Raw genomic sequence first — 57,671 nt, 5'->3', positions numbered from 1 at the left:
CTCCCGCGCTCACTTGGCGGCTTGACGGGGGATCCACGCTTTCATTTGCGTTTCACGTTGCTCGGGTCGTTGGCGATACCGCATTGAGATTGAGGGCAATTACGAATGGAAGGAGTTGTTTCATGATCGGTTAATGATGACCGGATTTTTGCGGGCGCGGGTGTAGAGGGTGCGCCAATCTTTGGAGCCGTCGTCGGGCAGGAGGCGGGTGGTGGCGCCGGGCTCGAAGTAGGGGAGGTTGCCGGGGCGCATAAATTTTCGGAGCATATAATTCACGGAGCCATTGCTGCCGACGTACATTATGCGGCCGCCGGGCCAGCGGGTTTCAAGGAGGCGTTCGGGTTCGGGGCGTGCGGGAGGCTTGGGGACGGTTAATTTTTTGATGACGTTCCAATCGAGATCCACGCCGAGGCCTGGGCCGTTGGGGATTTTGGAGAAGCCGTCTTTCACCGTGAGCGGTTGTTGCAGGGGCGAGTCGGCGTAGAGTTGGAAACACGTCACCGCCGGCCAAGTGGCGTGGCTGAGCACGGCGCCGAAATGCAGCGCCCACGCGCCGGTGATCGTGCTGCCGACAAGCTGTAACCAAAAAGGCAAATCGGCCATCGCGGCCACGTGACCGGCGTTCATCACTTTGGTGGCTCCGCCGCCTACCACGAAGCCGTCGCACACGCGTTCGCGGATGGCAGTGGCGGGCGCGGGGTTGCCGTAATGCATCGCCACGGCGGCTTTGGTTTCGCGGCGGATTTCTTGGTTGCCGGGGATGTCGCCCTGCGGAATGGGGGTCTCGACCATTTTGGTGATGGGATATTGTTCAACGTCTTTGAGGATTGGAATGCCGCGCTTCGCGTCAAGCAAGGTGTCGTTGTAATCAAACGTAATCGAAAACCCATCGGGTGCGGCGGCGTTGCCTTGTTTGGCTTGTTCCCAAATATCAAACCACGGCCGGCCCTTCGTCTTGAACGCTTTGTAGCCTGCGGCGGCGGCCGTCTTCGCTTCGCTGGCTACATCCTCGGGCGGGAGGTCGATGTTCCACCACGCCACGGGGGTTTGCGTGTGAACCTGTTTACCGAGCAGCGCGTGTACCGGCACATCAAGCGAGCGTCCCACGGCATCGAAGCACGCCATTTGCAAACCCGCGCCAAGCTCATCGCGCCACATCATGTCGGCGGCATTTTTGCCGCGCGCGAATTTCACATCCGCATCCGAAGTGACGCCCCACGTATAGTAAAGCATCGTCTCGCCAAACCCGATGACGCCATTGGCCAGCTCCACCTCGCAAATTTCGGCGTACACCCAATGCGGCAGTTCGCGCGCCATACTGCGCGCAGGCACGGCGCGGTATGGCAAATGAACGGTAGTGCGACGGATGTGCTTGATGCGCAGCCCAGGCTCATCACGGCCCGGACGGGCGGCGGGTGAGCGCAGTTGCGTGCAGCCCAGGAACGGCAGGGCGGTTGCCGAGGCAAGAAGCCAGTTGCGACGGGAAAGCATGCGGAAGTGTAGCTACGGAACGGGTGAGGGTCTAATTTTTAATCGCAGATTGCGCAGGTTTTTTCTCTGGTTTTTCCTGCGCCCATCTGCGGAACCGGTGGCTGCTGTTGGCGGTGTTGGGGGGAGTTGGAGAAGGAATGCCACCATACCCGTTTTTTTTGGCGGACATCCGGGGCGGTCGCTTGTACAAGCGGGGCTTTGGCGGACGGGAAACGACAGTTTAATTTGGAGCCAGCGGTGTTGTTGCTGGTGTTGGGGCTGTTGGTGAGTCTGCCAAGCGTCTTGTGTGTCGACGAAATAGAGGTGTCGACCGAGGTGGGCGATCTACTGGCGGGGGATCAGCGGAACTTGGAAAGTTACGAGGGCGCGCAGGGGGTTCTTGGCGATGCAGAGCCACTCGCGGTGAGTCTCGACTGCGGCGAGGTGTACTCGGCGGAGGGGGTGGCGTTGATCCGGCGGGTGACGGCGGCACTGGGGACGTTGCCGGGGGTGACGGTGACGAATCGAGTTTTTCGCGAGGGTCTCTTTCACGAGGTCGTGCGCACCAATGTGAACAGCCTCGTCACGGTGGAACGGCCGGTGCGGGACGGGTTGGGCCTGAAGTGGTTGCCTTTGGTGCCGGAGCGGTTGGATGAACATGGATTGCGCGAGCTGCGGCGTTGGTCGCAGGAACATCCTTTTGCGCGCAATATTTTGGTGGCGGCAGATGGCCGGCACACGATGCTGATCATCAACCTCACGGATCCGGCGTTCACCACTGAGGAGCAGCTTTTATTTCATCATCAAGTGGAAGCGGTGTTGCAGCCTTTCCGCGATGAGGGGCACTCGGCGCGGGCGATTGCGTTGCCGCTGATTGAGCACGAAATTTATACCACGTTGGTGCAGGACGCTTGGCGTTTTATGCCACTGGCGTTGGCGTTGTTGGTGGGGGTGTTGGCGGTGACATTTTGGCGGCTGCCGCGCTTGATGGTTTTCGTGCTGGGGAGCCAGGCGATGGGGCTCATGCTGATTCCGTTCTTGATGGAAGTGACGGGTTTGTATCTCAACATTTTTACGGTGTTGCTACTGCCTTTGTTGACGGGGGTGCATCTGACGCTATTGATTCACATGGCGACGGCATTTCAACGGGCGTGGGGGCGCGAGTTCAATGCCGTGGACGCGATTCACGCAATGTTGGGTGAAGTGTTTCGCGCGAGCGCGTATGCGGCGTTGACCACAATGGTAGGGCTGGCGGCGTTGATGGCGAGCGATGTCCAGCAGATCCGCGAGTTCGGCCAACTCGGCGCAGCGGGGATTGCAATGTTGTTTTTGGTGACGTTCGGGCCGGCCTTGGGCTTGTTGTTGGTGTTGTTCCGGAATGTAAAATCAACAGCGCCGGAGGTCGCGGAGGCAACGGTGGAAACAGGGCAGGGCGCCTCGTGGGTGGAGTTTTTGTTGAGGCATCGGCGTAGAGTTGCAGTGGCGGCTTTGGTGGCGGTGGGGGTAATGGTGCTGGGGATTTCCAAAGTGCGCACAGATATTCGGGCTTCGGAGTTTTTGGGCAAAAAGAGTCCCACGCGTTTGATGATTGAAGAATTGGACGCGGCGTACGGCGGCATCAACGTGGTGCAAATGGCGGTGGATTCGGGGATGACCAATGGCATCAATCATCCCATTTTTTTGAATTACCTCGATACGGTGCATCAACACGCCACCGCCCAGGAGGAGGTGACAGCGGTTTATTCGTACGCGCAATTGTTGGCGACGATCAACGAAGTGTGGGAAGGCGGCGCGGAAGGCACGCGGGTGTTGCCAAAGGAGTTTTGGAAAATCCCCATGTTCGTGGCGGTGCTAAATAAAGAACGTGGTGGCGAAACGCACACGCCGTTTATGGAAATGCTGAGCGACGGACGCGGGCAAACGGCACAGCTTTTGTTGCGCACGCGCGATATGAGCAGCGCGGCGTATTTGGATTTGCTGCATCGAATGGAAACGCACGCGCGGAAGAATGCGCCGCCCGGCGTCACGGTGTCCATTGAGAGCGGGGTGCGCGCGATCCTCGAGGCGGATCGCCGCATCGTGCGCAGTCAACGGCGGAGTGTGCTGTGGAGTATTGGGTTGATCGCGATTTTGTTGGCGGTGTTGTGGCGGTCGCTGGGCTTGGCGGTGTTGGCGTTGGCGGTGAATGTTTTGCCGGTGGGGATGCTTATCGCGTTGCAGGGGTTTGCGGGGGTGCCGCTTAATTCGATTACCATTATGGTGGCGGCCATCGCGTTGGGGATTGCGGTGGACGACACGATTCATTTTATCACGCATTGGCTCGGCGAACGGGCGGCGGGCGCGGATGCAAAGGAAGCAGCGCGGCGGACGTTGGCGGTGAAGGGGCGGCCTATCGTGGCGACCACGGCGATTTTGGTGGGAATGGCGGGGGTGTTTTGGGTGTCGGAATTTCCGCCGGTGGTGCATTTTGGGTTGTTGTTGGCGGCGGGTTTGGCAGGGGCGTTGGGGGCGGCGCTGGGGTTGTTACCGGCGTGGCTTGGAGGCGGGGCGCGCAATTTGGGCAAGTAAAGCTGGACTGACTGGGGTTTGCCGCTAGATTGCCCGCATCCGCGATGAGCGACCCAACGCTGCGGACCCGCTTTTTCGAGCGGTTTTTTGGCCAAATATAATGAACAAACTGACACCACCGCGCGGGTACGCCCAAGCGGACACTGAGGCACGCCAGCAATGGTTGCAGGAGCAGACGGGGCACACGGTGCCGGAGTTCGCGCTGGATGAGCCAGAAAATCTCAAGGGGCTCATCGAAAATCACGTGGGCTTTGTGGGGCTGCCGTTGAGCATTTCCGGGCCGCTGAAAATCGATGGCACTTATGCGCACGGTGATTTTTATGTGCCGCTGTGCACGGTGGAAGGCACGCTGAGCCTTTCGATGACGCGCGGACTTTATCTCACCCATCGCGCGGGCGGCATCAAGACGCGCCACGTGAAGCAGGAACTTTCGCGCGCGCCGGTGTTTCGGTTTGATGAAATCGAAGAGGCGCTGGCTTTTCTCAACATCATCGACGCCCGCTACGATGATATCAAAAATGCCGCCGAAAACACCACGCGCTACGGCAAACTATTGCGGATTGATAAACAAATCATCCACAACCGCGTCATCCTCGATTTCATTTATCATACCGCCGAGGCGGCCGGACAAAATATGGTGACGTTGAGCACCGATGCCGCGTGCCGTTACATTGTCGAACATCTTTCCGGCGAAACGCCGTTTCGATATTTGTTGGAAAGCAATTATAACGCGGACAAAAATCCCGCGCACCGCAGCCTTACCAAAGGGCGAGGCCATCACGTCATCGCCAGTTTTCAGATTCCCAATCGCATCCTGAAAAAGCTGCTGCGCGTCACGGCTGATCAACTCATCGAGGCGCTTACCGACAAACATCTCGGCTCGCAAATGGCCGGGATGTTGGGGATGAATCTCCACACCGCCAACGCGCTGGCCGCGCTCTACCTCGCGCTGGGGCAGGACGTGGCGTGCGTGGCGGAGAACGCCATCGGTATTGCGACGTACGAAAAACGCGGCGACGATTTGTACGCCACGCTGAGTATGCCGAGCGTGACGGTGGGCACGGTGGGTGGCGCCACGCGCTTGCACGCGCAACGGGCGAATTTGGAATTATTGGGCTGCGCCGGTGGTGAACATTCTTCGTGCAAACTGGCGGAGATCATTTGTGCTTCGGCGTTGGCGTTGGAGATTTCACTGGCGGGGGCCATTGTGAGCAACGAGTTTGCCGAGGCCCACGCGAAATTCGGAAGGTAAGACGTGTCGAGCTTTCAGGAATTGCTGAAAGAGACGGAACTCGAGCCGGAGTACGGCTATTTGCGCAAATCCCCGCACGGCACGGCGGCGATGTGGCACAAGTGTTTCGAGCTGTTTTGTCGCGTGCTTTTTAATGTGTGGTGTCCGCTGAAAGTGGTGGGGCGCGAAAATCTCCCGTCCGCGCCCTTTATGTTTTGCAGCAACCACTGCAGCCATATGGACAGCGCCGCGTTGATGTACGCCGGTGGCGAGGATTTCGAGCAATACGGAATGGTGGCGGCGAAAGATTATTTTTTCGACAACCAAAAACGCAACAGCTTTCTCTCGCGTCTGATGAATCTTATCCCTGCCGATCGTGGCGCGAACCGCGAGAGCATCGTGAAGCTGATGGTCGCCTGCCGAGAATTCACCGGTCACGGACACCGCAGCCTCATCATTTATCCCGAAGGCACGCGCTCGCAAACCGGCGAGATGGCGCCGATGAAAAAAGGGCCGGCGATGATCGCCACCGAATTAAGCCTGCCGATTGTGCCGGTTTATATTAACGGCACGCACCGCGCGTACCCGAAAGGCGGCAAGTTTTTCAAACCCACGCGCCTGCGGGTTTACATAGGGGAAGCGATTGACCCCAACCGTTTTCGCGAAGAACATGGCGGTGGTCGCATGATTTACAGCGCGATCACTCGCGAGATGGAAAACCGCATTCACAAACTGAAGGAACTCCATGGCTGACCCGAAAATTCGCCACATGAAATGGTGGGGATGGGGCTATGAGGATGTGCGCTTCAGCGATGCTGACAAGCCGAAGCTGTGGCCCTACCTCAGCGGCGAGTTGGGGCTGGAACAAGTCGAGCCCACCCCACCGGTGAAGTTTGATGACGTGCATTTGCCCGCCGCCAAAGAGAACGCTCCCTTTGTTGCCGCGCTGCGTGACGCGCTGGCGGGCGATCAAGTTTCTGTCGACAAAAAAGACCGCCTCATCCACGCCGCTGGAAAAGCCTTTCGCGATTTGTTTCGCCTGCGGCGCGGGCAAGTGGATTTCGCGCCCGACCTTGTTATCTATCCGGCAAGCGAAGACGACGTGGTGGCCATCGTCAAAGCCGCGCACGAACACAACGCCGTGCTCATTCCGTTTGGCGGCGGCACAAACATCGCCGGTTGCATTGAGCCGAAGGACCGCGATGGGCGATTCATTGTGAGTCTCGATATGTGCCGGATGCATCGCGTGTTGGCGGTGGATAAAAAATCGCTACTCGCCCGCATCGAGGCCGGCGTTTACGGGCCGCATATGGAGGAACAGCTTGAGGCGGAAGGCGTTACGCTTGGGCATTTTCCGGATTCGTTTGTGCACTCCACGCTCGGCGGTTGGGTGGCCACGCGTTCGGCGGGAATGCAAAGCGACAAGTACGGCAAGATCGAGGATATGGTCATCGCGGTGCGAATGGTCACGCCCAGCGGCACGATCGTCACGCGCACGGTTCCCAATACTTCCAACGGCATTGACGTGCGGAGTTTGTGCGTGGGTAGCGAAGGCATCCTCGGCGTCATCACCGAGGTGACGATGCAAGTGCATCGCTTGCCGGAATATAAATTGTTTGAAGGTTGGTTGTTCCCGGATTTCGAGAGCGGCATTCACGCCATTCACGAATGCATGCGGCACGGCGCGATGCCGGTCATCACGCGCCTCAACGATCCGGGCAAGACGGCCCTGAGTGCGGCTTTCAAAAAAGTGGAGTCGCCGGTGAAACAAAAAATTGGCGCGATGATGAAATGGTATTTACGAAACATCAAAGGCATTGACTTCACGAAATGCTGTATGATGACCACCGCGTACGAAGGTGATTACGATACGTTCCATTTGCAGCGCCGGGAATCCAATCGGGTTTTCCGAAAGCACGGCGGCGTGAACCTCGGCGAAGGTCCGGGCAATTCCTTCAAGGAAGCGAAGTATGATTTCCCGCATGTGCGCGATTATTTGATGGACCGCGGCGTGATGGGCGACGTCAGCGAAACCTCCACCACCTGGGACAATCTTCACAATCTTTATACCAAAACCCTTGCCAACATTCGCAAAGCCATTCGCGATACCGGCGTGGATCCGTGGGTAGGCTGCCACATCAGCCACAACTATCACACCGGCGCGAGCCTCTACTTCACCTTCGGTTGCCGCCAAATCGAAGGCCGCGAGATGGATCAATATCTTTATATCAAAAAAGCCGCCGAAGATTCCTTCCTCCAAAACGGCGGCACCGTCAGCCATCATCACGCCATCGGCACGGAGCATCTCCCGTGGATTGAGGCCGATCTTTCGCCCACCGGCGTCAAAGCCGTGCGCGCGCTCAAGGACGGCCTCGACCCCAAAGCCGTGATGAACCCCGGCAAAATTCTTCCCGGCCCCGAGCCGCTGCGCGAATGGGGCTTGACCGATGAGGCCATTGCGTCGTTCAACAAGGCGGACTAATGTTTGCCGAAAAAGTCGTCATCATCACCGGTGCCTCATCCGGCTTGGGCCGCCAACTTGCGCGCGATCTTGCCGCGCGACAATGTCGCGTGGTGCTATTCGCCCGCAACGCCGAAGCCTTGGCCGAGGCCGTGGCCGAATGCGAAGCGGCGGGTGGGGAAGCGATGGCTGTCACCGGCGATGTCACGCAACCTGAAGATTGCGAGTGCCTCATCGCCAAAACCACGGAGCGCTTTGGCGGTATCGATTTTCTCATCTCCAACGCCGGCCTCAGTATGTGGGCCAAATTCGATGAAGTGACTGACCTCAATTTGTTTCGCCGATTGATGGAGGTCAATTATTTGGGCCTTGTGAACACCCTGCACTTCGCGCTGCCCGCGCTCAAGAAGACCGGCGGCCTCATAGTTTCCATCGGCAGCATCCAAGGCAAAATAGCCGTGCCCGCGCATTCCGGATACGTTGCCAGCAAACACGCGCTCGAAGGTTTTTGTGATACGCTGCGCTACGAGTTGGAGGAAACCGGCGTTGATATTTTGACCGTCCATCCGCATTGGATTCAAGGCACCCAAATGCGCGCCAACGCGTGCACCGCCGATGGTGCGGCGATGGGTGAAAGCAAGCGCTCGCACAATCACGAATCCATCACGCTTGACGAATGCGCGCGCGAAATCATCGATGCGATGCGCGAGCGCCAGAGCGAACTCATCATCCCGCCCCGCCTGCGCCTCGCGCCCATTCTCAAAGCGCTATGGCCCGCGCTGTTGCGCCGCAAAGTGCTGCGCATTTTTCGCGGGCAGGGAAACTGACTGATGGCCCGAACGCCCACGCGCATCAATTTCTCTTACCGACTGGCGCGGTTTTTGTTCGGGCTGCTCACTCGCTTTTGGATTCGCCGCCGCGTGCTGCACGTCGATCGTGTGCCCGCCGAGCATAGCGTGATTCTGGCCTCCAACCACGTGAGTTATCTCGACCCCATTTATTTGGTGTGCTCGCTGCAACGGCTGGTCATCGCTTTGGCGCGCGACAGCGCCTACAAAGTGCCCGTGCTCGGTTGGTTGTTGCATAGCTGGAATGTCATCCCCGTCGACCAATCCGGCAGTGGTCGTGGCTTGAAAACTTTTTTCACCCGCCTGCGCGCCGGCGATGCGGTGATGATGTATCCCGAAGGCACCCGCTCGGCCACCGGCCAAATCCAGGCTCCGCAGCCGGGCGTGGGCCTCATCATTCTCAAGAGCGATGCGCCCGTGGTTCCCGTCCGATTGTTTGGTGCTTTTGAAGCCTACAACCGCCACCATTGGCTGCCGCGCCCGTATCGCGTGGAAATTAAGTTTGGCGAACCACTCGACTTCCGCGACCTTCGGGCCAAGGCAAACGAAACCAAAGACAAAGAACAGCTCAAAAAATTATATCACCAAGCCGCCACCGATTTATTGCACGCTATTGCGACGATGGAGCCCGGGCCGGACCACAAATAAAATTTTAAAAATATGAACATCACCCTTCATTCTGGAAACTGGGAAGAACTCAACGTCGACGCGCTGGCCGTGCCGTTGGCCAATGGCGCAGCGGTGGACGCCGCGCTCAATGCGCGCCTTGGCGGCTTGCCCGGCGAACTCATTGAGACCGGCGAATTCACCGGCAAAACCGGCGCGTGCACGCTCATCCATCGCGTGCCGGATACCGCCGTAAAACGCGTCTTCCTGATTGGCCTTGGCGAAGCGCCGATGGCGCGCCATTGGTTTGCTGCCGCCGGCCAAGCCGTGCGCGCCGCCGCCAGGGCCAAGTGCCGCTCGGTCGCGTTGCTGCTGCCGCCCGAGGCTTGCGTGCGTTTGGCCGCCGAGGGCGCGGGCTTTGGCGAGCATCGGCCCAGTGGTTATAAAGAACAAAAACCTTGGCCGGTCGAGGAAGTCATTTTGCTGACCACCGGTGACCAATCGACCGCTGATGCCGGACGCGTCACTGCCGAGTGTGTCAATCTTGCGCGCGAGTTGGTGGAAATTCCCGGCAACGATTTGGGCCCCGAAGAATTCGCAACGCGCGCCGCACGCGAAGGCGAAGCGGCCGGATTGGAAGTGGAAGTGCTCGACGAAAATGCCCTGCGCGAAATGGGCGCGGGCGCGCTCCTCGCTGTCGGCCAAGGCTCCGTGCGCCCACCACGAATGGTTCGGCTCAGCTGGAATCCCGAGGATCCAATTAACGATGATCATCTTTTTCTGGTTGGCAAAGGCATCACCTTCGACACCGGCGGGCTGTCGCTTAAACCTGCCAATTCGATGGAGAAAATGAAGTACGACATGGGCGGCGCCGCCACGATGATCGGCGCCATCACCGCCATCGGCCGTTTGCAGCCGCGCGTGCGCGTCACCTGTCTGCTCGCCATGGCGGAAAATATGCCCAGCGGCACCGCCACGCGCCCGGGCGACATCATCACCGCGATGAATGGCAAAACCATTGAAGTCATCAACACGGATGCCGAAGGCCGCCTCGTACTTGCCGATGCGCTCACCTACGCCAATCGCCTCGGCGCAACGCACATCATCAACGCCGCCACGCTGACCGGGGCAGTCAGCGTCGCACTCGGCAGCGTACGCGTGGCGTTGCTCGGCAATCACAAAGCGCTCGGCGACGGCATCGCAATGCGCGGACGCGAATGTGGTGAACGCTTTTGGCCGTTGCCGATGGATGCCGATTATTTTGAGCCGATGCGTGGCGATATGAGCGACCTGCGCAATGCCGGTTCGGATCGCAAAGCTGGCACGATCACTGCCGCAAAATTTTTGGAGCAATTCGTCGAAGGCACCCCGTGGGCGCACCTCGACATCGCCGGTACCGCGTGGTTCGACAAAGCCCAGCCCAACGCCGGCAAAGGCGCCAGTGGCATTGCTGTGCGCACGCTCGTACGTTTGGCGGAAGGGTGGGGGAGTTAATGATATTTCGCTTCACTCGCAACGGTGAGGCGAATCAATGTAGCCCGGGCCGGTGGCCCGGGTCCCGGCCCGCCGAGCCGGGACTACAATCCACAGCAATTGCGAAGCATCTTAAATTGTGCTATATTAATCATATGAGGCGTTTCGCAATCCCGATTTTGGGTATGCTACTTTTAATTGCTGTTTTTATTTCCGGCTGTTCAAAACAGGCTAAGCCCGCTGCCAATCCGCGCTTAGAAAAATCCGGCCAATCCCTCACCGCAGAACCCGTTGTGCCGGTGGCCAAGGATTCCTCCGAAACCGTGGCAGCCGAGGGTGAAGAGATTGAAGCCGGTAATGAGCCCGCGCCGGAGTCCGATCCTGCGCCGGTATTGTCTCGCGCTGAAATGGAGGAACTGGTTCGGCGCGCCAAAGCGGGTGACGCCAATGCGCAGGTGGACTTGGGCAATCTTTTCTTCGAGGGTCGTGGCGCGGATGTCAACAAAGCCGCCGCCGAATATTGGTGGAAATTGGCCGCACGCAATCGTCATCCGGTGGCGATGGCAAACCTCAACATGCTGCGCGCCAAGCCGGAAGAGGGCGTGAGCTTTTTTGGCACAGCCAGTCGGGGCAACAAGTTTGTGTTCATCATTGATAAATCATACAGCATGTCGGGCAATCGACTGGCCGGCGCGAAAAAAGAATTATGCGCCACACTGAAAGGCCTGAAACCCACCGACCAATTTATGATTTATTTTTTCAGTGACGGGGCCCAGGCGATGCCCGCGCGGGCGATGCTGGCCGGCACGCCGAAAAATATCAACTGGGCGATCGACTGGGTTCGCGGGCGAAGTGTGGACGGCGGAACCAATCCCACACAGGCATTACAATGGTGTTTTAATCTCAAGCCAGACACGGTGTGGTTGCTCACGGACGGCCAGTTTTCTGATGGCCCACCGCTGGATGCGATCGCTGCGGGCAATCGCCAACTCAAGGCGCGCATCAACACGCTTGCCTTTCACGACAAAGCCGGCGCGGATATCCTTCAACGCATCGCGCGCGAGAATGACGGCACCTATCGCTTCGTAAAACCATAGCTGCACTTGCCCGCCACCGCGCGCGTGGTTATCATCGCAAATGCACTGTGCTTACGATCTCGCCGCGACTTATGCGGAAAACTTTCAGCGCGGCCCGCGGCTTTCATCGCCAACCCATGTTTCTGTTACCCCCGAAAACGAACGGGTCGAATTTCTCGGCTTTCCAGTGAACAGCCGCCTCGGGATCGCCGCCGGTTTATTGCTCAATGCGAAATGGATCGAAGGCTACGCCGAGCGCGGGTGGGATTTGTTGACATACAAAACTGTGCGCTCGTCCGCGCGTGCGTGTTATCCGCCGCCCAATTGGGCTTTTGTGGATGCCGATGCTGGCGAGGGGCCGGTTTATGCAACCGATGATTTACCGAATGATCCGGCGGATATTAGCTCGGCGGTGTGTTTTGGGATGCCGTCGATGTCACCGGAATTTTGGCGGGAAGATATCGCACGCGCGAAGGGGGTTTTACGTGAAGGGCAACGCTTAATTGTCTCGGTGGTGGCAAGTCCAGAGGCCGGCTGGAGTGCCAAGCAAGTGGCTGATGACTATGCCCAATGCGCCGCATGGGCTGCTGAGGCCGGGGCGGATGTGATTGAGGCCAACTACTCCTGTCCGAATGTCTGCTCTGCCGAAGGGCAGGTGTATTGTGATGAAAACCTGAGTGAAATGGTTACACAAACCGTTCGGAGTGCGATTGGTGTCACGCCGTTGTTGCTTAAGATTGGGGTGTTTCCTGATTTAGAAAAACAACGCGCATTTTTGCATGCGGTGGCCGATAACGCTTCGGGTATCACATTGGTGAACGGGATTGCGCGCGAAGTGAGGCACGCTGACGGGCAGCCGGTGTTCGGTGATGATTATCTAAAGGCGGGAGTGATGGGCCGCATCATTCACGAGCCATGCGTGACGGCGGTGCGCGAAGCGCGGGTGGTGATCAACTCGGAACAGCTCCCGCTCGCATTAGCTGCCGTGGGCGGGGTTTCCAGCGCGGCAGATTTCGAAGACTTTATTACGGCGGGTGCAGACGTTGTTTTGTGTGGCAGTTCACCAATGTATTTGCCGGACTTGGCGATTGAATTAAAGCGCTGTTCCTAACCGAAACCAGGTTTTCTCTGGCCTCTTTATTTTCAGTGGACATTGAAGGCTGGTCGTTAGACATTGCCGCATGCGCCCATTAATTTCCATGATTCCGAGTTTGATTTTTGTACTGGGACTTGCCGGTTGCTGCACCGCCATACCGCCGGGTATGACCGGTGGAATTCCGGTGATCGATACCCACATTCATTTGTATGACACCACGCGTGCGGGTGGGGTGCCCTGGCCAAAGCCATCAGATCAGGTGCTTTACCGGCCGGTGTTGCCAAAGCATTATGATAAAGTCACCAAGGCCAATGGCGTTACGGCCACGGTGATTGTGGAAGCGAGTGATCGGGTGGAGGATAACCAGTGGATTCTTGATCTGGTGGCCCATAATCCCAAGCACTACGTAGGAGTGGTGGGGAACCTTCCGGTGGGCACACCGGAATTTGCCAAGCATCTGGAGCGGTTTGCCAAGGATAAGCGGTATGTGGGGATCCGGCTGCGTAGTTTTCCTGAGGGAGTGAGTGGGTTTAATGATGCGGTTTGGCGGGATTTAAAACTGCTTTCAGACAAAGGACTCACGCTCGATGTATTGATGTCTGATTTCGATTTGGATGACATTGTTCTGATTGCAAAACGTCTGCCGAAACTGAAGATTCTGATTAATCATCTGACGGGGCTGATTATTAATGGTGTGCCGGCTGAAGCAGCGTGGACAAAGAAGGTGCAGGCGGCTGCACAATACCCGAATGTGTGCTGCAAAGTTTCAGGCATCTTCCAGCGCAGTAACCGCAGTCCGGCCCCGAAGAAGGTGAGCTACTATGCGCCTATTTTTGAAGTGGTGTATGAAGCTTTTGGGGAGGACCGGATCATTTATGGCAGCAACTGGCCGGTGACTGATCGGGGCGGGAAATATGGTGAGCAACTGGCGATCATTAATGAATATTTTGCTGCCAAAGGCAAGGGGGTGACTGAAAAGCTCTTCTGGAAGAATGCAGCGAAATTTTACGGGGTAACAATCCGCTAAGGGAGTAGTTACTTCTTTTTCTGAATCAGCTTCGGATTCTTTTTGATCATCTCCTTAACCAGTGCCTCGGCTTTGGTGATGTCTTCGCCGGTCATTTTCTTGGCGAGAGTTTCTTCGCGTTTCTTGGCATACTCATAGCCATTAGCCTCAGCAATATTCCACCACGCATAAGCGGTCACATTATCCTTCTCTACTCCTTGGCCTAATGAATGGTGCCACCCAATGTTGTATTGCCCCAAGGCATTTCCCTGATCGGCAGCTTTCTGGAACCACTTCACCGCTTCCTTGAAATTCTTCTCCACTCCTATGCCTAAGCTATACAACTGCCCAAGGCTGGCTTGCGCCCTTGCATCTCCTTTCTCCGCCGCTGCCTTCTTCTTCTCAAAACGCTCCTTCTTCTTCTCAAAACGCTCCTTCTTCTTCTCATCCGCCACCAAAGGCACACACAGGCAAATCGCCAGCAAAGTTGTCAGCACGGTCTTCATACCCAAATCCTAACCACCCTCACCAAATCCACGCAAGGCAGAAGTCTTAAAAACCCTCCCGAATTGGCCTTGCCAGAGGGGTGAAGTAGGCTCATCCTCCGGTTGTTCCACTTTTTATTATGAATATGAATCGACGTTCTTTTCTGCAAACCACACTCACAACTGCAGCCGCTGCGGGTGCAACTTGGTTTGATGTGCCCCAAATCCTCGCCAAGTCCGTGAAGCTCTCCAAGGCGCGTGCGGCTTCCCTCAAGAAATACGGGGGTTTTCCAATGGGTATCCAGAGCTATTCGCTGCGAGCCTTCGGTATTGATGGCAAGGAAGGGGCCCTCCAAAAGATTGATGATTTGGGGCTGCATTGGGTGGAGTTTTTCGGACGGCATTATCCGATCACGCCGGATAAGAAAAAAATTGGCGAAATGAATGCGAAGCTGGTAAAGCACGATTTGCACGTGAGTGCGCACGGGGTGAACGGGTTTGGCGGCAATCACGAAGCGAATGAAAAGATTTTCCGGTTTGCCAAACTGGCGGGCATTCGGAACATCAGCGCGGATCCGAAGCCGGATTCTTTTGATAGCCTCGACAAGTTGGTGGCGAAATATGATGTGCGGATTGCGATTCACAATCACGGGCCATCCGCGCGTTTTGATAAAATTGATGATGCCTTGAAAGCGGTGAAGGGGCACGACAAGCGGATTGGGTTCTGCGCGGATCTCGGCCACTACATCCGCAGCTCGGAAGATCCGGTGGAGGTGATTCATAAACTGGGTGACCGGTTGTATGGCATTCACTTGAAGGATTTCGCCGAACAAAAAAAATCGACGCACGGCGTGATTTTAGGCAAAGGCCATCTCGATGTGGTAGCGGTGTTTAAGGCGTTGAAGAAAGTGAAATTTCCCGCCGATGGCGCCTTGAGTCTTGAGTACGAGGAAAACGCCGCCAATCCGATTGCGGATATTAAACAATGCCTCGCCATCGCTGCGGCCGGTGCGCAGAAGGCGCTGAAGAGCTAATTGCAACAAATCAAAATCAAACAGGCGATGGCTTGAGTCATTGCCTGTTTTTTTGTAGTATTGCGGCAGACTGAATGTTGCAGTTTGCCGATAACCCGTACCGCTACTTTCCGCCCAAGCCCAACCGCCTCATTGCTTGGCTGGGCGAACAGTGGAATGGACGCTGTCATTTGCCAGGGACGAGGCATCTTATTTCCAACGTGGAGGTGGAAAATGCCGGGCCGTTGTTGGAGATTCATCGGCGTCACGGTGCGCGAGTATTGTTGATGCCCAATCATTCGACGCACAGCGATCCGCAAATCATGGTGGAGACGTGCCGGCAGATCAAATTGTGGTCGTTTTTTATGGCGGCGTACGATGTGTTTGAGCGTGACGCAAAAGTGGCGTGGGTAATGCAGCGCATGGGGGCTTTTTCGGTAGATCGCGATGGAAGCGACCGGCAGAGCTTAAAGGAGGCAGTGCGTTCGGTGATCGATGGACGTTACGCGCTCACGATTTTTCCCGAGGGCAATGTGTATTTTATGAACGACCGCGTGACACCCTTTCTCGATGGGCCGGCGTACATCGCGATGAAGGCGCAGCAGGAATTGAAGGAAGGTGGCTGCATTTTTGCTGTGCCGGTCTCGATCAAGGTTTCGCACGTGACGGATGTTCGGCCGCGCTTGCGCGAAATGCTCGCCGCGATGGCGGCAGTGTTGGATGTGGAGATTGATTCGGATGGGGACATTGTGGTGGAGGTGCATCGGGTGGGGATCGCAATGGTGGAGCGGAATTTAAAAATGCGCGGATTTCTGCCGCTCAATCCGGACTACAACGATTTGCCCGGATTACTGCGGGCTTCGACGGAACTCATTCTGGAAAAGCTCGAACACAAAATCGGCATCACGCCCAAGGCCGGGGCGGATTTGATGGATCGCATTCGCGGTGCGCGGCGGGAGATTCACAAAGTGCGGACGAGTGCGGCACGCGAGATTGATCATTCCGTAGCGGCCACATGGGCGGATGAGGCGATTTTGGCGTTTCGGATCCTGAGTTACGCGGGCAATTACCTTAGCGAAAATCCAACGCTCGATCGGGTGGGCGAAACGATTGAAAAAATGCGCGAGGATTTGTATTCGCGTGATTTCCCACCGTACGGCGAACGCATCGCGCGCGTACGGTTGGGCGAACCGATTGATGTTTCCGAACAACTCGCCGCTGCCGCCAAGCCGCGCGAGGCGATGGCGGGGCTTACGGTGGATTTTGAAAAGGGCGTGCAGGCGGGGCTGGACGAACTCAATGCCACCAATCCTCATCCCGGTGGTGAGTTGTTTTGAGCATTGACTCGATCAATGAATACTCGTGAGGAATCAATTTTCCATTTCGCCCTAAATCGCGTTAACGTGCCACCGCGATGAGTGACGCAACGCCCAAAAACCCGCTGGCCAACAAAGGTTTTTTGTCTTTGGTGGTCACGCAATTCCTTGGCGCGGGCAATGATTATCTGCTCAAACAAGTGCTCACTTTCGGCCTTGCGGCGGCGGGGATTTGGAACAGCACGCTGGGCGATGGCGGGCAGAGCTACGTGGCGGCGGTGTTGGCGCTGCCGTTTTTATTGTTCTCCGCTGTGGCCGGGCAGTTGTGCGATCGCTACAGTAAACAACTCGTCGCGGTGCGCGTGAAGCAGGCGGAATTCCTCATCGTGCTGGCGGCGTTCGCGGGCTTCTATTTTAACAATGTTTATCTGTGCCTCTTCGCGATGTTTTTGCTGGGAACGCAAAGCGCGTTTTTTGGTCCGGCCAAGTACGGAGTGATTCCGGAGCTGGTGGACGCTTCAAAAATCAGCATGGCCAACGGCATCATCAATATGCTGACCAACGTGGCGGTGATCGCGGCCACGTTAGTGGCGGGGGCAATCTACGAAGCCTATCGCGGGCCGGATGGCGTTGCGGCACCGGTAGGATTAGTTTGGCTTCCCGGCGTGGCGCTCTTGTGCGTGGCCATTGTGGGGCTGATTGCGGCGCTTCAAATGCCCAAACTCAAGGCCAGCGCGGAAACCCTGAAAGTGAAGTGGGAATTTTTTGCACCGCACCTGCGCACCATCCGCCGGATGCGCAAGGGCGATTCGCCGGTCTTTATGGTGTGTCTGCTCAAGGGCGGCTTCGGGATGCTGGCGTTTATGTTTCTGTTAATCTTGGCGGACTACACGGTGGTGCTGGGTTTGCCGGAAACGAAAGTGGGCGTCTACTTGCTGGGAACCATCGGTGTGGCCATTGGGGTAGGCAGCATTTCGGCGGGATTGATTTCGCGTAATGGCATTCAACCGCGGCTGATTCCGGCGGGCGCGATTGGGTTGGTGGTGGCGAGTCTGTTGCTGGCATGGGCGCCATCGAGTTATATGGTGATTCATCGCGCCGACACTGCAACGGCGGAGAAAGGGTTGGCCGGTTTGCCGGAGGGGATCACGGTGAGTCATCATTTGGATCGCGCGGAGGATCGGCTTGCGGAGTTGCGGTCGGATTTGGAATTCGAGCGCGAAGGCAGCATTTCGTTGAGCGAACGAATGGAGCGAGTGGAAAATGGCGAAGTGGGGGCGATGGTAATTTCTTCGGCGTATCTCGATACGTTTGAAAATAAAAAAAAGCGGGCGCGTAAAATTGATGATCAAACAAAAACTATCGGCTACTATGAGTTGCAGCGAGACGGCAAACCCACCGGCCTCGTGGCCACGGCGGTGGAGGCACGCAAGGCAGATATTTGGCGGGTGGTGGGATATCTCTTCATCGTGGGCGTGTGTGCGGGGTTGTACGTGATTCCGCTGCAGGCGTTGATTCAAAAACTTTCGCCGAACGATTCGCGCGGGCAATACATCGGCGCCTCCAACGCCGTTGATGCGGTGTTCGAAATATCCGGCACGGGTTTATTTTTTCTGATGCGCCAACTGGGAGTGGGGTCGCAGGAAATCTTCTTCTCAACCGCCGCCATCGCGCTGTTCACGGTGGGGCTGTTTTACTGGCGCATCCGCGCGCACATTCACAAGACGGAGTGGCGGTGATTGTGCTGCCCTACCGGGCCAGTTTCATTGTGCGATTTTTTTGTCGGCCGAAGCCTTTTATTTCCAGGCGGTCCTCCTTGTGGACTTCCACCACGGAGTAGGCCGAGGTGGGGGTATCCACCATTCCATTGAGTGTGAGATAGTGGATTCCGTTTTTTGCTCCATAATTGCCGGCGTGGTTGTGGCCGTTGAGGTAGGCGGCCACGCAGGGATATTTGGCGAGTAAAGTTGTAATCGCCTCGGCATTCCAAAGGTTGTGAATGTTGGCGGGGTGCACGGGGAAATGGCAGAAGAGAATGACGCGTTCATTTGCTTTGGTGGCGGCCTTTAATTTGGATTCAATCCACGCGAGTTGTTTGCTGCCCACGCCGCCGTTCCAAGTGGGGGTGCCGGCCTTGAGGCGGCGATGAAAGGCGGTGGCGGCCTGCGTGCGCAAATCGTCTTTGGGATACGCGTAGAGGCTTACATCGTTGCCGTCCAAAACAATGAAGCGCCACCCTTTGTGGTTGAAATCGTAGTAGCGATTTGTGAGGCCGAGTTGGGCGGGCACCAGCGATTTCTTGTCATCAGCCACGGAGAAATCGTGATTGCCCAACACGTGATAATGTGGGGCTTTGAGGCGGTTATAAATAGGCACCACTTTGGCGAAGCTCTCAAAATCGCGGTCAATAAAATCTCCGAGATGCACGACGAAAGCGAGGTCGAGCTTGTTGAATTGCGTGACGCACGCGGTGAGTTTTTTGGGCGATTGGCTGTATTTGCGGACGGAGCTGGTTTGCTTGCAGTACTGGCAATCGGCCAGCGCGCCGAAACGGAAGAGCGGCTCGGCGGCATTCGTATCGACCGCCCATAGCAGCGCGGTGGCGAGGAGGATTTTTCTCATTATTTATTGCAGCGGCCAATTAAACAGGATGCGTTTGCCATTGCGGATCAATGTGAGCGGAAGTTGTTGGCCGGATTGATAGTTGAGTTTTACGTGGGTGTTAAATTCGCGATGGCCCATTTTGGCGAGCGGTTTGCCGTTGATGGCGATGATATAGTCGTTGAGGCGGAGCCCGGCCCGGGCGGCAGCTTTGCCCTCGGGACTGCCTTGGTTGATCCATTTCACCTTGAGCGCTTGGTGGCCGGCGGGGAGACGGAGGCGCTTGAGTTCGTCATCCTTCACCTCGGGCGTCCACACGCGCAGGCGCGGGTGCAGATTCCACAATGAACCGCGCCAGGAAATATCGGTTTTCTTCCAACCGGGCGTGGTGCGGATGAGATGTTGGCGGGAACTGCCGGCGATGTTGATGCGGATGAGTTCGGCATCGTTGGAAAGGTTGTGCAGCACCCATTGGATGTCGGCGATGGAGATGATGGGTTGGCTGTTGACGTGAGTGAGCGTTTGGCCGGGGCGCAATCCGGCGCGGGCGGCGGCGCTGTTGGGGGCAACCGTTGCGATGCGCTGGCCGTCTTTGGGGTCGATGCTGAGGCCGAGGTTATCGGGGAAGGGATAGCGCCAAAGTGTTTCGTGGGTCATCTTTTTTTCGAGATGGAGCTTGTGGTTTTCGGCGTCGTGAATGTTGTGGCAATGAATGCAGTTATTGCGTTCGGTGGTTTTGCGGTAATTGTTTTTGTTTTCGAGGCCGGGCATTTCCATCGCGGTGCGGTACGGCTTGGGCGCGCCGCGTTTGGCGGCGAGGATGGATTTGTTTTTTGGATAACCGGCGTGCAGCGCGAGCACGCGACGCATCGCTTTCTCGAGGCTACCGATGGAATTAAATGCATCGGGGCCATCGGCGGATTGCGTGCCGTAACGGCCGTAGACAACGCCGTCGGCATTGATGAACATGGCGGCCCAGTTGAGATCGTAATCGAACTGGAACAGACTGAGGTCCACGCCCTTCATTTCCACTTGGCGAAGGGAGATGAAATGTTTTTCGGCGAGCGCGCGGATGGCTTGGTTGTCTTTGGCCACCTCGGCGTCGAAGGCTTTGCAGGCGTGGCACGGCACGCAGCGGAAGGTGACGAAGATCGGTTTGCCGGTGCGCTTGGCTTCGGCCATCGCTTTTTTGAGGTCGTTGTAAATCCATTGATCCTGCCCGCGGGCGTTTTCGTCTTTGAGGCGGTTAAGCAGCGAAGGCGGATTTGCGGCAGTTGCGATGGTGGAGGTGAAGGTAAAAATAAGGGTGAGCGAAAGCAGCGTGGTTTTCATTGAGAGAACCTAACTCGCCATCGGGTAATGTGCCACCGGTTTTTTGGGGTTTTTGGCATTGAGCGATTATAATCTTTCTTAAAGATTATAGTGGCGCGCCTTCGGGGGAATTGTGTATTCTCGCCTCGACACCACGCACTGCTTCCCCGGGCGGTACTCCAACGCGCGCGGTGTCCTGTGTCGCAATATGTTTGTGCAATTAACAACTCAACTGTTTCGGAGAAAATTATGATCCAACCTGTTCTTAGTTTTATCAGTCTTGGCGGTCTTGCCGCCGGTGTGGTGGCGGCCATCGTCATTGGCTTATCCCTGCTTATCCTTGCGTTTCTTTCCATGTTTTGCCTGAAAAAAGTTCGGGCCGGCGAGGCCGGTGTGCGGACGGGTGTTGGCGGGCTCAAGGTCACCAAGGATTGGATGTTCCGGTTTCCTTTCCTGAATCGCTGGGATATTATGGATATTCAGGTGAAGAAACTGGAGGTGGCGCGGAAAGGCAAGGACGGCCTAATTTGCCAGGACAACATCCGCGCAGACATCGAGGTGGCATTTTATGTGCGCGTGGCACCGGAGGTAGAAAACATTAAGGAAGTGGCTGAAGCGGTGGGTTGTGAACGTGCTTCTGAAATCGAATTGCTGCGCAATTTGTTTGAGGCGAAATTCTCCGATGCCTTGAAGGCGGCCGGCAAGCAAATGGATTTTGATCAGCTTTATGTTCAGCGTTCCCAATTTCGGGATATGATTGTCAAAGAAATTGGCGAGGATCTCAACGGCTACAAACTGGAGGACGTGGCGATTGATTATTTGGAGCAAACCGCCCGCGAAGATCACGACCCTGCCAACGTGCTTGACGCGCAGGGTATTGAAAAAATCAACCGCATCACCGCCCAAAAAGAGGAGGAAACCAACAAGCGCACGCAGGAAAAGGATGTTGAAATTAAGAACGACAACATCCGCGCCGAAATGGAGAAACGCGAGTTGGACAAACAAAACGAAGAAGATTTAGCCAAGCAAACCCGCGCCGTGGAAGAGGCCAAGGCCCGTGAGGGCGCGGCGGCGCAGGTGGAGGTGCAGAAAAATCGTGAGGTCTCCGAGAAGGCTGAGATCGAGGCCAGCCAGCACATCGAGGAACGCAAGGTGGAACAGGATCGTGTGGTCATGAGTGCCACGTACGCGAAGGATCAAGATTTGCTGCGCTTGGAGCAGGAGAAAATTGAATCCGGCGAACAAGCCGAGGTGGATCGCTTGCGGCGCATCGGCCTGATGCAGCAGGAGAAGGAAGCCAAGATCATCGCGGCCGCCTTTGAAGTGGCCGAGAGCAAGGCCGGTTTGGAATCCAAAGAAAAGGAAGTCACCACCCAACACCAAGGCCGGTTGGATGTGGAGGCCGATATGTCAGCCGACCGCGCCAAACGCGTGCTAATGGTGGAAGCCACCGCCAAAGCCGAAGCGTCTTTGGTGGAGGAAGTGAAAATGGCCGAGGCCCAACATCGGGCGCAAAAGGAAATTGCCGACAAGGATTTGTATCTGGAGGTCACCTCCGCCGAATCTTCGAAACAAGCGGCAGAAAAGAAAGCCGACGAGATCATCACCATCGCCGAGGCGGAAGCCAAGGCCAGCGAGAAACGCAACCACGCCATGCAACAGGAAGCCGAAGGCACAGCGGCAATGCGGAGTGTCGATGGTTTGGCCGAGGCCCGCGTGACCATCGCCAAGGCGGATGCAAAGAAAGCGGACGCTGAAGCCGAACAAGCTTTAGGCATGGCCGAAGCCTCAGTGATGGCCAAACAAGGCGAGGCGAGCGGCCTTGCCAAGGCGGCGGAAGGCGAGGGCGAAGGCAAAGCGATCGACGCGGTGAAAGCCGCCGAAGCGGCCGGCGCTGAAAAAATGGGCCTCGCGCAGGCGGTGTCCAAAACCGAAATGGCAAAAGCCATCGAGATCTTCAACAAAGCCTCGCAGGATCACGAAGAATTCCGACTGCAACTCAACAAGGACCGCGACGTGGATTTGGCCGAAATCCAAATCCAAAAGGATGTGGCCGAAGCGCAGGCGCGCGTGGTGGGCGAAGCGCTCAAGAGCGCGAACATCGACATCGTCGGCGGCGAGAACGACTTCTTCGAGAAGGTCGTGCGCTCGGTGAGCTACGGCAAATCGGTCGACCGCCTCGTGAACAACAGCCAATCCATCACCGACGTGAAGAACACCTTCTTCAACGGCGACCCCGATTATTTCAAAACCCAACTTCGCGGTTGGGTGAAGGATCTGGGCGTCTCCAGCGAGGACGTGAAAAATCTCACCATCTCAGCGCTGCTCACCAAGTTAGTGAGCCAAGCGGATGACGGCGGCACGAAATCGGTGATCCGTCAGGCGCAAAAGGCGGTGAAAGAATCCGGCATCGGCGATATGATCTCCGGCGTGTTGCTGGGCGATAAGGCGGCGAAATAAATCCAATTCCCCATCCGGCTTCGGCCAGATGGGTTGGATTCCAAATTCCCGATGGCGGAACCTCCTGACAGTGGCGACAGTGGCACCCCCGCGGAAGGCGCATCAACCGCGCTGGAAGGCGGCGCGTACGATCTCATCAAGCAACGCCTGACTGATCAGGCCAAGGTGTTGCGCGAGCGATTGGGCACGCTCGACGAGCAACGCGCGGAAGTCTTTGGCACGCGCAAGCTGGAGTTGAAGAAAATGGATCGCGTGTCCACGCAGCTCAATTGCGAGCCGCGCGATATGATTCAGCTCGGCCACAATCGGTTCCTGTTTGGTTTCAATGTGAACCTCGGCCTCAAGCAAGGGCAGTTGAGCGATGTGTTCAGCGTATTTGAATATGACGCCGAGGCGCAGACGTTTCACGAGGGCGATCTCACGTTGTTGCAGGACGAACATTTCAAAGAATCGTTCTCGCGTCTTTTCAAAATTGATCAATCCGCCACGTTCCACCGGTTCGCCATAATTGGGGTTCACCTTTACATGGTGTTTCGCACCGGCAAAATGGTGGATGATGTGACGGTGTTCAAGTGGCTCTACAAAGATGGCGAGCTGGTTTACGAGGATGACCGCAGCGCGCCGGACTATCTTCGCCAAGGCTTTCCCGGCCAGTATAATTTTCAGTGGAAAACTCCGGCGAGTAGTGCGGTTCGGCACGGAGACAACCCGCACGTATCCATCGAGGACCGCGTGTTTGTGGAATGCGTGGGCGGCGATCTCACGATCAAAGTGGAGGACAACACCGCCACCGGCGAAGGTATCTACGCCGAGGAGGTAGTGGACGCGAATCAAAAAGTGGGCGATGCCGAAATTCAATACGCCATCCAAGGCTCGTTGATTTTGCTGAAGATGACGCCCTATCGCGAAAAGCAAACGCGCTATTTTATTTTCAACGAAAAACTTCAAGCCGTGCATCGCGTGGATACGCTGGGGCAATCGTGCGTAATGTTGCCCGAAGAGCATGGCTTAATTTTCCCCGACGGCTACTACTTGCAAACCGGCGAGCTGAAACGCTACGAGGGTGAGCTGGGAGAGATGGTGCTCGAACGCACGGTGTCATCACCCAACGGCGAGGATTTTTTGTATGTTTTTTTCAACCGAATGACCGGTCTCTACGCGCTGATGCCTTATCGGCTCATCGAACAGGAGGTCACCGAGCGCATCACGTGCCACGGGTTCTCACTGTTCCCCAATGGCGACCTCGTGAGCTTCCGCGCCGAGGAAGAGGCCATCAAACATCACACGATTCAACTGCGCCAAACGCCATTTTATCAACCCGGTTTCGAACCGGAAAGCGGCAACCGCGAATCGTTCCTGTACCAAGTGGGCAACAAATCCGTAGTACGCGCGATGGCCGAGTGCAATGAGGTGCTCATTCTCATCCAAAAAGAATCGCCCTATGCCGATCTCTACGCCGATGTGGCGCGCCGTTGTGAAAGTATCCCCAATTCATACGCGTGGCTGACCTCCGGCGATGGCGGCAGCGTAGTGGAAATTCTAAAAGAGATCGGCAGCTCCGCTGAGAAGGCCATCGCCGAGTTTGACAAAGTGCGACGCCTCCGCCTCGACGCCAAAGAAAAGGCCGATGAAATCCAAAAGCGCGCCAAGACGTTGTTCAATCAAGTCCTCCGCGCGGATTTCCGGTCGGTCGATGATTTCGTGGCCAACCTCGGCGGACTGCGCCGAATGCGCGGGGAAATCATCACGCTCAAAGACGAGGTGCGCTTCATCAACACCGCTGCGATGGACTCCCTAGAAGCGGAGGTGAAGGAGCAAGTGGAAACGCTTTCGCAATCGTGCGTCCAATTTCTGCTGCAACCCGAGGCGCTGGATCCCTATCGCGAACGCGCTGACGAACAGCGTAGCCAAGTCGAGGGCGTCACCAAAATGGCCGAGGCCAAAGAGTTGAATGCGGAAATCACTCAGGCGGGTGAAGACCTCGAAATGCTCATCGACATCGTGCGCAGTTTGCAAATCGATGACACGACCGAGCAGACTCGCATCATCGAATCCATCACCGCAATTTATCAGGTGGTGAATCAGGTGAAAGAAGCGCTCAAAAACAAATCTCGCACGCTGATGAGCGCCGAGGGTGCCGCGCAGTTTAATGCCCAGATTTTATTGCTTAGCCAAACGGCGGTAAATTATCTGGATATGTCCGACTCGCCGGAAAAATGCGACGGATATTTTAATAACGTCATCAATCAGCTCGAGGATTTAGGCGGCGACTTCGCGGATTTTCCGGAGTACATCGAGCAACTTGACGAAAAACGCGGCGAACTCGAAGCCGCCTTTGAGCAAAAACGGCTGCAACTCGAAGAAGCCCGCAACCGCAAAGCCACCGCGCTGGTGTCTTCCGCCGAACGCATGCTCAAGAGCGTGGAGCACAAACTCGGCACCTTCGACGACGTCAACGACATCAACGGCTACATGGCGGCCGATCGGATGATCGATTCCATCCGCGAACGCGTGAAGGAACTCACCGAACTTGAAAAAGCCGGCGAAGCGGAGGGCATCCAGTCCCAGCTCAAATCCATCCACGAGGAAGCCGTTCGCCAGCTCAAAGACAAAAAAGAACTCTACGTCGACGGCCAAAACGTTATCCAGTTCGGCAAACACAAATTCGCCGTAAACACCCAACCGCTGGACCTCACCATCGTGCGCCGGGGCGACGAGCAGAATTTGCACCTCACCGGCACCCAGTATTTCGACCCCATCGAGGACGAGGCTTTCCTCGCCACGCGCGAAGTGTGGGAGCAACAGGTTATCAGCGAAGACCGCGAAATTTACCGCGCCGAATATCTCGCCTATTTGCTTTGGCAGAAACTCGAGCACGAAAGCGGCGAACGTCTCGCCGAAGTCGCCGCGATGAAGGCCGCCGACCGCCTCAAACTCGTGCAGGATTTCATGGGCGACCGCTACGCCGAGGCGTACACCAAAGGCATTCACGATCAGGACGCGGCCAAGATTCTCGCCGCGCTGCTCAACACCCACGCCGCCCTGCAGCTGGCGCGCTATCATCCCCGCGTACGGGCGTGCGGCGCGGTTTATTGGCATCACTTTTGTCCCGAGGACACGCGCAAACTTTGGGCCGCCAAACTCGAAGGCTTCGCCAAACGTAACGAGCTGTTCCCCGGCGATCCCACGCAGCGCGAATATATCGTGGCGCTGCAGGAATTGGTGGCGGGTTTTGTCACGGACACCGTTTTGTTCCCCGAAGAAGATGCCGCGCCCGCGGGCGAATATTTATTTTACGAAATTACGAATGGCAAAGATTGGGCCGTCAGTCAGGAAGCGGATCAATTGCTCACTGAATTTGAGCGGCATCTCGTCAAGAAAGGCAGCGAAGCCGAATTTGACAAAGCGCAGAAACCGCTCAAGGCCAATCCGCACAGTCATTATCAGCTCGTGCGCGATTGGGTGCGCGGCTTCCTGCTCACGCGCAACGGCGAAAATAAATATCTCGAGGAAGTCGCTGCGTTGATTTTCTGCGGCCATCATCACAAACAAGCCGTGGTGAAAGCTGCTACCGCTCAGGCCATCACCGGTCTGCAGGGCGCGCACGATGCGGTGCAGGAAGGTAGTTACGATTTTGATTATCTTGTGTTTCAGGAGAAGCTCGGCCGCTTCGCACGCGAAAGCGTGCCGCGTTTTGAGCAGTATCAGGAGTTGAAACAAAAACTCATCGAAGACGAAAAAGAAGTGTTGCGCCTGCACGAATTTGAGCCGCGCGTGCTGTCCTCCTTCGTGCGCAATCAATTGGTGGACACTGTATACCTGCCGATCGTGGGCGACAATCTTGCCAAGCAAATTGGCGTCACCGGCGAAGGCAAGCGCACGGATTTGATGGGCTTGCTGCTACTCATCTCTCCGCCCGGTTATGGCAAAACCACGTTGATGGAATATCTCGCCAATCGAATGGGCCTGATTTTTATGAAAATCAACGGGCCGGCGCTGGGCCACGAAGTGGGGTCGCTGGATCCCGAGGATGCCCCCAACGCCGGCGCGCGCGCGGAAGTCAATAAACTCAATCTCGCACTGGAGATGGGCGATAACGTGATGATTTACTTGGATGACATTCAGCACTGCAACCCGGAGTTTTTGCAGAAATTTATTTCGCTCTGTGACGCCCAGCGCAAAATCGAGGGTGTCTGGCGCGGTCAACCCAAAACCTACGATATGCGCGGTCGCCGCGTCGTCGTCGTGATGGCCGGCAACCCGTACACCGAGAGCGGCGAGAAATTCCGCATCCCCGATATGCTCGCCAACCGTGCTGACACATACAATCTCGGCGACGATATGAAGGGGCGCGAGGAAGCGTTCAACGGCAGCTACATTGAGAATGCCATCACCTCCAATCCCGTTTTGCAACCGCTCGCCAAGGCAGCACAAAAAGATATTCAAGCGTTTATTCGGATGGCCGAGACCGGCCAACGCGAGGGCATCGAGTTACAGGGAAGTTATTCCGCGAATGAAACCGAGGAATTACTCAACGTCCTCAAAAAACTCACCGTACTGCGCGATGTGGTTTTGAAAGTAAATCAGTTGTACATTGAGAGCGCCGGGCAAGCGGATGAATTCCGCACCGAACCGGCCTTCAAGATGCAGGGCTCCTATCGCAATATGAATCGCCTCGCCGAAAAGGTGTTGGCGATTATGAATGATCAGGAGCTGATGGATCTCGTGCTCGACCATTACAAAGGCGAAAGCCAAACACTCACCACTGGCGCAGAGGCAAACTTCCTGAAATTCAAGCAGCTCATCGGGGTGATGACCGAAGACGAGGAAGCGCGTTGGGAGGATATCAAAAAAACCTATGGCCGGAATCAATTCCTGCAGGGCGGCGACCAAGGCGATCCTGTCAGCCGCGTGGTCAGCCAGCTCTCACTCTTCACCGGTGGTCTTGATGCCATCCAAGGCACGCTAAAAGAAGAGCTTTCTAAACCCCGGACCACCCAGCTCGATCTGGGCGGGATGAACGAAAGCCTCGATGCCCTTCGTGATACGATTTCCCAGCACCTTTCCGGCCAGCAAACCGCCGCACCCACCCCCACCGAGGGCACAGTGCCGAGCGACGCAACCAACGAAAATCTCACCGCCTTGCGCGGCGCATTTGAGAAATATCTGGAGCAATCCAGCACCGCAGCCGCCGCCACACAGGAAAGCCAATCCGCCCTCGCCGACCGCCAAATGGCGTTGGCCGAATTCATTGAGCAAAGCAACGTCACGCTCGCTGATACCATCCGCGATTCACAATCCCAAACGCAGGCCAACCAAATGCAGGCGGCGCTGTCGAAGATTGGCGTGCTCTTCGCCAACTATCAGGAACGCCATCGCGAACTGCGTGAACGCCTCGACGCCGCTCAGCCCACTGAAGTGGTTGTCGATGTCAGCCAGGATATGGTGCAGGACAGTGACGCCCTCATCCAACAACTCCTCGCTCAATTGCAGGAAGCGCAGCAACAGGAACCGCCCGCAGATAGCAAAGGAGGGTAAGGGTACGATGCCCGTCCCCCGTCCCTCCCGACTACTTACTCCCTGGAAATGAGATGTCCGGGAAGCTTGTCCACTTGTCATCCTCTGGATCCCGCGCGGAGGCAGACACCGTCGGCGCAGCAAAATCTCCCTCCACCGCGGCGACTTCCACCGGGGCCTCGGCGGGTTCAGGCTGAGGTGTTGGCTCAAGGTCCGTGGTTTCTTCTTCAACCTCGACATCTTCCGCAAACGAACTGCGCGGGAATGACGAGCTGCCGCTTGTAAATGAACTGCCGCTTGTAAATGAACTGCTGCTGGTGAACGGGCTGCTGTAGGCGGGTTCTTTTTCCGCCGCCGCAGTGGGGGTCAGTGTCACGCTGTTTTTGTCCTCCCAAACCACGTGTACTGCCGGCACCACGCCCACCTCGATTTGCACTTCGTGAAACGTCAACCGGCGAAGATGCACTTTGTCCTCCAACGCCTCGGCCTTGAAAAGCGAATTCAGCATACTGCTCAAGAGCTTGTTGTCCGCGTGCTGTTGGAGTAGGCGTTCCTGTTTGCGCGCGTTGATTGCCGATTCGCGCCGCAGCACCGAAACCACCTTGGGGTTAAACCCCATCTCCAACCGCACCGCCTGCAGTTTGTAACCGGCCTCTTTGAAAACCCGCTCGGCGTCCTGAATTTTTTCCAGGCTCTCCATCATCTTTTCTTCGCTGTCCGCTTTCAAATCGTCCACTGTGCTTTCCACGTCGCTGCGAATTTCGCGAATCGTTTCCGCTCCCTCTTCAACCATCGCGCGAATTTCCTCCGCCTTGGTTTTGTAGTGTTCGACTTTTGATTTCAGATTTTTAATAAACTTGGCCATAAGATTGCCTTTCGTTGTGGTTGACGGTTTGAGTCGTCGCGTGGGTGAGTGAATACTACAAAAAACCCACCCATCGGGAAACCTTTTTCGTTGGCGAAATCCGCCGATCGCGGTAATGTATCCTTCCCAGCGCCAAACGCCCCTAATTTACAAAACGGGGGAAAATATCTGCTATGAAAGATCACGAGGTCAAAGCCCTCTTCCAATCGACGCTGGAAGATTTCCAGCTATCCCGCAGCGAACGCAACGAGGTCCGCACGCTCACCGATTCCATCAACGGCAGCGAACAGCGCCGCGCACTTTATCGAAGTATGGCTTTCGATGCCGCGCGCGAGGCGCTGGCTAAAGCCGATGCCGGTCAGCGCCATCAGGTTTTGGAGTGGCTTGAAAATACCGTCAAAACCCTGCACCCCGCCGAGAATATCCCCAACACCGGCAAAGTCGATGCGGCCGCCGCCTTCTTCAGCCCCGACGATGATTGCGTTGGCAAAATCATCGATTGCTTGGCGCAAGTCCGCGCTTCGGTGGATATTTGCGTGTTCACCATCACCGACAATCGAATTGCCGGCGCCATTGAAAAAGCGCATCGCCGCCGCGTGCAAATCCGCGTCATCAGTGATGACGACAAATCGATGGACGCCGGCTCGGACATCAGGCGCCTCGAGCGCGCCGGCATCGCCGTGCGTATGGATCGGTCCGAACATCACATGCACCACAAATTCGCCATCTTCGACAAATCCAAACTGCTCACCGGCAGTTACAACTGGACCCGCTCCGCTTCGTTGCACAACGACGAAAATTTTCTCATCACCGGCGATGCCGATTTAATCAAGTCGTTTACCCGAATGTTTGACAAACTCTGGCGCAACTTTAGCTGACCTGTGGCCAAACCCCGACATCAACCTCGTGACACAGCGGCCCGTTCCAAAGCGAGGGGCGCGGGTGATGTGAAGTTGCGGCTGCGCCTGCCCACCGATGGCTCGGTGGATCTCGACAAACTCCGCGCCGCTCTCGAGGCGCAGCTCGAGAAAAACCGCCAGCCCGTGGCGGAGGAAATCCCCGTAGCCAAACCCGAGCCGGTCATTGTTCAACCCGAGCCGCAGCTGGAGCCAGAACGTGCCCCCTCCGCCACGTGGGCATGGATCAAAGCCCGGCCATTCTTCACCACCGCACTCGCCTCCGCGCTGTTGGCCTTTGTGATGGGAATCGTCCTCATTGCCCAAAAAGCCGGCGGCGGAGTCACAAACGGCACGGTCGGTTGGCTGTTTGTGTTGGGGTTGGGCACGCTCATTATCAGTTTCGGTTTTGTTTTCAAACGCGAACGCAAATCCACGCCGGAAGTTGCCACCGTGACCACTTTTTTGAATTGGATTAAGCAGCACAAAAAAATCGTCATCGGAACCGGCCTCGGTATGGCTACGTTGGTGGTGCTCGGCTTATGGATCGCCGCCATCGTTCAATCTCAATCCGCTAAACCCAAGCCGGACGAGATCGCCAAAGGCCCCACGACGCCCAAAATCATTACCCCAATTCCGCCTGTTACGCCGAAGTCACCGGTCACACCTCCGGCAGAAACAGCGGACACATTCAAACCCGCCGACGGATTCACCGGGCGTTTGATGGTTGTCCTCTCCATTGGCTGTGCGCTCGGCCTTGGCAGTTTGCAAATGCGCCGCGTGGAAGATTCAATGTTCCCCACATCCGAAGAAAAACAAGCTGCTGCTAAAGCTGGCTACATCGATTTCTGGCACGGCTTCCGCCATTTCCTCGCCGCCCAAGGCGGCTTCGTGCTCGTCGCCGCCGCCACGGGAGCGGCGGTGTTGGTTTGGGATGCCACGCGCTGGGAATTCGAATTGCCCGGCGGAGAAGTAGTGGCCTATTCCGCGTGGTCAGCAGCGCCGTGGTCACTCGCGGGCACGGGCATCGCTGGGCTGCTCGTGATGGCTCTCGGCGCAGCGGGGATAAACCTAATGCCCGCGCTAGACCGCACCGTGCAACCCTCCACCACACACTCAGCCCCCGCGCGTTTTGCCTTGCGCAAAATCTGGCACATCATTTTGATGGGATTGATTTTCGGCGCCGTTGTTTCCGTGTCATTCGTGGATCCCATTTTTTACTGGTGGGATCTTTGGCTCAAGTGGTCGCTCGGCATCGGAATGGTGGTGGCACTTTTTTGGAATGGTGCCAAGCTCATCCCCAAGGAAAAAAATATCAAACCGCTGCCTCGCACGCGCCCCGGCCAATTTCGCACACTGCCCTTTTACAACGTGCCGCTGCTCACCGCCGCCACGCTGCTCGCCGCCGCGGGTGCGATTCATTTCTGGCATTTTCATTGGCTGCACCTCTGGTGGATCGCCCCCCTCACCGGACTTGGTGTCACCGTGGCTTTGGCCGCACTGCGAAGCTTCCCACGTTTGCTGCGCCAATGGGTTGAGATTTTATTGTTCCCTTCCGTGGTCGCCATCATTTGTGATTGGTTTGTTTGGCCGCATTCTTCCCATCAACCATTTTGGATTGTGTTGGGCATTCTGTCTGGTCTGTTCGCGTTGGGCATTTGCCTCACTGAAGGCAAAAAAACTGAGAGCGGTTGGTTGCTCGTCATTCCCCCCAGCCGCCGCAATTTCCAGCCCGTGCTCAATCCGGACAAATCCGGCCTCCAAGTTCGCTGGGGCAGCTTGCTTATTATCATGGCCGCGATCCTTCTCCTTATCGCTTGCGCCGCTAAATGGGCCTGGAGTGGCTCGCCAGAACCCGAGCCAACTGTGAAGGCACCGACCAGTTTGTCCTGATTTCCAAGATGATAGATCGTCGAATACCCTTGCCGTAAGAGGCTTCTAACAGGAGGATTTTTCAGCATGAATTTGCGAATCCATCATTGGCTGCCGGTTGTGTTGTTGTCCCTTTCCGCAACCGCCGTACCCAAGGTCACGCAGCACGACGCCATTCCGGTGTTGCTGCGGCGGTGTGTGATGTGCCATGGGCAGGACGCACGCGAGGGCGGGCTCGATCTGCGCACCAAGTCAACCATGCTTGCTGGCGGTGCATTTGTTTCCGGGAAACCGGCGGAAAGTAAAATGATTCAGCGCATTGTTTCGCGTGAATGCCCGCCAGATAAAAACATCAGCATGGCCGGTATTGAGCGCATGGGTGCAAGCGAGTTAAAAACCCTGCGCGATTGGATCAGTGTTGGGGCACCGGAAGTATGGCAAACGCTGAAGCCGGTGAAGCTAAAACCCGGAGCTCGCAATCATTGGGCGTTTCAACCCCCGAAACGGCCGACCATTCCAACAGTTGCCATCCCCCAATCCAAGATTCGCAATCCTATCGATGTTTTTCTGCTAAGAAAACTGGCCATTCAAAAACTGGGATACTCGCCCGAAGCATCAAAGCACACGTTGCTGCGGCGGGTCACCTACGACCTCACTGGCCTTCCGCCCACGCCTTCGGAGATGGTGGCGTTCGAAGAAGACACTAGCCCAACGGCTTATATGAAAGTTGTAGATCGGCTGCTGGCTTCGCCCGCGTACGGGGTGCGTTGGGGGCGGCATTGGCTGGATCTAGCCGGCTATTCAGATTCCGAAGGCAAACGCAATGCAGACATGATTCGGGATTACGCGTGGAAATATCGCGACTACGTCATCAACTCTTTTAATGCCGACAAGCCGTACAATGATTTTCTAGTGGAGCAAATCGCCGGTGATGAGTTGGTGGATTATTCGGACCCCGAGGCGATCGATGAAAACGTCATCGAGAAATTAGTCGCCACAGGATTCCTTCGTATGGCCCCCGATGGCACCAGTGCTAATCCCGTAAACCGCGTGGAGGACCGAATTGAAGTCATCGGTGATGAATTGCAAATTCTCGCCGGTGGCGTGATGGGGTTGACCATGAAATGTGCGCGTTGCCACGATCACAAGTACGACCCAATCAGTCAGCGAGATTACTATTCCTTCGCAGCCATCTTTAAAGCTTCATATGATGAGTACAACTGGCTGACACCACAGCCATTTAGAAATCAATGGGCAGGCAGTACACGCCGGCATTTGCCGGTGGCGTTGCCTGAAGAACGCAAACCCATTGAGGCTTACAACGCGAAGTTGAAAGAGGAGTTGGATCCACTAGAGAAGAATTTCACATCCGCAAAGGGAATGGAACGCAAGGAGTTGAAGAAGAAAATAGACGACCTGAAAGCAAAGAAGAAAACTATGCCGCTCATTCGCGCGCTGTGGGATCGAGGTGAATCTTCCCCGACTTATGTGAATCTGCGCGGCAATCCCGGGAGCCCCGGGGCGCGGGTAGGGCCGGCATTGCCACGGGTGTTTTCAGAAACCCCCTTCCAGCCTGCTAAAGTGGTGGGCAAAAACAAGACGGGTAACCGGCTGGCGCTGGCGCGGTGGATGACCAATCCGGATCATCCGCTCACCTCCCGGGTGTGGGTGAATCGCATTTGGAAACATCATTTCGGCCGGGGAATTGTCGCGAGCCTGGATAACTTTGGCAAACTCGGTAGTGTGCCTACGCATCCTGAGTTGCTCGACTGGCTGGCCATCGAGTTGGTCGAAAACAAATGGAGCACCAAGCATCTGCATCGCCTTATCTGTACCAGCACCGCTTATCGGCAATCTTCTTTTAATGCCAAAACTACCGCGATAAAGGATCCCGACAACATCTGGCTTTCGCGCATGCGTATGCGGCGGCTGGATGCGGAGGAATTGCACGACGGACTGCTTGCTATCACCGGTCAATTGAATATCCGTTTGGGGGGCAAGCCTGATGATGTGCAGGTGCGTGAAAGAGGTTATGTCACGGGCAAGCCGGGGAAAGGGGGATGGCGCCGTAGTGTTTATATTCGCCAACGCCGCATACACATGATGACAATGTTGGAGACGTTTGATCTGCCGGCGATGAACCCCAATTGTGTCACCCGTATCAACTCCACTGTGGTGCAGCAGCCACTGTTTTTATTGCATGACAAAGTGATTTACGAGCTGTCGCGCAAGCTGGCTTCGGAGATTCAGAAAGAAGCCAAAACCATCGAGGCGGCCACCAGGTTGGCGTATCGCAAAATCATTAATCGACCGCCGTCAGAGAAAGAGCTGCTAGGAATGACGAAATCGATGCAGGAACTGGAGCGTCAATTCGTGGCGGCAAAAGAAACCGGCCAACGCAACAAAGCACTGTCGGCGGTGTGCCACGCGTTGTTTAATTCCGCCGCATTTTTGTACGTTGACTAATGATGAACTCGATCGAAATCAATCGCCGCACATTTTTTGATCGCGTGGGCGACGGTCTTTATGGTGCGGCGCTGGCCTCACTATTGACTCGTGATCTGTATGGAACGGAGCGGCACCACAAATCAGCTCTCCCTACGGATACCCAGCCACGCCAGCCGCACTTTGCGCCCCGCGCCAAGGCGGTTATTCAATTCTGCATGCAGGGTGGGCCGTCGCAAGTGGATTTGTTTGATCCCAAGCCGGCACTGGAAACATTGCACGGTAAAGATGCGCCGGAGGAATTTACCAAGGTCGCGCCTGCTGGTCGCAGCATGAAAGGTCATCTCATGCGTAGCCATTGGAAGTTTGCACAATATGGGCAAAGCGGCGCGTGGGTGAGCGAATTGCTGCCGGAGACAGCAAAGGAAATGGATCATATTGCTGTCATTCGCTCCATGTTTAACGTGCACGAAAATCACGAGCCGGCTTGTTATAAATGGCAAAGTGGTGAGACCTTTCCCGGTCACCCGACCATGGGATCTTGGATCACATACGGCCTCGGCAGCGTGAACCAGAATCTCCCCGCCTACGTAGTGCTGGCTGATCCTCAAAACCGACTGCCAGTAAACGGCGTGGAAAACTGGATGAGCGGATATTTGCCACCGCTGTTTCAAGGCACGTCCATTAAGAGTGAAGGCACCCCAATGCTGCATCTCAAGCCGGATTTTAAAGAGCCCGCGGGTGTGAGTGCTGCCAAGCACAACCTGATCAACGCGCTTGATCGAATTCACAAGGCAGAGCGCCCTAACCAGCATGTGCTTGATTCGCGCATTGCCAATTATCAAATGGCTGCACGAATGCAGGTGCAGGCTACTGAAGCACTGGATGTTTCAACAGAAACGGAGAGTACGCGTAAGCAGTACGGCATCGGCGGGAAGGAAACGGATAATTTTGGCAAGCGTTGCCTTATGGCGCGACGGTTGGTGGAGCGAGGCGTACGATTAATCCAAATTTATCCAAAAGGCCAAATGTGGGATAACCACAACAACATCAAGACTTCTTTGCCGGCTGCCTGTAAACAAAGCGATCTTCCCACTGCCGGATTGCTGCGTGATCTGCGGCAACGTGGACTGCTCGACGATGTGCTTATTCTGTGGGGAGGCGAATTCGGTCGGTTGCCGATGGCTCAGGGTGAATATGCCAAGGCCGGTCGCGACCACGGCCCGAGCGGATTTACTAACTGGATGGCTGGTGGCGGCGTGAAAGGCGGCACTGTGTATGGCGAAACCGATGACATCGGTTTTGGGGCAGTAAAAGACCGTGTGAGCATTCAAGATTGGCATGCCACCATCCTCCACCAGCTCGGCATGAACCATGAAAAACTTTTCTTCGATCGCAATGGACTCCACGAGCGACTAACTCACACGCATCCCACACGGGTGGTGAAAGAGATCTTGGCCTAAGTTATTTCGCGTTTTCAAAACACATCACCCGCCCATCCACCAACGTCACCCAAATCCTTCCGGCGCTGTCGATGCTTGCGCCGCCTTTGATCGGTTGGGCGGGGAGTTTGGCGGTCCATTCGTCATTGCCGGTATTGAGGTTGATGAAGGGTTCCTTTTCCGCGCCTTCATCGCCGACGCCGAGAAGGCTGGATTTGCCGACGATGAACGCGGCGTTAGGAATCGCCGGTTAGTTTCACTACTTCCCCCATTTCGCAAAAGCTGCTTTTTCGGCATCTTTCAATCTTTGTATAACATGGTTTAAATCCGCCTTGCTAACTCTGCCTGTCACAAATTTGTCGGTCCGAAAACTCTCTATCATTGTGTTTGTCATGCTGTCCCTAAGCATCGGAAATCTTTGAGCCAAATAAATTTCCTCGACAGTCGCTGTTTCCAAATCTAAATCTTTAAGCTCTCGAGGAAAGTAGATGGCTTCAGCTAAGTTGCGAACCTTTCTTTCTAATTCCGCATCAACCTCGGAAAAATCATTTTTGATGGGTTTTGTTGAAAACTCTTCAGGCTTATGCACTTGATTGCCTATGTTCAAGCAGCCTAGTGTTAACCCTGATGACAGGCAGCAAATAATGATTATTCGATCCATGATTCTATCCAATTTACTAAAAAAACATTCAGTTCAAAATGAGTCCAAAACAATAAATCAAGTTCATTTATTCTGCCGCCAAATACAAATCTGTTGATATTGTCATTGTTTGGAAACTTCTCGTCTGCCCAATGTTGTTTATAACGATATTGGGTGCCTGGCTCATAGACAGCATTCCCGAATCCTGTTCTAACTTTACCGAATTCTACTTCATGGCTAAGATCCTCCCTTTCGTTAAAGCGTAAATCGCGAACGTTTATTTTTGTTGTTAAATAAAACCGCAACCCCACAACATCAGCGTCAACCTTTTGCTTATCGAGGGAAAGGAGGAACTCCAGTTCGTTATTATTATTTTTGAGAGTAATCTCGATTTCCTGTTGATGTAATACTGGGTCATTTTTTAGGGGGTCATCTTCAATTATTAATGCTTTCGGGTAGAAATTTATGGTAATCGAATCTACTTTATTGAATATGAGAATGGACATGAAAAAATTATCCAAGTCATTGTAGCCGTTCATTCCTTCAATCAATTGTTCTTCAAGTGACTTATCATTAAACCAATTGATATGATTTATGGTGTTTGTAAAATTGGAGGTCTCAAAAAATTCAGGACTAGTGGGTTGTGGTGTCCAGGAAATGTATTGGCCTCCTTCTGAAGATTGCCCCGTTTCAATATAATCGCCAAATTTGTTAATCAGCCCCGCTTGTTCATAAAATCCCTGTGTTAATGAAAACCCGCTTTCAAAATACTCAACTAAACCCGTGTCATCGTTGATTTCCTCCTCGTATTCTAAAACAAAAAAATCATTTTCAGCTCTCAGGTTGCCGCTGAAAACCTGACAGAGAGCGATTGATATGATTAGCAGTTTGATATGTCTTTGCTTTGATAACATTGGGGAAAAACTGACGTACGCCGCTCGAATGTCAAGCGGTTTTTCATATTCTTTTTCGGTTGTGTTGCTGGGGCAATGGACACTTCATTAGAATTCCCAATTAGCGGCGAGACATTCAGCCCCGAAGTGTCAGGTATGTTTTTCAATTGGACTATCAGTAGCGGATTGATGAGTTTTGACTCAGATCATTCTAATCCCTTTTCAAAACACATCACCCGCCCATCCACCAACGTCACCCAAATCCTTCCGGCGCTGTCGATGCTTGCGCCGCCTTTGATCGGTTGCGCGGGGAGTTTCGCGGTCCATTCGTCATTGCCGGTTTTGAGGTTGATGAGGGTGATGAAGGGGTCCTTCTCCGCGCCTTGATCGCCGACGCCGAGGAGGCGGGTTTTGCCGACGATGAATCCGGCGAAGCGGCGGCCGCGGGCGTCGCGCCACAGCACTTTGCGTTGGGGCGCGCCACGGCGGGCGTTCCAGCGGGCGCGTTCTTTGGTGAGCTTCGGCGCGCCGGGAGGCAGCGCGGCCAATGCGTGGAGGTAATTGAATTTGTTGCCCTCGTAGCTGGCGTCGAACACCAGTTCGCGTCCATCGGCCAGTGTGTGCGCGAGCGAGACGTAGTTGCCGTACTCGGGGTAGTACGGATAAAACGCGGTGCGATATCCGGATTGCGGATTGTTTACCGGCGTATTCACGCACTTGCCGTCGTCGAGATTGAACTGCGCGACTTCCTGCACGCCGCCGCCGAGGAAACAGAGCTTGCCGTTTTCCATAAATAAACTACCCTGCATACTCACGCCGCTGTTCACTTTTTTGTTGAGCGACCCGCTGCTGTCATTGTGCCACTTGAGATTGCCGGTGATGGCGTCCAGCGCGACCACGTGCGTGCCGTCGTAATGCGCGATGCCGGCCGAGGCGTAGACCGTTCCATCTTCCACCAGCACCCCGCCGGCGACGGGCCAAGTGGAAATGAGTTTACCGAACACCGCGATCCAGCGCTCCGTCGGTGCCACACGATAGCTCCACAACTTGCGGCCCGTGGCGGCTTCGTGGCAGTACACGCGTCCGTCCGCGCTGCCGGAATACACGCGGCCCTTTGCCACGGCGGGCGGGAAATAAATCGCGCCGCCGGTGAATGTTTCCCACATCAGTTTACCGTTGGAATTCATCGCGCGGATCACGCCGCTGCGGTTGGCAATGAAGGTTAATCCACCCGCGGTAACCGGCGCGGTGGGCAGCGCGGCGGTGGGGGCGGGGAAACTCCACCGCTCCTTCAACGCGGCGGGCAAAGGCAGTGTGGTGGTGGACGTGCGGCGGTTATTCCCTTGGTAAACTGACCAATCATTTTTGTGGGCGGCAAGTGGGCGAACGTTTTTGAGATCTCCTTTGCTGGACTCGAATTGCGGGCGCGCTTCGCCGGGGCTGGCGAGTTGATTGCCGGCGGCGGTGAGGCTGATGTGGCCGTAGAGCGAAAGTTGGCAGCCGCACATCCACGGGCCCCAGAAAAGGTTGCCGTCGGAAATGATGACGCCGTCCTGACACGGCGGCCGCATCGGCGCGATGTGTTGGGCGGTGTTGCTCGGCACATCCATCCGCACTGTGCCGCCGCTGGCGCGGAAGAAAACGCTGTCGATGCTGCCGGTCGCACGGGTGCAGGCGCGGCGCCACGGCATCATGCTTTTCACTTTGCCGGTTTTGTATTCGAGAATCATCCCGCCATTGCTGCGCTGCGCGCCCGCGGCAAAAATTCCTTCCTCGCGCAACACGAGTTGCACATTGCCGCCGCCTTTCTTGTGCCACAACAATCGGCCATCTTTCGTGGCGGCGGATACCAAATTTGGCCGTGTGGGGCCGGAAAAGAAAATCTCGTCCTTCGTGCACTTGATGTACGCGGTCGTTGCGTAGCCGGTGATATAATGCTGTGCGCGCGCGTGGGGCGCAATGGCCTCGAGCAAATCTTGGTCTGAGTTGCGCCAAGCCGGTTTGCCGTTGGTGCCGATCGCGGCGAGGAATTTCTTGGGGCTATAAAAATAAATTTTCCCATCGCGCAAACACACGCCGCGCGCGTCGATGAATTCCTTTTCCGAATGCTGCCACTTGATTTTTTTGGTCTTCAAATCAATCGCCACGAATGTGCGGCCATAACCGAAATTGGTTTTGGGGTTTTTGTAATCGTGCCCTTCCCACATTCCCCACGGCCAATGGCCGAGGCCGGGTTTGCCGGAGGGGACGGTCTTCACAGAAATTTCTCTGGAACCCACCAATGCGTACAGCGTGCCATCGACCATCGCCATCCATTTCCACGTTGGGCCGTCGCCCACGCCTTTGGGGATGATGATCTCTTCGCGTACTTTGCCCGTGTGCGCGTCGATGATTTTACACGATTCGTTATCCGCCATATACAAGGCATCGTCGGTAGCCACCATCGTGTTGCGGTGGATCATAAAGCCCGGCGTGAGCTTGCGTTTCCAGTGGATGATGCCGTTATGCGCGCTGGCGCAAATGAGGGTGTTGAGCATTTCGTTTTGGTTGGCCTTGTGCGCGATGTGGCCGAAGGCGCGGTACACGCGCCCCCCGGCGGCCACGGTGATTTGCGGCATCGGGCTAAACTTCGGTGCTTGAATAAACTGTGTGAGATACGGCGCGCGCGCCACGGCGTCGGTGGATTGCGGATTATTATCCGGCCCGTGAAAGGGATGGCTCCACGCATCGGTCTTTTGGGAGGTGGGTTTGGTAATGATTCGGTTACCGACATTTGCCTGCCCGCCCGGCCGGAGTACACGTAGGATTTCAGCGTCCTTCACATCTGGTCCGAACAGGGTGGCAAAGTCCGCCATGTTGTCGCCAAGGCAAATTCGGTCCAGCTGGCTTTGTTCCACAAACACGCGCTGCCCCAGCAACCCCGCGCCATCCGCCGCTTTGCGCACAGCGAGTGCGGTGGCAGCATCGGGCGACTGAAAATAAATCGTTAACTCACTCGCTTGCGCTAATTCAAGGACATACAGCGCCATCGCGCGTTCGTCTTTGCCGGTGACTACTGCAATGCCACGGGTCTGTTTTGCCAGCGCGAAAGCCGCTTTCTCCGCCTGCCCGAATGCTGACACGGCGAGAAATGCGAGGAGTGAAAATGAAAAAGGAAGAAGATTTTTTTTCATGATAATTGGGGGTGTGTTTGGATGGTAAATCCAGTATGCGCCGAAGCCCAAAAGACGCAACCCCATTGTGGCCGTGGAAATTAGCGATTCAGTTAAGCCCCAACAAGGGCAAGGTGTCCCGGTAAATCATCTTGTCAATTTCCGTTTCCAACAGTCTTGGCAAGGCACTTCCTTCGAGCATGCTGTTTAGGTTATGCAGGCCGGCGATGGTGTCGTTGACGGTGGTGTAGGGATAGTCGGTGCCGAACAGGATTTTGTGCCACACACCGTATTCCTGTACGAGCATCAGGCTTTGATAGAGTTGGAAGGGGCGATAATAAAGCGCGCTGATGTCGGCGTAAACATTGGGGTGCTTGCGGGCAACGACGATGCATTCGCCTTCGTATGGATGCCCGAGGTGGGCCATAATGATTTTTACTTTGGGGAAACGCGTGGCAACGACGTCGAGGTGGCGCGGCAGGGTACACTCCAGCGGCGCTTGGCTGATAAACGTAGTGCCCGTGTGGAGGAGGACCGGTAGCGCGTGGTCGGTGGCGTATTCCCAAAGCGGATCGAGTAACGTATCATCCGGCCGGAAACCGGCGTACATTGAGAGCAGCTTGATGCCGCGCAAGCCGAGAATTTGGTGGCCGTGTCGAAGTTCGTCCTGCCAGCCATACTGCGTGGGGTCGAGTGAAAGAAACCCGATGAGCTTGTCTGGCCGCGTGGCGGCGTATTCCGCCACGTATGGGTCGTCCACCCAAATTCCGCTGAGCCGTGCTTTGCCACCGAAGACGATCGTGTGCACGTCCTCATTCGCGGGGCAAGCCGCCGCGTAATCCTCGAAGCGTACGGTGAGATCCACCTCGACATCCCCCCGCGCCTTTTTCGCCTGCTCGCAGTGGTCGGAGGTGAAATCCTCCGGATGCCGCCATGTGTGACTGTGGACGTCGACAATCAAGAGTCGTTTAATTTATTTTTTGTTGTGGAGGAAAATTAAATATTTTTGGTCAGAGAGTTGATGACCCGACCTTCGCTGAGGGCCATGGGGCGGCCAATGGGGGTCATCAATTCTTTTTCGTATTTGATGCCGAGGGCGTGTTGGACGGTGGTGTGGATGTCTGCGACCCGGATGGCGTCTTTGTCCTCGGCAGTTTTTTTCCCGCCGTTGGGATCGGTGGCACCGTGGACGTGGCCGGCGCGGAAGCCGCCGCCGGCGAGGGCGATGGAGAAGCCGGTGGGCCAGTGGTCGCGGCCGTTGGCGGGATTAATTTTTGGCGTGCGGCCGAATTCGCCGGCGCAAATGACGATGGTGTGGTCGAGCAGTTTGCGTGCGCGTAGTTCGCGGATGACCGAGGCGAACGCGGGATCGAGAATGGCGTTTTGCGCGACGTGGGCTTCGTGATTATTGGCGTGAGTATCCCACCCATTGAGGGTGACTTCGACGCAGCGGACGCCGGCGCCGATGAGTTGGATGGCGGCGAGGCAGCCCCGGCCGAATTGGGTGTCGCCAAAGGCGGCGCGGGTTTTGGCGGGAGCCAGAGTGACATCGAAGGCGCTGAGCTGATCGGAGTTCATCATCCGCAGTGCTTTTTGGATGGTGGCGTTGTGGAGAGTGGTTTTGGAATCAAGTTCCGCCCGGCGGCCGCGGGCGAAAGATTGTTCGATGGCGTTCAACGCGGTGAGGCGGTTGTCCATGCGTTTGGGGTTTACGCGGGCGGTGATGTTTCCGGCACGGCCGTTGGTATTGTAAACTTGAAAGGCGTCGTACTGCGCACCGAGGTAGCCGCCGCGCGCGGGCCATTGGCCGGGGAGGATGGAGATGTGGCGCGGGATGTCCAATTTGCCCGCGGGCAGTTGGTGGCACATCACGGCGCCGATGGATGGATGGATGAGTGTGGGGTCCGGGCGGTAGCCGGTTTTAACGTGGTAGGAGCCGCGTTCGTGGTCGCCTTCTTTGCTGATCATAGAGCGCACGAGGGTCAGCTCGTCCATCACCTCGGCTACTTGCGGAAGGCCTTCGGCGAGTTGTACGCCTTTGACGGAAGTGTTGATGGCGCGGGTGGCGCCGGCGATTTTTTTCCCCGCGTGCGGGTCAAAGGTTTCCAATTGGCTGGGGCCACCGGCCATCCACAGCATAATGACCGATTTGGCGGGTGCAGCGGTGGGCGCTTTTTCCTGCGCGCGACCGAGTAAATGAGCGACCGGTGTGAGCCACGCCAGCCCGCCGAGGCCGGTGGTTTGCAGCATGGTGCGGCGCGAGAGGTGACTGGCGCTGTTGCAAGGGTTTATCATTTAATGATTCCAAGAAAATTCGGTGGAGTTGATCAGTGCCCAGTATAGGTCTTCCTGTTTTGCCTTGCGGCTGAGGGAATCTTTTTTTGCGAGTGCGCCGACAATGTAATTGGATTCTGCGGGGCTGGGTCGACGGGTGAGCACGGCGAGAAAGGTGGCTTCGACGATTCTTGCATCGGTACCGCCCGTGGCCAGAATGCGCGAGGCGGCGTTGGCGATCAAATCGTTTTTGATGCGTTCGTGAACCATTTTCCCGTTCATCATCAGCAACCGCTGCGGGATGGTTCCGCCCTGCATAAAAAATTCATCCTCGCCAATATCGCCGTAGCGTTTAATGAAATCGCTTTGTTGAAACGTTCGGCTCAGTTGGAAAATGATATGTGAATCGGCATCGATGGCGGTGAGTGAGGCGGCTTGGAGGATGCTGCCGGCAACTTGTTCGGGGCGCAGCCGCGTGATTGCGAAGGACGCCCAGTGTTGTTCCTGTTTTAAGGTGGGCGGCGGTTGGTTGGCGGCCGACTTGCTGTCGAGGCTGAACACGCGAGTGGCGGCGATGACGCGAATGAGTCGGCGGAGATCATATTTGTGAATGATGAAATCATCGGCAAGCGTTTCGAGTCCGGGTGGATAAGGATTTTCTTTCGTGTTGGTCAGCGGAATTTCATCGACTGGCTCCATTAATGGGCGGCCAAACATCAGCGCCCAAACGCGATTGACAGTGGTACGGGCGAAGGCGCGGTTTTCGGAATGGGTGACCCAACGGGCGAGGCGTTGGCGCGGGCGTCCGTCAGCGGGGAGTAGCTCGGGTTGGAACGGGACGATCGCCGGCACGTTTACGGGCTCGCGTTTGCCGCGGTATTTGAATTCGTATTTCTTGCCGGTCTCGCGAATGCCAGAGATGGCCATGTCGGTGCCACCAAAGAAGGAGGCGAGTTGGTGGAAATCCTCTTGCAGCCAGTCCTCGCCGAGATGATCGTCATGGCATTGGACGCAGTCGATGCGGACGCCAAGGAAAGCCCGCGTCACGCGTGCGGCGAGCTTCACTTCGTCAGGGCCTTTGTCGTCTTCATTTTGGTTGACCGTCACGGTGACAAAATTGACCTCCGGATTATTGGTCCAAAGTCCTTCGGCGGTGATGAGCGAGCGCACAATTTTATCGTAATTCTGGTTGTTGTGAATTTCGTCGGCCAGCCAACTAACAAACCGGCGGCGGCGATAAATGAGAAAGGGGCCGTTTTCTACGCCGACATATGTGCGGGCAAACCGTTCGGCGAGGTAATCACTCGTGCGACGATCTTCGAATAGATGGCTGAGCCACCATTGGATCCGCTCGCCCTCCGGCTGTGCCTCGAGTGCGCGGATTTCCTGAAGCGATGGAATGGTGCCCGTGAGCCCGAGTGAGAGGCGGCGGATCAGCGTCAGGTCATCCGCCCGCGGCGCAGGCTTTAGCCCGGCCTTTTCCCAGTCGGCGGCAAACTCCTCATCCACCCAATCCACAGCCATCCGAAACGCAGGTTTTTCATAACGGCTCGCCTGATGGTTGGGCAGCGTCATCGTGTCGGATTTCAGTATATTTGAAATCACGCAGCCCGCTCCCAAGATACAAACCGCCGCGAAGAGCAGGTTGCGTTGCCAGACGGGTGAAGCTATCTTCTCGAGGGCCATTGTCGTCCCTGAATATACCTCAATGAACACCTCGAAGCAAGATGAAGGAGTGCCGCCGCGGATGGTGCCACCTGTGCTTGTGACTGCGCCGGAGGTTTCGCCGCCGGAAATTGAGGCGTCAACCACCGGGCTGAAGCGATCCTTTCCGAGGCGACTTGCCCGCGGCACCTACTCGGTTTGTGGTTGGTGCTTTGGAATGGTGAGCTTGATCGGCGGATTGGCGGTGATCTCGGTAATCCCGATCGTAAATCTGATTAGCCTCGGCTACCTGCTGCGAGTGAGCGGCACCATCGCACTCACTGGCCGATTGCGCGATGGCTTCATCGGCGTGCGCCGTGCCGGGCAACTGGGCGGCATCGTTCTGGGCATTTGGTTGGCGCTCTGGCCGGTGCGATATCTTGCGATGCTGCGCGACTCAGCGGTGATTGTAAACCCGGATCGCGTCGGCGGCTGGAGCGTGGGGCTGTGGATACTCACTGGAATGACCTGCCTTCACATCATTTGGGCACTGCTTCGCGGCGGCAAACTGCGTCACTTTTTTTGGCCCGCACCCATTCGGTTTTTTCGTTGGCTGGGAACACCCGATAAATTCAATTCCGCCCGCGATGCCGTTTGGGAAACCGCAGACGGTCTGCGCCTTCCGGAATTGTTTTGGCTCGGCACCCGCGGCTTTGCCGGCACGGTGCTGTGGTTGCTCATCCCCGTGGGCCTGATGATTCTCGCCTCGAAAATCGCCCACAACGCCGGCGTGCTCGTGTCGCTAGTGGGCGGTGCATTGCTGATGGGTGTGTTGCTTTTCCTTCCTTTCCTGCAAGTGCGGTTCGCCGCCGAAAACCGCTTCCGCGCCTTCATTGAAATCTGGCCCGTGTGCCGTCTCGCCGGCCGCGCGCCATTTAAATTTTGGTTCGCGCTTACGTCTACTCTTGTGCTCGCCGTGCCGTTGTTTCTTTTAAAAATTGAACTGACCCCTGCCGAGATCACCTGGTTGCCCGCGCTCTTCTTCGTGGTTTTCGGCCTGCCCGCCCGGTTGTTGACCGGTTGGGCTATGGGCCGTGCCGCACACGGCGAGGCGTCCCCCAACGTTTTGATGAGATGGTTCTGCCGATTGACCGCTCTCGGGCTGGCACTGCCCTTCATCTTCAGCTACGTTGTTATTCTATTTTTCACTCAGTACGTTTCATGGAACGGCACCCTCAGCCTCCTTGAGCAACACGCCTTCCTCGTACCCAGCCCGTTTTGAACTGGGCTTTAGAAGCATTACGTTCCGGTGCTGGATCCGGAAAAAGAGGTGGGCAATCTTGAAACCTTGCGGAAGGCGAGGTGCAGGTCGCCCACCCATCTGCGTCTTTCGCGCAGCCGGCAAAGCTGATTCATTTTGCCCTGCACACATTTCCCTCCACCACACCGCGGGGGCCGGTTAGGGTGACGGATTCGTCCTGGTCGTTGGTGGTGAGGGCGGTATTGTGGGTGGCGTGGGCGGGGGTGGCGGTTTTTTGGATAACAATGGCGGTGCCGAGGAATTGGCTGGTGCGGTTGTGGTGGGCGGTGACGGATTTGGCACCGGAGGAGGAGAGGGCGTGGCGCCAGCGGTTGATTTCATTTTGGTGAAACTCCACTTCTGATCCGGCGTGGGCCCACACGGCAAAATTGGGTGGACCGCCGCGACGTGGGCCATTGCCTTCAAAACGGTTTTTGCTGATGCGCGCACTGCCCTGCACGAGCACGCCGGCCACGCCTCCGCCGGTAAACGTATTGCCGGTGATGACGGCGCTTGAGCCTTTGAGAATGGCGATGAGCGGAGGCATTCCGCCGGTGCGCGTGAGTTGGTTGCCGGCGATGTGCGCACTGGCGCCGTTGCCCACGCCAATGGCCACCTTTGCGTTCTCGAGGCAGCGGTTGCCGAGCACTGTGGCCCTGGCCCGATGTTGTACGCCGATGCCGGCGGTTTTGTTTTTGCGGCAAAGGTTTCTGGAAATCAATGCGCGCGCCTCGTGCTCGATTCCGATGCCGGCGAGCGTGTTTTCAAAACATTCGTTTTCAATAATCATCGGCTGCGCCTTATCACGTGCGCCGATGCCGGCGAGTTTGTTTTTCCAGCAACGGTTGCCGCGCAGGATGGGCCGCGCGCCCTCCTCGGTGCCGATGCCGGCCGTGTCGTTTTCGTGGCAGTCGTTGTCTTCCACCACCGGTTGGGTGTCCGCGCCAGTACGGATGCCGATGCCAGCGCGTCGGTTGTGATGGCAGCGATTGCCGCGGACGATTGGTCGAGAGCCTTCGCTGATGCCAATGCCGGCACGGATGTTGCCGTAGCAACTGTTGTCGATGACAATCGGGCTGGCGTCGTTGTGGCCAATGCCTGCGTAAAAATTCTCGAAGCAAAGGTTGCCTTCGATGCGGGCCGTCGATTTTTTCATCGAGCCGATGCCGCCGCCCATATTGCGGTACGTGACATTGTCGACAATGCGCGGTGACACGCGCCGGTCTTCCGCGCCCGTGATGGCAATGCCGGTGTAGCCGATGTGGTGGACGATATTGTTCGCTACCGTGCAATCGTGTCGCGCCTCGATGCCGGGCGTGCCCTCCGCTCCAATGTGTTCGTGTATCTGCTGATTGCCCTGTGTGGCGTGATGTTTTTGCCAAAGTGCTTCGTCGTATTTCCCAACACCTGTTACCGTGAAGCCATCGAGTGTCGCTCCCGCCGCCATCATCACGCCGGGCCCTTTGCCGCCGGTGCCATCGATGATCGTCGCCTCTGCCCGCCGCAGGCCGAGTTTTCCCTTCGCGTCATCACCAGCGCTTCGAACGGTGAGGCCGGGTTTGAGCCGAATGCGCTCATTGTATTTACCGGCGCTGACCAAAATTGAATCGCCAGCTCGGGTCGCGTCGATTGCGGCTTGGATGGTTTTGAAATCCTGCGGCACAAGCAACGCCGCCGCCCATGCGGTAGGATTGAGCTGCAGGAGGATAATGAAAAAAGAGGCGGCGAACAGGTGTGTTTTCATAACTGGATGATGGCGTAAAGATTTGCTTGTTTGCTTGGATGTTCAAAGGATTAACCTGCCGAGTTATACCAATTGTTTCTCAAACTGTCGCGCATGAATGCACATGGGCGTGCGTTTGGATTGCTGGGTGCTGCCGAATAGCTCATTCGTGAAATTTGAGTTTTTTTGTTTGGTGGCCTTGCGATATACTCCCCAAATGCGATGGATTATTGCGTTCATTTTTACAGCTAACTACGTCCTCGCCGCGCCACCGTTCGCGCCCAAGCCCGCCACCTATTTGTACGGCCAACTTTGGGCAAAATCCGCCGCCTCCTTGGGCGCGGCGGACTGGTCTTCCTTTCGCGGGCCCAATGCATCCGGCGTGGCGGATGGGATGAAGCTGCCCGCCCAATGGGATGCCGCAAAGGGCGAAGGAGTTTTGTTCAAAGTTAAAATTCCTGGTTTGGCGCACTCATCGCCGGTAATTGCGGGTGAACGATTGTTTCTCACCACCGCCGTGAGCAATATCGCGGATCCCACGTTCAAGCCGGGCTTGTACGGCGCGGGCACGGCGGCGGCGGATCGGTCGGTGCACGAGTGGCGCGTGATTTGTTTGAACAAAAAAACCGGCAAGACACTTTGGTCGCGTGTGGCGGTGAAAAAGACGCCGACCGACAAGCGGCACATCAAGGCCACTTACGCCAACGCCACGCCGGCGACGGATGGCGAGTGCGTGGTCGCGTTTTTTGGCTCGGAAGGGCTCTTTGCGTATTCGATGGCGGGGAAATTTTTGTGGAAGAAAAACCTCGGTCGGCTGGACGTGGGCGCGTACGACTTGACGGAGTACGAATGGGGCTCGGCCAGTTCGCCGATCATCTGGCGCGGCAAAGTCTTTGTGCAATGCGACACGCAGAAGGACTCATTCATCGTCGCGCTGGATGTGAAAACCGGCAAGGAACTGTGGCGCACGAAACGCGACGAGCTGCCCTCGTGGGGCACGCCCAACGTGTGGCCGGGCAAGGCGCCGGAACTGGTCACCAACGGCTCGAAATTCATCCGCGGCTACCACCCCGAAACCGGCAAGGAACTCTGGCGGCTGGGCGGCAGTTCGAAAATCACCGCGCCCACGCCGGTGTTTGCCGGGGACCGCATCATCGTCGCTAGCGGTCGGCATCCCGAGCGCCCCATCTTTTGCCTGAGCGCCGGCGGCCGCGGCAACCTCACCGGCAGCAAACATGTTGCGTGGCAAAACCGTCGCGGCCCATACATGCCCACGCCGCTCATCTATCGCGGCAAGGTCTACGCGCTGAACAACAGCGGCCTTATCGGCTGCTTCGATTTGAAGACCGGCCGGGAACATTACTACGAGCGCATCCGCCACCGCGGCCACGGCTTCAGCGCCTCGCCCGTTGCTGCCGACGGCAAAATCTACTGCGCCGGCGAGGACGGCATCGTGTTCGTGTTCACGGCGGGCGAGCAATTTCGTCCGCCCATTGAACGCGCTGTCGGCGAAACGCTCATGGCCACGCCCGCGATGTCCGATGGAGTGCTGTATCTGCGCGGCACGAGAACGCTTTTTGCCGTTGGCAAAAAGAAGGACCAATAAACAAGGACCAATGACCAAAGCCCAATAACCAAGGAAAAAACCAATTCCCAAATTGGGTTTTGAATATTGGGAATTCCTTGGGATTTGGTCATTGGGAATTGGTCATTCCAAAATGGTCCTTGCCCCTCTCTTTCTCGAATTCACAATCTTTTGTAACGTCCAATCCACAGCGATGCTGGAAATCAACCACGGCCAAATCGGAAAAAACTGCGCGGGCTTCTCGCGGCGCACGGCGTTGAAGGCGGGATTTCTCGGGGTGTTGGGCCTTTCCACGGCGGATTTATTGCGGTTGCGGGCGGAGGGGGTAGCAAAGCGGAATAATAAATCCGTGATTTTGATTTGGCTCGATGGTGGCCCGAGCCATATGGAGACGTACGATCCCAAGCCGGCCGCGCCCAAGGAGTATCGCGGGCCGTGGCTGGACATGCCCACCAACGTGCCGGGCATTCGCTTTTCCGAAATGCTGCCACTGCAGGCGAAACACGCGGACAAAATGTGCGTGCTGCGTTCGGTGCATCACGACACGGGCGATCACTTTGCCGCCGCGCACTGGATGCTTACCGGCCGCTACGGCAGCACCTCGGCCAACAAGGCGCAAAAATATCCTTCGGTCGGTTCCTGTGTTTCGCGCGTGAAAGGCGCCAACGCCAAGGGCATGCCGGCGTACGTGGGCTTGCCCGCGGCGGAGAGCGTTTATCTTTATCCCGGCTATCAAGGCGCGGCTTATCTTGGCGCGGCGTACAATCCGTTTCAGCTCAACATGAAACAGAAGTACCTCGGCGCGACCTCGAAAACAAAAATCCAGACGCCGCCGGTGTTGGCGAATTTGGCCGGCGACACTGAGCGCATCGGCAACCGCGTCGGCCTGCTGGATAGCCTCGACCAAATCAACCGCAACATCGACCAATCCGGCTCGCTCGAATCGCTGGACCGTTATCAGCAGGAAGCGGTGGACATGGTCACCGGCGGCAAGGCGCGCGAGGCGTTTGACATGGAAAAGGAAAGCGCCAAGATGCGCGACCTTTATGGCCGCGGCCCGTGGGGGCATTATACGTTGATGGCGCGGCGGATGGTGGAATCGGGCGTGAGTTTTGTGACCGTCGACATGCCGCATTGGGACACGCACTCGAAAATTAAAGTTGGCCTCGAGGCACGCCTGCCGTTTCTCGACCGCGCCGTGGCCGGTCTGCTGGAAGATTTAAAACAACGCGGCATGCTCGACGACACGCTCGTCGTCGTGATGGGCGAATTCGGCCGCACACCCAAGCTGAACAGCGGCCAACCCGGCATCCCCATTCCCGGCCGCGATCACTGGGGCCAGGCGATGAGCGTCATCCTCGCCGGCGGCGGACTTAAGACCGGCCAAGTCATCGGCGCCACCAATAGCAAAGCCGAGCATCCCATCGCGCGCGCCCTCAAGCCCGATGACGTCCTCGCCACCATTTACGAAGTGATGGGCATCGACCCCGAAACCACCTTCAAAGATTTTGCCGGCCGCCCCGTCCCGCTCGTCGACCAAGGCAAAGCCATCAAAGAAATTCTTTGATCAATCGGCAACTTCCGCCGTCATCGCCAATTGCACCGCCGCGTTTAGGGGCATTTCATTGATGCCCAGCGCCAGCCGCGTGTGTTGGCCGCGCTCGCCGAAAAGTTCACTTACCAAATCCGATGCGCCGTTGAGCACTTGCGGGTGGCTGCTGAATCCCTCGGCGCAATGGACGTACCCTTCAATCCGGACGATTTTTTGCACCTTCTCCAAATCACCCGTGGCCGCCTTGAGTTGGGCGATGGCATTAAGGGCACATTGGCGGGCAGCGTGATAGCCGTCCTCATTGGAAACCTCAGCGCCCAGCTTGCCGGCGTAAGCAATCTCCCCATCGCGCCACGGCAACTGGCCGGAAGTGAAAACGAGGTTGCCCGTGCGAATCCACGGCTGATAAGCCGCCACCGCCGCCGGTGCCTCGGGCAGCGTGAGGCCCATCTCAGTAAGTTTGTCTTCGATGCTCATAACTACGCGACTTAATCACGGTTTGCCGGTGGGGACAAGTTTCCGCAGTCACATACGGAAAGCCCAATTAACAGGACTCTCAAGCAATTTCTCGGCCGGAAACGTGCTTATGGATCGGCGAGAATGCCCCATGGTTTGGGCAATTCATAGTCTTGGATTGGGGGAAACTGGCTGTGATTTGTCGTAAGCAGCCATTGGTTTGCCGCTAAAACCATTGATCTGGCGGACAAAACCTTTGATTTGAGGGGGAAAACCTTTGGTTCGATGTTCGTTGGGTTCGATTCCCATCACCCGCTCCAGTTTCACAATTGGAATCCGTGAGTTTTTGAGTTTCCCATAATTAGTTCAGAGGTGGCTCACTGAAACTTTGAGAACCATTGCTTTGCTTCCTTGATCCATATGTCTTTTGGCTCGGCAGCTACGGGTGCTGTTTTTCCTTTTACCTTGTAAGATGACACCTCATCGCCCGCGATTAATTCCAAGGCATGTAATGCTTCACCTCTTACGTTTTGAGTTTGGATCAGCTTCTGTCTGAACCAAAGACTATACTTACCCGGATTATCCAAGGCCCTGACGAGGACAGGAATTGATGAGTCTTCAGGGAATTTTCCCAGAAACTCACAACACCTTACTGTTGTGAAAAACATATAATTTTCGGTATCACGTTTCAGTAGTTTGGAGAGAAATTTCTGGATTGGTGCGCACTCTTTTTTAGTACCGTAACTGTCGAGTAAAAGGTCAAGCACAGTAGGGTACACATTTTTGCTGGAGAACCCGTTCGAAGGGTTAAAGTCATAGTTCTCCCAAATCAATAGATCATCACTCTCAAGAATAAGAAGAAGTTGTTCTAAGACTTTTTTCTTAGGTAAACTGAAAAGTTTTTTTTCTCTTTCCTCCTCGCTCCAATTATTCCCGGTTTTATGATACGCTTCGATAAGTTTCAGAATTTTTCCATCAGGCTTCAACCCTCCTAATACGCTAGCCTGGGACCCTCGCTCAATCAATGGCCCAGCAATGAGTGTTCGCTTATATGCTCTAGCCCCTTCGTCACCCTTGAGCTGCACTGCCGGGGCGCAACACCCTCCTAGCATTACAATCAATAGTGATAATATAAAATTTTTCATTTCTTGTTAGACGGTAATTAAAAAATACCCCACCATCCTGATTCAGAGAAGTTCAGAAGACCAAGAGAATTCAAATAAGACAGATAATCAGGGATAAACAGCCATTACACAACACCCAGTCTCTTCAAGATCATGTACTGAACCCATTCGTCAGGTTCAGCATTTCTAGCCAATTCCATGTCGATCTGATTCTGTCTCATACCTTGCCACCTACGAACCTGTTTTTGCTTTCTGACACGTTCCAGCTTCTTCATCTGACGTTTGTGTTTGAATGGAGACAGGAGAGAGTCTCTCTTTTCCTTGTCGATCAATCCCCGATGATACATCTCCCAGACATCGGGTTCGGTGGGTTCAAGAATCTCTAGCTCAAGAAGTTCATCGACTTCTTCTTCTGACACTGGTGCTTTTCCGTCCGTGACCATATCAGCAAATGTGTCTTCGTTCAGTGATTTCAAAAATGCTTTTTCAAATAGACCAGCCATCAAAAGTATTTAGTCTACGACGAAGAACTTCTCTTCATAGAATTGTGGGAACCTCTCTTTAATGATCTTGAGGAATTTCAATGTCTCATCTGACTTGGGGACAATGTTCTCAATCAGCTTCATTGTTTTTCGAGAACCATTTTCGAAGTCAGTTCGCTTAGTGGGATATCCAGCTTTTGACAACCATTCTGCCATTTCTGGGTATGAGTATTGTGTTTTATCTAAACCCCACTCAGAGCGAGCATATGACCTGACAAACATCTTCCAAGCCGTCTTGATGACAGGATCTTTTCGAGATTTCTTTAAGCCTGTTCCTTTAATGTCGAGAGTTTGATAAGCATTGAATGAATCATAATCTTCGATTGTTTTTAGGCAAACGTGTCTCTCGCTATTGTATTCTGCCCAAGACTCACGACACTTGTTGTATTCGATCATATCAACCCATGGCTTTGTGTCGAAGTATAGATGACTGTGTTCATTGTATGATCTCATCGCCGGATTACACGGCATACGTTTCCAGTCGTACTCCATCGACAATCGCTTCTTAACGGTGAAGCTTGTTAACTCATATTCCTTTAACCATATATCACGAAGACTAGTGAACACATCAAACTTATATGTTTTTTCAGGGGTTCTTTGGAAAAACATATCTTCAATCCAAGTGTTCTGTTTCAACTTGTGTTGTGTTTTCGGCTTCATGCCAGCTTTGGCTAGAATCATCTTCTCACCTCTCAGTGGTAAGAGTGTTGCTTGACCACGTGTTCTCCAACCCAACGGTTGTCGGATTTTATGTTTTGCTTCCAACACTTCGAAATCACCTGTGATTGATTTACGAGTGTTACCAAACATTTGGCAAAGTTCACCAGATGTGATGTGTTCTAATTGATCATCTCCTGCTGTAGAAAGAAAACCATCCGTTGTAGCATTACTCACCAGTGTTTCTTTCGGCAACAGATGTAGAATTTCACCTAAAGCAGCTCGAACGAATGAAGTGACATATGCTGAAAAGAACGGGTTTGATATTTCACTTTCGGGGAGTAGCTTTACATCAGCAGTTTTTGTATCAAAACATCTCTTCTCTCTTAAACCCTGTGCTGTTTTACCATATGTACTGTTTCCAATTTCTTTCCAGAACAACTCGAAAATCGAACCTTTAGGGTGAGATTTGCGATTGTGGGTACACTCTTTGATGAATTCTGCAAATGGTCGTACCGAGGAATCTGTTGGTAGAATGAAACCATCTCTAACCTTCAATTTTGCCCCCATCTGTTGAGCAAGAAACAATTCCGGAGTTGAGCAATTTGAACTACCTTTTAACGGAAAGATTAAACCACCATTACTTCGAATCGGGAGACATGGGAAACGTGTTTCATCGGGGAATTCAAAGTCAACATAAGCAAAACCCATCGATTTAAGATTGGTAAGCTTTTTCAAATCGACAGTGGAATACAATTCATCCCAAAGGGGTAATTCAATCAAGCTCATTGCCGTGGTGTAAGCACCACACAAGTCGTAATCAGTCCAAACACCTTCTTTACCGATGCCGAAGAAGTATTGCTCGTTCCGTCCACCATGATAACACTCTGTGGCAAAGAGCTCCTTAAGATGTCTCATCGGCAAGTTAACTTCTTTATTTGACATCCAGTATTGCTGCTTACGTTTTTGCCATTGACCCTCCTTTACAATTTCCTTTCCCAGAATCGCTAGTCGATCACGGTTGTTCTTTACCCATACTCTTTGAAGATGGGAAACTCCTATGCTGCCAACTGTGCTGGGCAACAGACGTTCACCACTGATTTCCTCCATCACTTTCAAAATTGTTTCAGAGTATTTGACACAGATTTCAGCATCTCTCATTGCATAGCGTTCAAACTTCTCCGGATCATTTTCAAGAACACTGCTCATGTTGGAGATTTCATCTTCCGACATACTGAGTTTATCTACACCCACAAGAGTTCCAATATCTGCTAACCGTTGCTTTCCCGTTGGAGCCAACAACATACTATCACGAAATATTGCTTTAATTTCGAACGACTGATCAGCCGAATCCATCAGCTCAACTTTGTATCCTTTTGAAGTTGTCACAAGACACTTACGGACAGCATTCACTTGATGTTGAAAATCTTTGAAATTCGAGAACCCCGGCAGATCAGCAATCGTGAAATGACCTATCAGATAAATTCGTTGAGGATACCTTGTGATTTTATGCTGCTTGAATCCTTCGGAGAAGACCCATTCAAAGAATTCGTTTAATGTGATTCGATCTTCTCTGCTACGGAGATAACCGATACCCTTCCACTCCGATCCGTTGGGATGTTTTACATGGAATTGATAGGAGAGGAGATTGTTGTGTTTTCCTTCCCTTTCAAACTCCGTATCAAACCCCACCAATAAGCAATCTTGGGTACCGCCGTAAAACTCACACGTGGGTACCCATATAGGGGTTTTACGGCGGTAAGGAGTTTTAGGGGGTTTGGTGAGGATTTTGATGTTTTTCTTAGGGTTTTTATGATTTTTGTGTTTAGTCATACCCTATTAAACCACAGAGTTTGTGGAAATCTACCCCTAAAGAGCAACTTTTTTGAGATATTTTGGGTCTGAAGTGAGGTGTATTTCTGTATTTCACAGTCTCAGAAGGAGGATCTGAACGTAGTTTCGAGAATCTCGATTTGGAGGGTATTTAGAACCCCCTGTTTTTGGGATAAATCATTTAGTTTTTATTCTCAAACTAAGTGTTTTTAGATGATCCCCAACTCCTTTGCTCTGGTTGGAGTCAATTCGTACAACTTCTGAACATCGTCTTCATCAACATTCATGTTCAGGTAATGATTCTGGATCACGTTCACGGAGTTTCCAGCAGCATAAGATGTCTTCAAAGCATCTCTGAACTTCAAGGTGTTATAGGTGATAGCAGTATGACGAATCACATTCTTCACATTGTTTAATCTCTTCACTACTCCCCGTGTTAGTTTCTCATGTCTCAATGAACACTCTAGGGGAATCTCGTTATCACAAAGGTACTTGATCCACTTCACAAACACACCGGGGATGTCGTTGTAATGTCTTCCCCTTAATTCTGCCCTACCACGTTTCTTGTACACCAGATTGTTGATGGTGATTCTTTTCTCATTCAGGTTAATGAACTTGTTGTCGGCTACCTGTGACCCACCAAGTTCGGTGAATCGACTCATCTCTTTTGTTCTCATCATCGAGAACAACCGGAAGATGAAGTGTCCCAAGACCCCTCTCTCTCTTGCTTCCTTAAGCAACATCACAATCTCTTCAAAGGTGTAAACGGCAATCTCCTTTGCTTCAAACTTAGGCATCTCCCAATTGATCGGGTTACGTTTCAACCAGGGTGTGTCTTCACAATAGATGTTCTTCTTCCCGGCACAGAACTCCATGAATGCTTTAAGGTAAATGAATCGTGCTCTCCTTTGTGAATCACCTTCCCGTTTCTCGATGAACTTCTTGCAACGTTTGGCATTCAGGTAACTCACTCGTTCTTCCCCGAACTGTTCCATCAATTCATTCAGCAGGTATTTGTAATCATTCAATGTTGCTTCCGATAGATTTCTGGATTGCTGCTTCTCAAGGAACAACCCAACACATTCATTCACGGTGGGAGCAGCATAGTCGGTGTAGTTCTTGATGAAGAAATCAACACTCTCAATCAACACCTTGGCAGTCTTGTCATCATCAATCTTCAAGTGACCCACGGTATCGAGACGATTGAATGCCAACTGTGCTATCTGAAGTTGCTGTTCAGTTAAAGGAGTGGATACCAGATTGATTCCACACTCGTTTGCTTTGCTCCGACGAACATAGATCTTGTACTGGTTTTGTGCTGATTTTTTGTCTCGTGAAGTAACGGAGTTCCATTTCCCGTCATGTTTCACCGAGAATGACCACCAGTTGTACTTCTTGCTGAATGCTGGTTCGGTGACTCTTTCAATCACTCCGTCGTATGTTTTCCTTCTTCCCATAACACTATTATGGCTACAGGTGGTGGGGAAATCCACTGGGGATTCAGAGAATTAGTCGTGGAGACAACTGTGGAATCTGTGTCGAGATATGTGAGATCTCCCGGGTAACTTGGGTCTCAACGTGATTGATGAGTTAACTGAGACGATTGGGTGGGGGAAGAGAGAGGGGTTACTTCGTGGGGTTGCTGCCGATTAGGCACTTTGGCATCGTCTTTTTCAGTTGGTTAATCTGTGCCTTGGTGAGGTCAGGGTTGTTACTGAGATCCAGATACGTCAACTGCGTGAGCTTCTCCAACACCTTCACGTCGTTCAGTTTATTGTCACGGAGATCCAGAGACGTTAACTGCGTGAGTTTCTCCAGACCCTTCACATCGGTCAGGCCATTATCGCGAATATCCAGCCTCGTCACCTTCGTTAAGTCCGCCTTGGTGAGTTCGCCTATGGGTTTCTTGAGTTTCTTGCGAATCACTGCCTCAACGACCTGCGCCGATTCTTCCTTGGTTAAAGGGAGGTTGCTGTGAATTTTGCACTTCGGCAATGCCTTTTGAAGTTCAGCAATCTGTGCCTTTGTGAGGTCGGGGTTGTCTTTGAGACCCAGCCCCGTTAACTGCGTGAGCTTCTCCAAACCGTTCACATCGGTCAGTTGATTTTTGCTGAGATCCAGCGAAACCAACTTCGTGAGCTTGTTCAGACCCTTTACATCGGTCAGTTTATTGTTCCAAAGAACCAGCGACTTTAACTTCGTGAGCTTCTCCAGACCTTTCACATCAGTTAGTTGGTT

Annotated in this window: 42 protein-coding genes and 1 pseudogene (1 of these 43 running past the window's edge); 23 read left to right on the top strand and 20 right to left on the bottom strand. The window is 54.9% G+C overall.

The features are described from left to right. On the top strand, positions 1 to 25 hold the 3' portion of the coding sequence (locus H8E27_06345; GenBank protein MBC8325228.1) for a sel1 repeat family protein. 1,751 nt of this gene lie to the left of the window's left edge; 25 of the gene's 1,776 nt are visible here — the last part of the coding sequence; its start codon lies beyond the left edge, outside the window; the stop codon is at positions 23 to 25. A 95-nt stretch (positions 26 to 120) separates the two neighbouring features. Here H8E27_06345 and H8E27_06340 read toward each other — a convergent pair whose 3' ends face one another. Continuing rightward, positions 121 to 1,491 (bottom strand): mandelate racemase/muconate lactonizing enzyme family protein, encoded by a 1,371-nt coding sequence (locus H8E27_06340; GenBank protein MBC8325227.1) that lies wholly within the window; start codon positions 1,489 to 1,491, stop codon positions 121 to 123. A gap of 198 nt (positions 1,492 to 1,689) precedes the next feature. Between H8E27_06340 and H8E27_06335 the strand changes: the two genes are divergently transcribed. The 10 genes from H8E27_06335 (at position 1,690) to H8E27_06290 (ending at position 13,856) form a co-directional block, all read left to right on the top strand. Beyond that, the gene (locus tag H8E27_06335; protein ID MBC8325226.1) at positions 1,690 to 4,038 is read left to right on the top strand and encodes an MMPL family transporter; all 2,349 of its coding nucleotides are present in this window, start codon (positions 1,690 to 1,692) and stop codon (positions 4,036 to 4,038) included. Positions 4,039 to 4,138: 100 nt separating this feature from the next. Next, positions 4,139 to 5,290: a hydroxymethylglutaryl-CoA reductase gene (locus tag H8E27_06330; protein MBC8325225.1), complete on the top strand. Its 1,152-nt coding sequence runs from the start codon at positions 4,139 to 4,141 to the stop codon at positions 5,288 to 5,290. Between the two features lie 3 nt (positions 5,291 to 5,293). Continuing rightward, positions 5,294 to 6,022 (top strand): 1-acyl-sn-glycerol-3-phosphate acyltransferase, encoded by a 729-nt coding sequence (locus H8E27_06325; GenBank protein MBC8325224.1) that lies wholly within the window; start codon positions 5,294 to 5,296, stop codon positions 6,020 to 6,022. A gap of 16 nt (positions 6,023 to 6,038) precedes the next feature. After that, positions 6,039 to 7,751 (top strand): FAD-binding oxidoreductase, encoded by a 1,713-nt coding sequence (locus H8E27_06320; GenBank protein ID MBC8325223.1) that lies wholly within the window; start codon positions 6,039 to 6,041, stop codon positions 7,749 to 7,751. Further along, entirely contained in the window at positions 7,751 to 8,557 is an 807-nt protein-coding gene (locus H8E27_06315) for an SDR family oxidoreductase (protein ID MBC8325222.1), read from the top strand. Before H8E27_06320 ends, H8E27_06315 begins: the two co-directional genes overlap by 1 nt. Before the next feature lie 3 nt (positions 8,558 to 8,560). Beyond that, the gene (locus H8E27_06310) at positions 8,561 to 9,226 is read left to right on the top strand and encodes a 1-acyl-sn-glycerol-3-phosphate acyltransferase (protein ID MBC8325221.1); all 666 of its coding nucleotides are present in this window, start codon (positions 8,561 to 8,563) and stop codon (positions 9,224 to 9,226) included. A 12-nt stretch (positions 9,227 to 9,238) separates the two neighbouring features. Continuing rightward, positions 9,239 to 10,678, top strand: coding sequence for a leucyl aminopeptidase (locus H8E27_06305; GenBank protein ID MBC8325220.1), 1,440 nt, complete (start codon positions 9,239 to 9,241; stop codon positions 10,676 to 10,678). A 134-nt stretch (positions 10,679 to 10,812) separates the two neighbouring features. Next, entirely contained in the window at positions 10,813 to 11,754 is a 942-nt protein-coding gene (locus tag H8E27_06300; protein ID MBC8325219.1) for a VWA domain-containing protein, read from the top strand. Positions 11,755 to 11,794: 40 nt separating this feature from the next. Next, positions 11,795 to 12,844, top strand: a complete 1,050-nt coding sequence (locus H8E27_06295; protein MBC8325218.1) for a hypothetical protein — start codon at positions 11,795 to 11,797, stop codon at positions 12,842 to 12,844. A gap of 70 nt (positions 12,845 to 12,914) precedes the next feature. Then, complete coding sequence (locus H8E27_06290; GenBank protein MBC8325217.1) at positions 12,915 to 13,856, top strand: amidohydrolase family protein; 942 nt, start codon at positions 12,915 to 12,917, stop codon at positions 13,854 to 13,856. Between the two features lie 8 nt (positions 13,857 to 13,864). Here H8E27_06290 and H8E27_06285 read toward each other — a convergent pair whose 3' ends face one another. Further along, positions 13,865 to 14,341, bottom strand: a complete 477-nt coding sequence (locus tag H8E27_06285) for a sel1 repeat family protein (protein MBC8325216.1) — start codon at positions 14,339 to 14,341, stop codon at positions 13,865 to 13,867. Positions 14,342 to 14,760: 419 nt separating this feature from the next. On the opposite strand from H8E27_06285, the gene H8E27_06280 reads away from it, so the two are divergent. The 3 genes from H8E27_06280 to H8E27_06270 all read left to right on the top strand — a co-directional run bounded on the left by H8E27_06280 (position 14,761) and on the right by H8E27_06270 (position 18,388). Then, on the top strand, positions 14,761 to 15,354 hold the full coding sequence (locus H8E27_06280) for a sugar phosphate isomerase/epimerase (protein MBC8325215.1): 594 nt from the start codon (positions 14,761 to 14,763) through the stop codon (positions 15,352 to 15,354). A 74-nt stretch (positions 15,355 to 15,428) separates the two neighbouring features. Beyond that, positions 15,429 to 16,670, top strand: coding sequence for a 1-acyl-sn-glycerol-3-phosphate acyltransferase (locus H8E27_06275; protein ID MBC8325214.1), 1,242 nt, complete (start codon positions 15,429 to 15,431; stop codon positions 16,668 to 16,670). Positions 16,671 to 16,747: 77 nt separating this feature from the next. Beyond that, positions 16,748 to 18,388, top strand: a complete 1,641-nt coding sequence (locus tag H8E27_06270) for an MFS transporter (GenBank protein ID MBC8325213.1) — start codon at positions 16,748 to 16,750, stop codon at positions 18,386 to 18,388. 10 nt (positions 18,389 to 18,398) lie between these two features. Here H8E27_06270 and H8E27_06265 read toward each other — a convergent pair whose 3' ends face one another. Then, entirely contained in the window at positions 18,399 to 19,271 is an 873-nt protein-coding gene (locus H8E27_06265; protein ID MBC8325212.1) for a metallophosphoesterase, read from the bottom strand. A gap of 3 nt (positions 19,272 to 19,274) precedes the next feature. After that, positions 19,275 to 20,570 carry a PDZ domain-containing protein gene (locus H8E27_06260; protein ID MBC8325211.1) on the bottom strand — a complete coding sequence of 432 codons (1,296 nt, stop codon included), beginning with the start codon at positions 20,568 to 20,570 and terminating at the stop codon, positions 19,275 to 19,277. Positions 20,571 to 20,810: 240 nt separating this feature from the next. Here H8E27_06260 and H8E27_06255 point away from each other — a divergent pair, with 240 nt between their 5' ends. Both H8E27_06255 and H8E27_06250 read left to right on the top strand, forming a co-directional pair. Then, positions 20,811 to 23,021, top strand: coding sequence for a flotillin family protein (locus H8E27_06255; GenBank protein ID MBC8325210.1), 2,211 nt, complete (start codon positions 20,811 to 20,813; stop codon positions 23,019 to 23,021). A gap of 51 nt (positions 23,022 to 23,072) precedes the next feature. Continuing rightward, entirely contained in the window at positions 23,073 to 28,559 is a 5,487-nt protein-coding gene (locus H8E27_06250; GenBank protein ID MBC8325209.1) for a DNA repair ATPase, read from the top strand. Positions 28,560 to 28,590: 31 nt separating this feature from the next. Here the strand turns inward: H8E27_06250 and H8E27_06245 are convergent, their stop codons facing one another. Then, the gene (locus tag H8E27_06245) at positions 28,591 to 29,403 is read right to left on the bottom strand and encodes a hypothetical protein (GenBank protein ID MBC8325208.1); all 813 of its coding nucleotides are present in this window, start codon (positions 29,401 to 29,403) and stop codon (positions 28,591 to 28,593) included. A gap of 173 nt (positions 29,404 to 29,576) precedes the next feature. On the opposite strand from H8E27_06245, the gene H8E27_06240 reads away from it, so the two are divergent. The 4 genes from H8E27_06240 (at position 29,577) to H8E27_06225 (ending at position 36,079) form a co-directional block, all read left to right on the top strand. After that, positions 29,577 to 30,281 carry an endonuclease gene (locus tag H8E27_06240; protein ID MBC8325207.1) on the top strand — a complete coding sequence of 235 codons (705 nt, stop codon included), beginning with the start codon at positions 29,577 to 29,579 and terminating at the stop codon, positions 30,279 to 30,281. Positions 30,282 to 30,284: 3 nt separating this feature from the next. Continuing rightward, positions 30,285 to 32,192 carry a hypothetical protein gene (locus H8E27_06235; GenBank protein ID MBC8325206.1) on the top strand — a complete coding sequence of 636 codons (1,908 nt, stop codon included), beginning with the start codon at positions 30,285 to 30,287 and terminating at the stop codon, positions 32,190 to 32,192. 66 nt (positions 32,193 to 32,258) lie between these two features. Then, positions 32,259 to 34,637 carry a PSD1 domain-containing protein gene (locus H8E27_06230; protein MBC8325205.1) on the top strand — a complete coding sequence of 793 codons (2,379 nt, stop codon included), beginning with the start codon at positions 32,259 to 32,261 and terminating at the stop codon, positions 34,635 to 34,637. A gap of 2 nt (positions 34,638 to 34,639) precedes the next feature. After that, on the top strand, positions 34,640 to 36,079 hold the full coding sequence (locus H8E27_06225) for a DUF1501 domain-containing protein (protein ID MBC8325204.1): 1,440 nt from the start codon (positions 34,640 to 34,642) through the stop codon (positions 36,077 to 36,079). Positions 36,080 to 36,317: 238 nt separating this feature from the next. Here H8E27_06225 and H8E27_06220 read toward each other — a convergent pair whose 3' ends face one another. The 6 genes from H8E27_06220 to H8E27_06195 all read right to left on the bottom strand — a co-directional run bounded on the left by H8E27_06220 (position 36,318) and on the right by H8E27_06195 (position 44,703). Further along, positions 36,318 to 36,719, bottom strand: coding sequence for a hypothetical protein (locus H8E27_06220; protein MBC8325203.1), 402 nt, complete (start codon positions 36,717 to 36,719; stop codon positions 36,318 to 36,320). Then, positions 36,707 to 37,612 carry a hypothetical protein gene (locus H8E27_06215; GenBank protein ID MBC8325202.1) on the bottom strand — a complete coding sequence of 302 codons (906 nt, stop codon included), beginning with the start codon at positions 37,610 to 37,612 and terminating at the stop codon, positions 36,707 to 36,709. Before H8E27_06215 ends, H8E27_06220 begins: the two co-directional genes overlap by 13 nt. 185 nt (positions 37,613 to 37,797) lie before the next feature. Next, entirely contained in the window at positions 37,798 to 40,764 is a 2,967-nt protein-coding gene (locus H8E27_06210) for a PQQ-binding-like beta-propeller repeat protein (protein ID MBC8325201.1), read from the bottom strand. Between the two features lie 88 nt (positions 40,765 to 40,852). Further along, complete coding sequence (locus H8E27_06205; protein MBC8325200.1) at positions 40,853 to 41,704, bottom strand: amidohydrolase; 852 nt, start codon at positions 41,702 to 41,704, stop codon at positions 40,853 to 40,855. A 35-nt stretch (positions 41,705 to 41,739) separates the two neighbouring features. Beyond that, positions 41,740 to 43,038, bottom strand: coding sequence for a DUF1501 domain-containing protein (locus H8E27_06200; protein MBC8325199.1), 1,299 nt, complete (start codon positions 43,036 to 43,038; stop codon positions 41,740 to 41,742). Continuing rightward, entirely contained in the window at positions 43,039 to 44,703 is a 1,665-nt protein-coding gene (locus tag H8E27_06195; GenBank protein ID MBC8325198.1) for a DUF1549 domain-containing protein, read from the bottom strand. It lies immediately after the preceding gene. A 196-nt stretch (positions 44,704 to 44,899) separates the two neighbouring features. On the opposite strand from H8E27_06195, the gene H8E27_06190 reads away from it, so the two are divergent. Then, positions 44,900 to 45,943, top strand: a complete 1,044-nt coding sequence (locus H8E27_06190; GenBank protein ID MBC8325197.1) for a hypothetical protein — start codon at positions 44,900 to 44,902, stop codon at positions 45,941 to 45,943. 130 nt (positions 45,944 to 46,073) lie between these two features. Here H8E27_06190 and H8E27_06185 read toward each other — a convergent pair whose 3' ends face one another. After that, complete coding sequence (locus H8E27_06185) at positions 46,074 to 47,705, bottom strand: right-handed parallel beta-helix repeat-containing protein (GenBank protein ID MBC8325196.1); 1,632 nt, start codon at positions 47,703 to 47,705, stop codon at positions 46,074 to 46,076. Positions 47,706 to 47,901: 196 nt separating this feature from the next. Between H8E27_06185 and H8E27_06180 the strand changes: the two genes are divergently transcribed. Next, positions 47,902 to 49,290, top strand: a complete 1,389-nt coding sequence (locus H8E27_06180; GenBank protein MBC8325195.1) for a PQQ-binding-like beta-propeller repeat protein — start codon at positions 47,902 to 47,904, stop codon at positions 49,288 to 49,290. A 172-nt stretch (positions 49,291 to 49,462) separates the two neighbouring features. Further along, positions 49,463 to 50,836, top strand: coding sequence for a DUF1501 domain-containing protein (locus tag H8E27_06175; protein ID MBC8325194.1), 1,374 nt, complete (start codon positions 49,463 to 49,465; stop codon positions 50,834 to 50,836). Here the strand turns inward: H8E27_06175 and H8E27_06170 are convergent, their stop codons facing one another. The 8 genes and pseudogenes from H8E27_06170 to H8E27_06135 form a co-directional block, all read right to left on the bottom strand. Next, the gene (locus H8E27_06170) at positions 50,837 to 51,298 is read right to left on the bottom strand and encodes a RidA family protein (GenBank protein MBC8325193.1); all 462 of its coding nucleotides are present in this window, start codon (positions 51,296 to 51,298) and stop codon (positions 50,837 to 50,839) included. A gap of 144 nt (positions 51,299 to 51,442) precedes the next feature. Next, positions 51,443 to 51,604 carry a hypothetical protein gene (locus tag H8E27_06165; protein MBC8325192.1) on the bottom strand — a complete coding sequence of 54 codons (162 nt, stop codon included), beginning with the start codon at positions 51,602 to 51,604 and terminating at the stop codon, positions 51,443 to 51,445. A 50-nt stretch (positions 51,605 to 51,654) separates the two neighbouring features. Next, positions 51,655 to 52,422 carry a hypothetical protein gene (locus H8E27_06160; protein ID MBC8325191.1) on the bottom strand — a complete coding sequence of 256 codons (768 nt, stop codon included), beginning with the start codon at positions 52,420 to 52,422 and terminating at the stop codon, positions 51,655 to 51,657. 104 nt (positions 52,423 to 52,526) lie between these two features. Further along, positions 52,527 to 52,904, bottom strand: coding sequence for a hypothetical protein (locus H8E27_06155; protein ID MBC8325190.1), 378 nt, complete (start codon positions 52,902 to 52,904; stop codon positions 52,527 to 52,529). Positions 52,905 to 52,913: 9 nt separating this feature from the next. Continuing rightward, on the bottom strand, positions 52,914 to 55,433 hold the full coding sequence (locus tag H8E27_06150) for a hypothetical protein (GenBank protein MBC8325189.1): 2,520 nt from the start codon (positions 55,431 to 55,433) through the stop codon (positions 52,914 to 52,916). Positions 55,434 to 55,642: 209 nt separating this feature from the next. Further along, positions 55,643 to 56,863 carry a hypothetical protein gene (locus H8E27_06145; protein ID MBC8325188.1) on the bottom strand — a complete coding sequence of 407 codons (1,221 nt, stop codon included), beginning with the start codon at positions 56,861 to 56,863 and terminating at the stop codon, positions 55,643 to 55,645. Between the two features lie 196 nt (positions 56,864 to 57,059). Continuing rightward, the gene (locus tag H8E27_06140) at positions 57,060 to 57,413 is read right to left on the bottom strand and encodes a leucine-rich repeat domain-containing protein (protein MBC8325187.1); all 354 of its coding nucleotides are present in this window, start codon (positions 57,411 to 57,413) and stop codon (positions 57,060 to 57,062) included. Then, positions 57,402 to 57,671 (bottom strand): annotated as a pseudogene (locus H8E27_06135) (hypothetical protein). The gene H8E27_06140 and the pseudogene H8E27_06135 overlap by 12 nt, the downstream one beginning before the upstream one ends.

The sequence above is a fragment of the Limisphaerales bacterium genome, from assembly GCA_014382585.1.
GTDB lineage: Bacteria > Verrucomicrobiota > Verrucomicrobiia > Limisphaerales > UBA1100 > JACNJL01.
This window is presented reverse-complemented; position numbering and strand designations above follow the sequence as displayed.

What these genes read in the sequence shown, in the direction of transcription:
- H8E27_06150 (MBC8325189.1), bottom strand. Translation starts at nt 55,433, where the DNA reads ATGACTAAACACAAAAATCATAAAAACCCTAAGAAAAACATCAAAATC.
- H8E27_06185 (MBC8325196.1), bottom strand. Translation starts at nt 47,705, where the DNA reads ATGAAAACACACCTGTTCGCCGCCTCTTTTTTCATTATCCTCCTGCAG.
- H8E27_06210 (MBC8325201.1), bottom strand. Translation starts at nt 40,764, where the DNA reads ATGAAAAAAAATCTTCTTCCTTTTTCATTTTCACTCCTCGCATTTCTC.
- H8E27_06220 (MBC8325203.1), bottom strand. Translation starts at nt 36,719, where the DNA reads ATGGATCGAATAATCATTATTTGCTGCCTGTCATCAGGGTTAACACTA.
- H8E27_06190 (MBC8325197.1), top strand. Translation starts at nt 44,900, where the DNA reads ATGGTGAGCTTGATCGGCGGATTGGCGGTGATCTCGGTAATCCCGATC.
- H8E27_06155 (MBC8325190.1), bottom strand. Translation starts at nt 52,904, where the DNA reads ATGGCTGGTCTATTTGAAAAAGCATTTTTGAAATCACTGAACGAAGAC.
- H8E27_06225 (MBC8325204.1), top strand. Translation starts at nt 34,640, where the DNA reads ATGAACTCGATCGAAATCAATCGCCGCACATTTTTTGATCGCGTGGGC.
- H8E27_06315 (MBC8325222.1), top strand. Translation starts at nt 7,751, where the DNA reads ATGTTTGCCGAAAAAGTCGTCATCATCACCGGTGCCTCATCCGGCTTG.
- H8E27_06295 (MBC8325218.1), top strand. Translation starts at nt 11,795, where the DNA reads ATGCACTGTGCTTACGATCTCGCCGCGACTTATGCGGAAAACTTTCAG.
- H8E27_06330 (MBC8325225.1), top strand. Translation starts at nt 4,139, where the DNA reads ATGAACAAACTGACACCACCGCGCGGGTACGCCCAAGCGGACACTGAG.
- H8E27_06285 (MBC8325216.1), bottom strand. Translation starts at nt 14,341, where the DNA reads ATGAAGACCGTGCTGACAACTTTGCTGGCGATTTGCCTGTGTGTGCCT.
- H8E27_06255 (MBC8325210.1), top strand. Translation starts at nt 20,811, where the DNA reads ATGATCCAACCTGTTCTTAGTTTTATCAGTCTTGGCGGTCTTGCCGCC.
- H8E27_06305 (MBC8325220.1), top strand. Translation starts at nt 9,239, where the DNA reads ATGAACATCACCCTTCATTCTGGAAACTGGGAAGAACTCAACGTCGAC.
- H8E27_06230 (MBC8325205.1), top strand. Translation starts at nt 32,259, where the DNA reads ATGAATTTGCGAATCCATCATTGGCTGCCGGTTGTGTTGTTGTCCCTT.
- H8E27_06195 (MBC8325198.1), bottom strand. Translation starts at nt 44,703, where the DNA reads ATGGCCCTCGAGAAGATAGCTTCACCCGTCTGGCAACGCAACCTGCTC.
- H8E27_06270 (MBC8325213.1), top strand. Translation starts at nt 16,748, where the DNA reads ATGAGTGACGCAACGCCCAAAAACCCGCTGGCCAACAAAGGTTTTTTG.
- H8E27_06200 (MBC8325199.1), bottom strand. Translation starts at nt 43,038, where the DNA reads ATGATAAACCCTTGCAACAGCGCCAGTCACCTCTCGCGCCGCACCATG.
- H8E27_06215 (MBC8325202.1), bottom strand. Translation starts at nt 37,612, where the DNA reads ATGTTATCAAAGCAAAGACATATCAAACTGCTAATCATATCAATCGCT.
- H8E27_06265 (MBC8325212.1), bottom strand. Translation starts at nt 19,271, where the DNA reads ATGAGAAAAATCCTCCTCGCCACCGCGCTGCTATGGGCGGTCGATACG.
- H8E27_06245 (MBC8325208.1), bottom strand. Translation starts at nt 29,403, where the DNA reads ATGGCCAAGTTTATTAAAAATCTGAAATCAAAAGTCGAACACTACAAA.
- H8E27_06340 (MBC8325227.1), bottom strand. Translation starts at nt 1,491, where the DNA reads ATGCTTTCCCGTCGCAACTGGCTTCTTGCCTCGGCAACCGCCCTGCCG.
- H8E27_06280 (MBC8325215.1), top strand. Translation starts at nt 14,761, where the DNA reads ATGAATGCGAAGCTGGTAAAGCACGATTTGCACGTGAGTGCGCACGGG.
- H8E27_06175 (MBC8325194.1), top strand. Translation starts at nt 49,463, where the DNA reads ATGCTGGAAATCAACCACGGCCAAATCGGAAAAAACTGCGCGGGCTTC.
- H8E27_06240 (MBC8325207.1), top strand. Translation starts at nt 29,577, where the DNA reads ATGAAAGATCACGAGGTCAAAGCCCTCTTCCAATCGACGCTGGAAGAT.
- H8E27_06170 (MBC8325193.1), bottom strand. Translation starts at nt 51,298, where the DNA reads ATGAGCATCGAAGACAAACTTACTGAGATGGGCCTCACGCTGCCCGAG.
- H8E27_06180 (MBC8325195.1), top strand. Translation starts at nt 47,902, where the DNA reads ATGCGATGGATTATTGCGTTCATTTTTACAGCTAACTACGTCCTCGCC.
- H8E27_06320 (MBC8325223.1), top strand. Translation starts at nt 6,039, where the DNA reads ATGAAATGGTGGGGATGGGGCTATGAGGATGTGCGCTTCAGCGATGCT.
- H8E27_06290 (MBC8325217.1), top strand. Translation starts at nt 12,915, where the DNA reads ATGCGCCCATTAATTTCCATGATTCCGAGTTTGATTTTTGTACTGGGA.
- H8E27_06275 (MBC8325214.1), top strand. Translation starts at nt 15,429, where the DNA reads ATGTTGCAGTTTGCCGATAACCCGTACCGCTACTTTCCGCCCAAGCCC.
- H8E27_06300 (MBC8325219.1), top strand. Translation starts at nt 10,813, where the DNA reads ATGAGGCGTTTCGCAATCCCGATTTTGGGTATGCTACTTTTAATTGCT.
- H8E27_06310 (MBC8325221.1), top strand. Translation starts at nt 8,561, where the DNA reads ATGGCCCGAACGCCCACGCGCATCAATTTCTCTTACCGACTGGCGCGG.
- H8E27_06250 (MBC8325209.1), top strand. Translation starts at nt 23,073, where the DNA reads ATGGCGGAACCTCCTGACAGTGGCGACAGTGGCACCCCCGCGGAAGGC.
- H8E27_06160 (MBC8325191.1), bottom strand. Translation starts at nt 52,422, where the DNA reads ATGAAAAATTTTATATTATCACTATTGATTGTAATGCTAGGAGGGTGT.